The organism is Citrobacter sp. Cu231 (assembly GCF_030332265.1).
Classification (GTDB): domain Bacteria; phylum Pseudomonadota; class Gammaproteobacteria; order Enterobacterales; family Enterobacteriaceae; genus Citrobacter; species Citrobacter meridianamericanus.
The window spans coordinates 114,796-172,466 of sequence record NZ_JAOWIE010000046.1 but is presented as its reverse complement, the minus strand read 5'-3'; the positions used below and the strand labels follow the sequence as shown (position 1 = coordinate 172,466).

The 57,671-nt window shown below is 50.7% G+C and carries 53 protein-coding genes and 1 tRNA gene (2 of these 54 only partly in view); 32 read left to right on the top strand and 22 right to left on the bottom strand.

Annotation, left to right across the window (positions count from 1 at the left end):
- The 6 genes in view from OGY15_RS20605 to OGY15_RS20580 are tightly spaced (each overlapping or abutting the next) and all read left to right on the top strand, a layout consistent with a single transcriptional unit that may run on beyond the window.
- Positions 1 to 2,221 carry the 3' portion of a type I restriction-modification system subunit M gene (locus tag OGY15_RS20605; protein WP_023296955.1) on the top strand. It extends 242 nt beyond the left edge of the window, so the window shows 2,221 of its 2,463 coding nt (coding positions 243–2,463); the start codon falls outside the window, past its left edge; it ends in the stop codon at positions 2,219 to 2,221.
- Complete coding sequence (locus tag OGY15_RS20600; RefSeq protein WP_286540890.1) at positions 2,218 to 3,582, top strand: restriction endonuclease subunit S; 1,365 nt, start codon at positions 2,218 to 2,220, stop codon at positions 3,580 to 3,582. Before OGY15_RS20605 ends, OGY15_RS20600 begins: the two co-directional genes overlap by 4 nt.
- A complete protein-coding gene (locus OGY15_RS20595; protein WP_023296953.1) occupies positions 3,579 to 5,012 on the top strand; it encodes a DUF262 domain-containing protein in 1,434 nt (477 codons plus the stop codon). Before OGY15_RS20600 ends, OGY15_RS20595 begins: the two co-directional genes overlap by 4 nt.
- A complete protein-coding gene (locus OGY15_RS20590) occupies positions 5,005 to 7,029 on the top strand; it encodes a DUF262 domain-containing protein (RefSeq protein WP_286540889.1) in 2,025 nt (674 codons plus the stop codon). Before OGY15_RS20595 ends, OGY15_RS20590 begins: the two co-directional genes overlap by 8 nt.
- Positions 7,026 to 10,121, top strand: coding sequence for a type I restriction endonuclease subunit R (locus tag OGY15_RS20585; RefSeq protein ID WP_023296951.1), 3,096 nt, complete (start codon positions 7,026 to 7,028; stop codon positions 10,119 to 10,121). The genes OGY15_RS20590 and OGY15_RS20585 overlap by 4 nt, the downstream gene beginning before the upstream one ends.
- Positions 10,121 to 10,834: a M48 family metallopeptidase gene (locus tag OGY15_RS20580; protein ID WP_023296950.1), complete on the top strand. Its 714-nt coding sequence runs from the start codon at positions 10,121 to 10,123 to the stop codon at positions 10,832 to 10,834. Before OGY15_RS20585 ends, OGY15_RS20580 begins: the two co-directional genes overlap by 1 nt.
- Before the next feature lie 61 nt (positions 10,835 to 10,895).
- Here OGY15_RS20580 and OGY15_RS20575 read toward each other — a convergent pair whose 3' ends face one another.
- The 5 genes from OGY15_RS20575 to OGY15_RS20555 form a co-directional block, all read right to left on the bottom strand.
- Entirely contained in the window at positions 10,896 to 12,377 is a 1,482-nt protein-coding gene (locus OGY15_RS20575; protein WP_286540885.1) for a type I restriction-modification system subunit M, read from the bottom strand.
- 2 nt (positions 12,378 to 12,379) lie between these two features.
- On the bottom strand, positions 12,380 to 12,970 hold the full coding sequence (locus tag OGY15_RS20570; RefSeq protein WP_032737071.1) for a restriction endonuclease subunit S: 591 nt from the start codon (positions 12,968 to 12,970) through the stop codon (positions 12,380 to 12,382).
- A gap of 33 nt (positions 12,971 to 13,003) precedes the next feature.
- Entirely contained in the window at positions 13,004 to 13,177 is a 174-nt protein-coding gene (locus OGY15_RS20565; RefSeq protein WP_158698693.1) for a hypothetical protein, read from the bottom strand.
- 233 nt (positions 13,178 to 13,410) lie between these two features.
- Positions 13,411 to 14,661: a tyrosine-type recombinase/integrase gene (locus tag OGY15_RS20560; RefSeq protein WP_286540882.1), complete on the bottom strand. Its 1,251-nt coding sequence runs from the start codon at positions 14,659 to 14,661 to the stop codon at positions 13,411 to 13,413.
- 198 nt (positions 14,662 to 14,859) lie between these two features.
- Positions 14,860 to 14,944, bottom strand: a tRNA-Leu gene (locus tag OGY15_RS20555).
- A 220-nt stretch (positions 14,945 to 15,164) separates the two neighbouring features.
- Here OGY15_RS20555 and ahr point away from each other — a divergent pair.
- Complete coding sequence (gene ahr, locus OGY15_RS20550; protein ID WP_286540880.1) at positions 15,165 to 16,184, top strand: NADPH-dependent aldehyde reductase Ahr; 1,020 nt, start codon at positions 15,165 to 15,167, stop codon at positions 16,182 to 16,184.
- 30 nt (positions 16,185 to 16,214) lie between these two features.
- On the opposite strand, the gene idnK is transcribed toward ahr, so the two are convergent.
- Positions 16,215 to 16,736, bottom strand: coding sequence for a gluconokinase (gene idnK / locus OGY15_RS20545; RefSeq protein WP_151217477.1), 522 nt, complete (start codon positions 16,734 to 16,736; stop codon positions 16,215 to 16,217).
- 217 nt (positions 16,737 to 16,953) lie between these two features.
- Here idnK and idnD point away from each other — a divergent pair, with 217 nt between their 5' ends.
- The 5 genes from idnD (at position 16,954) to OGY15_RS20520 (ending at position 22,802) form a co-directional block, all read left to right on the top strand.
- Positions 16,954 to 17,997 (top strand): L-idonate 5-dehydrogenase, encoded by a 1,044-nt coding sequence (gene idnD, locus OGY15_RS20540; protein ID WP_286540878.1) that lies wholly within the window; start codon positions 16,954 to 16,956, stop codon positions 17,995 to 17,997.
- An 11-nt stretch (positions 17,998 to 18,008) separates the two neighbouring features.
- Positions 18,009 to 18,773, top strand: coding sequence for a gluconate 5-dehydrogenase (idnO, locus tag OGY15_RS20535; protein WP_151217473.1), 765 nt, complete (start codon positions 18,009 to 18,011; stop codon positions 18,771 to 18,773).
- A gap of 76 nt (positions 18,774 to 18,849) precedes the next feature.
- Positions 18,850 to 20,169: a gnt-II system L-idonate transporter gene (idnT, locus tag OGY15_RS20530; RefSeq protein ID WP_286540875.1), complete on the top strand. Its 1,320-nt coding sequence runs from the start codon at positions 18,850 to 18,852 to the stop codon at positions 20,167 to 20,169.
- A gap of 52 nt (positions 20,170 to 20,221) precedes the next feature.
- Complete coding sequence (idnR, locus tag OGY15_RS20525; RefSeq protein WP_286540874.1) at positions 20,222 to 21,220, top strand: DNA-binding transcriptional regulator IdnR; 999 nt, start codon at positions 20,222 to 20,224, stop codon at positions 21,218 to 21,220.
- A gap of 79 nt (positions 21,221 to 21,299) precedes the next feature.
- Positions 21,300 to 22,802 (top strand): helicase HerA-like C-terminal domain-containing protein, encoded by a 1,503-nt coding sequence (locus tag OGY15_RS20520; protein ID WP_286540872.1) that lies wholly within the window; start codon positions 21,300 to 21,302, stop codon positions 22,800 to 22,802.
- Between the two features lie 38 nt (positions 22,803 to 22,840).
- Here OGY15_RS20520 and lptG read toward each other — a convergent pair whose 3' ends face one another.
- The 3 genes from lptG to OGY15_RS20505 form a co-directional block, all read right to left on the bottom strand.
- Positions 22,841 to 23,923 (bottom strand): LPS export ABC transporter permease LptG, encoded by a 1,083-nt coding sequence (gene lptG / locus OGY15_RS20515; protein ID WP_151217468.1) that lies wholly within the window; start codon positions 23,921 to 23,923, stop codon positions 22,841 to 22,843.
- A complete protein-coding gene (gene lptF / locus OGY15_RS20510; protein WP_151217466.1) occupies positions 23,923 to 25,023 on the bottom strand; it encodes an LPS export ABC transporter permease LptF in 1,101 nt (366 codons plus the stop codon). Before lptF ends, lptG begins: the two co-directional genes overlap by 1 nt.
- Positions 25,024 to 25,085: 62 nt before the next feature.
- Entirely contained in the window at positions 25,086 to 25,136 is a 51-nt protein-coding gene (locus OGY15_RS20505; protein WP_212723231.1) for a hypothetical protein, read from the bottom strand.
- 153 nt (positions 25,137 to 25,289) lie between these two features.
- Between OGY15_RS20505 and pepA the strand changes: the two genes are divergently transcribed.
- The 4 genes from pepA (at position 25,290) to OGY15_RS20485 (ending at position 30,908) form a co-directional block, all read left to right on the top strand.
- Positions 25,290 to 26,801 carry a leucyl aminopeptidase gene (pepA, locus tag OGY15_RS20500; RefSeq protein WP_286540869.1) on the top strand — a complete coding sequence of 504 codons (1,512 nt, stop codon included), beginning with the start codon at positions 25,290 to 25,292 and terminating at the stop codon, positions 26,799 to 26,801.
- 144 nt (positions 26,802 to 26,945) lie between these two features.
- Positions 26,946 to 27,389, top strand: coding sequence for a DNA polymerase III subunit chi (gene holC / locus OGY15_RS20495; RefSeq protein WP_286540868.1), 444 nt, complete (start codon positions 26,946 to 26,948; stop codon positions 27,387 to 27,389).
- Positions 27,389 to 30,244 carry a valine--tRNA ligase gene (locus OGY15_RS20490; protein WP_187253640.1) on the top strand — a complete coding sequence of 952 codons (2,856 nt, stop codon included), beginning with the start codon at positions 27,389 to 27,391 and terminating at the stop codon, positions 30,242 to 30,244. The genes holC and OGY15_RS20490 overlap by 1 nt, the downstream gene beginning before the upstream one ends.
- Positions 30,245 to 30,404: 160 nt before the next feature.
- Positions 30,405 to 30,908 carry a GNAT family N-acetyltransferase gene (locus OGY15_RS20485; protein ID WP_187253639.1) on the top strand — a complete coding sequence of 168 codons (504 nt, stop codon included), beginning with the start codon at positions 30,405 to 30,407 and terminating at the stop codon, positions 30,906 to 30,908.
- 26 nt (positions 30,909 to 30,934) lie between these two features.
- On the opposite strand, the gene OGY15_RS20480 is transcribed toward OGY15_RS20485, so the two are convergent.
- From OGY15_RS20480 to rraB, 3 genes are all read right to left on the bottom strand, one after another.
- Complete coding sequence (locus OGY15_RS20480) at positions 30,935 to 31,765, bottom strand: topoisomerase II (protein WP_210904380.1); 831 nt, start codon at positions 31,763 to 31,765, stop codon at positions 30,935 to 30,937.
- A 165-nt stretch (positions 31,766 to 31,930) separates the two neighbouring features.
- A complete protein-coding gene (gene miaE / locus OGY15_RS20475) occupies positions 31,931 to 32,689 on the bottom strand; it encodes a tRNA isopentenyl-2-thiomethyl-A-37 hydroxylase MiaE (RefSeq protein WP_151217457.1) in 759 nt (252 codons plus the stop codon).
- 51 nt (positions 32,690 to 32,740) lie between these two features.
- Positions 32,741 to 33,166, bottom strand: a complete 426-nt coding sequence (gene rraB, locus OGY15_RS20470) for a ribonuclease E inhibitor RraB (protein WP_003025845.1) — start codon at positions 33,164 to 33,166, stop codon at positions 32,741 to 32,743.
- Between the two features lie 98 nt (positions 33,167 to 33,264).
- Here rraB and argL point away from each other — a divergent pair, with 98 nt between their 5' ends.
- Positions 33,265 to 33,360 (top strand): putative translational regulatory protein ArgL, encoded by a 96-nt coding sequence (gene argL / locus OGY15_RS24880; RefSeq protein WP_373276877.1) that lies wholly within the window; start codon positions 33,265 to 33,267, stop codon positions 33,358 to 33,360.
- Positions 33,330 to 34,334 carry an ornithine carbamoyltransferase gene (gene argF / locus OGY15_RS20465; protein ID WP_187259185.1) on the top strand — a complete coding sequence of 335 codons (1,005 nt, stop codon included), beginning with the start codon at positions 33,330 to 33,332 and terminating at the stop codon, positions 34,332 to 34,334. Before argL ends, argF (OGY15_RS20465) begins: the two co-directional genes overlap by 31 nt.
- A 90-nt stretch (positions 34,335 to 34,424) precedes the next feature.
- Here the strand turns inward: argF (OGY15_RS20465) and OGY15_RS20460 are convergent, their stop codons facing one another.
- On the bottom strand, positions 34,425 to 34,877 hold the full coding sequence (locus tag OGY15_RS20460; protein ID WP_151217454.1) for a YhcH/YjgK/YiaL family protein: 453 nt from the start codon (positions 34,875 to 34,877) through the stop codon (positions 34,425 to 34,427).
- A gap of 671 nt (positions 34,878 to 35,548) precedes the next feature.
- Here OGY15_RS20460 and arcA point away from each other — a divergent pair.
- The 5 genes from arcA to OGY15_RS20435 all read left to right on the top strand — a co-directional run bounded on the left by arcA (position 35,549) and on the right by OGY15_RS20435 (position 40,814).
- A complete protein-coding gene (gene arcA, locus OGY15_RS20455; protein WP_187253636.1) occupies positions 35,549 to 36,769 on the top strand; it encodes an arginine deiminase in 1,221 nt (406 codons plus the stop codon).
- Positions 36,770 to 36,778: 9 nt separating this feature from the next.
- Positions 36,779 to 37,705, top strand: a complete 927-nt coding sequence (gene arcC / locus OGY15_RS20450; protein WP_151217452.1) for a carbamate kinase — start codon at positions 36,779 to 36,781, stop codon at positions 37,703 to 37,705.
- A gap of 21 nt (positions 37,706 to 37,726) precedes the next feature.
- The gene (gene argF, locus OGY15_RS20445) at positions 37,727 to 38,731 is read left to right on the top strand and encodes an ornithine carbamoyltransferase (protein WP_151224494.1); all 1,005 of its coding nucleotides are present in this window, start codon (positions 37,727 to 37,729) and stop codon (positions 38,729 to 38,731) included.
- 55 nt (positions 38,732 to 38,786) lie between these two features.
- On the top strand, positions 38,787 to 40,190 hold the full coding sequence (locus OGY15_RS20440; protein WP_187253635.1) for a YfcC family protein: 1,404 nt from the start codon (positions 38,787 to 38,789) through the stop codon (positions 40,188 to 40,190).
- A 144-nt stretch (positions 40,191 to 40,334) separates the two neighbouring features.
- Positions 40,335 to 40,814, top strand: coding sequence for an arginine repressor (locus OGY15_RS20435; RefSeq protein WP_151217448.1), 480 nt, complete (start codon positions 40,335 to 40,337; stop codon positions 40,812 to 40,814).
- Here OGY15_RS20435 and OGY15_RS20430 read toward each other — a convergent pair.
- Positions 40,811 to 40,933: a hypothetical protein gene (locus tag OGY15_RS20430; protein WP_123268762.1), complete on the bottom strand. Its 123-nt coding sequence runs from the start codon at positions 40,931 to 40,933 to the stop codon at positions 40,811 to 40,813. The genes OGY15_RS20435 and OGY15_RS20430 overlap by 4 nt on opposite strands.
- Here OGY15_RS20430 and pyrL point away from each other — a divergent pair.
- From pyrL to ridA, 5 genes are all read left to right on the top strand, one after another.
- Positions 40,913 to 41,014, top strand: a complete 102-nt coding sequence (pyrL, locus tag OGY15_RS20425; RefSeq protein WP_003025819.1) for a pyr operon leader peptide — start codon at positions 40,913 to 40,915, stop codon at positions 41,012 to 41,014. The genes OGY15_RS20430 and pyrL overlap by 21 nt on opposite strands.
- A complete protein-coding gene (locus OGY15_RS24735; RefSeq protein ID WP_106875647.1) occupies positions 40,995 to 41,048 on the top strand; it encodes a pyrBI operon leader peptide in 54 nt (17 codons plus the stop codon). Before pyrL ends, OGY15_RS24735 begins: the two co-directional genes overlap by 20 nt.
- Before the next feature lie 2 nt (positions 41,049 to 41,050).
- Entirely contained in the window at positions 41,051 to 41,986 is a 936-nt protein-coding gene (gene pyrB / locus OGY15_RS20420; RefSeq protein ID WP_151224491.1) for an aspartate carbamoyltransferase, read from the top strand.
- Positions 41,987 to 41,999: 13 nt separating this feature from the next.
- Positions 42,000 to 42,461, top strand: coding sequence for an aspartate carbamoyltransferase regulatory subunit (gene pyrI, locus OGY15_RS20415; RefSeq protein ID WP_003025816.1), 462 nt, complete (start codon positions 42,000 to 42,002; stop codon positions 42,459 to 42,461).
- A 199-nt stretch (positions 42,462 to 42,660) separates the two neighbouring features.
- Entirely contained in the window at positions 42,661 to 43,047 is a 387-nt protein-coding gene (gene ridA, locus OGY15_RS20410) for a 2-iminobutanoate/2-iminopropanoate deaminase (protein WP_000047544.1), read from the top strand.
- A 34-nt stretch (positions 43,048 to 43,081) separates the two neighbouring features.
- Here ridA and OGY15_RS20405 read toward each other — a convergent pair whose 3' ends face one another.
- The 8 genes from OGY15_RS20405 to mgtL all read right to left on the bottom strand — a co-directional run bounded on the left by OGY15_RS20405 (position 43,082) and on the right by mgtL (position 50,872).
- A complete protein-coding gene (locus OGY15_RS20405) occupies positions 43,082 to 43,450 on the bottom strand; it encodes a hypothetical protein (protein WP_151217446.1) in 369 nt (122 codons plus the stop codon).
- Positions 43,447 to 43,866, bottom strand: a complete 420-nt coding sequence (locus tag OGY15_RS20400; protein WP_286540859.1) for a hypothetical protein — start codon at positions 43,864 to 43,866, stop codon at positions 43,447 to 43,449. Before OGY15_RS20400 ends, OGY15_RS20405 begins: the two co-directional genes overlap by 4 nt.
- Positions 43,859 to 44,533, bottom strand: a complete 675-nt coding sequence (locus OGY15_RS20395) for a hypothetical protein (RefSeq protein ID WP_286540857.1) — start codon at positions 44,531 to 44,533, stop codon at positions 43,859 to 43,861. The genes OGY15_RS20400 and OGY15_RS20395 overlap by 8 nt, the downstream gene beginning before the upstream one ends.
- Before the next feature lie 191 nt (positions 44,534 to 44,724).
- Positions 44,725 to 46,011, bottom strand: coding sequence for a TRAP transporter large permease (locus OGY15_RS20390; protein WP_003830349.1), 1,287 nt, complete (start codon positions 46,009 to 46,011; stop codon positions 44,725 to 44,727).
- 30 nt (positions 46,012 to 46,041) lie between these two features.
- Positions 46,042 to 46,551, bottom strand: a complete 510-nt coding sequence (locus OGY15_RS20385; RefSeq protein WP_151224490.1) for a TRAP transporter small permease — start codon at positions 46,549 to 46,551, stop codon at positions 46,042 to 46,044.
- A gap of 62 nt (positions 46,552 to 46,613) precedes the next feature.
- A complete protein-coding gene (locus tag OGY15_RS20380) occupies positions 46,614 to 47,591 on the bottom strand; it encodes a TRAP transporter substrate-binding protein (RefSeq protein WP_048212839.1) in 978 nt (325 codons plus the stop codon).
- Between the two features lie 375 nt (positions 47,592 to 47,966).
- Positions 47,967 to 50,675 (bottom strand): magnesium-translocating P-type ATPase, encoded by a 2,709-nt coding sequence (gene mgtA, locus OGY15_RS20375; protein ID WP_151217440.1) that lies wholly within the window; start codon positions 50,673 to 50,675, stop codon positions 47,967 to 47,969.
- A 143-nt stretch (positions 50,676 to 50,818) separates the two neighbouring features.
- Positions 50,819 to 50,872 carry a mgtA regulatory leader peptide MgtL gene (gene mgtL / locus OGY15_RS24730; protein WP_353622046.1) on the bottom strand — a complete coding sequence of 18 codons (54 nt, stop codon included), beginning with the start codon at positions 50,870 to 50,872 and terminating at the stop codon, positions 50,819 to 50,821.
- A gap of 191 nt (positions 50,873 to 51,063) precedes the next feature.
- Between mgtL and treR the strand changes: the two genes are divergently transcribed.
- The 4 genes from treR to nrdD form a co-directional block, all read left to right on the top strand.
- On the top strand, positions 51,064 to 52,011 hold the full coding sequence (gene treR / locus OGY15_RS20370) for a trehalose operon repressor TreR (protein WP_151217438.1): 948 nt from the start codon (positions 51,064 to 51,066) through the stop codon (positions 52,009 to 52,011).
- Positions 52,012 to 52,121: 110 nt separating this feature from the next.
- Positions 52,122 to 53,540 carry a PTS trehalose transporter subunit IIBC gene (gene treB, locus OGY15_RS20365; protein WP_005134195.1) on the top strand — a complete coding sequence of 473 codons (1,419 nt, stop codon included), beginning with the start codon at positions 52,122 to 52,124 and terminating at the stop codon, positions 53,538 to 53,540.
- A gap of 49 nt (positions 53,541 to 53,589) precedes the next feature.
- Positions 53,590 to 55,242 (top strand): alpha,alpha-phosphotrehalase, encoded by a 1,653-nt coding sequence (treC, locus tag OGY15_RS20360; RefSeq protein WP_278238678.1) that lies wholly within the window; start codon positions 53,590 to 53,592, stop codon positions 55,240 to 55,242.
- Between the two features lie 408 nt (positions 55,243 to 55,650).
- Positions 55,651 to 57,671 carry the 5' portion of an anaerobic ribonucleoside-triphosphate reductase gene (gene nrdD / locus OGY15_RS20355; RefSeq protein ID WP_151217433.1) on the top strand. It continues 118 nt past the right edge of the window, so 2,021 of the gene's 2,139 nt are visible here — the first part of the coding sequence; the start codon lies at positions 55,651 to 55,653; its stop codon lies off the right edge, out of view.

Here is a 57,671-nt window from a genome sequence, read left to right as displayed (position 1 = left end):
CAGATTACTCGCTGAAGCTAATGACCTGAAAGGTGTTATAGACATTGCCGACTTCAATGATGAAGACAAGCTGGGTAAAGGCAAGGAGATGATCGACCGCCTTTCCAAGCTGGTGGCAATATTCGAGGGGTTGGATCTCTCAGCCAACCGTGTTGACGGAGACGATCTGCTGGGTGATGCGTACGAATATTTGATGCGTCACTTTGCTACAGAGTCAGGTAAATCTAAGGGGCAGTTTTATACCCCTGGAGAGGTGTCACGCATTTTGGCGAAAGTGATTGGTATCAGCAAACAGACACCACAGGATGCTACCGTTTATGACCCTACCTGTGGTTCAGGCTCATTGTTGTTGAAAGCCAGTGACGAAGCAGGTCCCAAGGGGCTAACCATCTATGGGCAAGAGATGGATTATGCGACCAGCGCACTGGCACGCATGAACATGATCCTGCATGACAACGCCACCGCTAAAATCTGGAAAGGTAACACCCTGGCCGATCCACACTGGAAGGATGGCAACGAAAATCTGAAAACCTTCGACTTTGCTGTAGCCAACCCCCCTTTCTCCAACAAGAACTGGACCAGCGGGCTAGATGCTGCGAATGATACTTTTGACCGTTTTGTCTGGGGAACTCCACCTGAAAAGAACGGCGACTACGCTTTCCTGCTGCACATCATCAAGAGCCTCAAGAGCACCGGTAAAGGCGCAGTGATCCTGCCTCACGGCGTTCTGTTCCGTGGCAATGCTGAAGCACGTATTCGTGAAAATCTACTCAAGCAGGGCTACATCAAAGGCATCATTGGCCTGCCCGCTAACTTGTTTTACGGCACGGGTATCCCAGCATGCATCATTGTCATCGATAAAGAAGATGCCCAGCTCCGAGCGTTCAACGCTAATGGCGAGAGTCAGCAAGGCATCTTTATGATCGATGCCAGTAAGGGCTTTATTAAAGACGGCAATAAAAATCGCCTGCGCGCCCAGGACATCCATAAAATTGTCGATGCGTTTAATCGCGAGCAGGAAATCCCCCGTTTCAGCCGCATGGTACCGCTCTCAGAAATTGCGGCCAACGACTTCAACCTCAATATCCCTCGCTATATCGACAGCAGTGATCCTGAAGATCTGCACGACCTTTCTGGCCATTTGGCTGGAGGTATTCCCGATCGCGATATTGATGCTCTCAGTACTTACTGGAAAATTTTCCCGACTTTACGTCAGGATCTGTTCGAACCTGCCCAGCCTGGTTACAGCGATGCTCGAGTCGAAGCAGGTAAAGTTAAGAGCGCTATTCTGGCGCATCCAGAATTTGCCGCTTTCAGAGCCGGGGCACTGATCCCCTTTGAAAAGTGGTTTGCAGGTTGTCAGCTTGAAGAAATTGCTCGTGGGGACTCACCGAAACAGTTAATTGAAGAAATTGGCGAGCGACTTCTCTCTGCATATGCGTCTGAAGCCACTGCTGACACTCCGTTGATCGAGAACTACGCTATCTATCAGTTACTAATGGACTACTGGATGGATGTGATGCAGGACGACGTTTATGTCCTGAGCCAGGATGGCTGGCAAGCCGGCAAAGTACTACGTGAGTTGGTTGTGGAAAAAGGCGAAAAACTCAAAGAAACTCCTGATCTGGTAATAGGCAAGAAAAAGTATAAGGCTGAAATTTTGCCGCCAGCACTTTTAGTGGCTCGTTATTTTGCTAACGAGAAGCTGGAACTTGATCAACTTCAGGTCGTTTATGATGAAGCTACCCAAGCACTTGAAAGTTTCCTTGAAGAAAACAGCGGTGAAGATGGGTTACTTGCTGATGCAATGAACGACAAAGAGAAAGTGACTGCTGCCAGCGTTAAGGCACGACTTAAAATTGCCACAGATAAAGAAGAAAAGGCAGTACTGAAATCTGCTCAGGAATTGTTTGATTCTGAAACCAAAGCCAAAAAAGCGCATAAAGAAGCAGAGGAAAAACTGGATCTTGCTGTATTCGCTTATTATCCAAAGCTCACTGATAACGAAATAAAAATTCTGGTGGTACAGGATAAATGGAAAGCAAGTCTGACTAGTGCTCTGGAAGCGGAGATTGAGCGTGTCACACAGCGGCTGGCCAAACGAGTTAAAGAACTGGAGGAGCGCTATAGCGTATCTTTGCCCGTTCTTACTCAAAATGTTACTGAACTAGAGTCAAGAGTTGCAGCTCATCTGAAGATGATGGGGCTGGAGTGGGTATGATGGAGAATCAGAGTAATATGCATACCGACAAACAAATTCCTGCAGGATTTAAAATTACGGAAGTGGGTGTAATTCCCGAGGATTGGGCTGTTGAGCCGTTATCAATGATTACTGAACCTAAAAGGCCAATCTCCTATGGAATCGTGCAAACTGGTCCTTCTGTAGCTAATGGTATCCCCTGCATTAGAGTTGTCGATATATCAAACGGAAAAATCCAAACTGATAACCTAATAACAACATCAGAAAAAATCAGTGAATCTTATCGTAGAACAATACTTCAGAAGGATGATATTTTAATTCCCCTTCGAGGTAAGGTCGGCGAGATAGCTATTGTTGATAAATATACTCAAGGTGCAAATCTCACGAGAGGTGTGGCGTTAATTGCACCAAAGAGCACATATGATTCAAGATATGTAAAACAATATTTATCCTGTAAAGATTCAGCAGACCGATTCCTCGCATCTATGAACGGATCGGCTCTCCAAGAAATAACAATAGCAACACTAAGACATTTCTCTCTTGCCTTACCAAGTTCGCTAAAAGAACAGATCGCCATTGGTAATGTGCTATCCGATATTGATGACCTAATTACCGAGTTTGAGAAGTTAATCACTAAAAAACAGGCCATCAAAACCGCTACTATGCAGCAACTGATGACTGGTCGCACTCGCCTACCGCAGTTTGCTAAACATTCTAATGGCACACTCAAAGGTTATAAATCAAGCGAATTGGGTCTAATTCCCGAAGATTGGGATGTGTACACATTCGATGATCTCATTGAATCCTGCTCCAGCGGAGCTACTCCCTATCGTGGTAATAAAAATTTTTATAAAGGCAGGAATAAATGGATTACCAGTGGTGAATTAAACTATTGTGTTATTAATGATACATTAGAAAAAATAAGTGATGAAGCAGTTAAGCGCTCAAATCTAAAAATACATCCAGCAGGAACCTTCTTAATGGCTATTACCGGTTTGGAGGCTGCGGGTACGAGAGGAGCCTGTGGGATTGTAGGACAACCAGCAGCGACAAATCAATCTTGCATGGCTATATACCCAAATGAAAAATTGCTTTCAGCATATCTCTATCATTGGTATGTATACAATGGTGAGGCATTAGCATTTAAATATTGCCAAGGGACTAAGCAGCTAAGTTATACCGGCGGGCTACTGAGAACGATTCCATTATATATTCCTAATATGGTAGAAGAGCAAACCGCCATAGCCACCATTCTTTCAGATATGGATGCTGAGCTCACAGCGCTAGAACGAAAACTCGCCAAGTTCCGCGATATAAAACAGGGCATGATGCAGCAGCTGCTGACTGGCCGTATCCGTTTACCGTTGGAACAGCAGCCATGAAACATGCCCTTGATAAGACAGTTCTGTCGGTCAAGGGTCTACTGAGCCTGACTGACGTATCCATTCCGGCCTATCAGCGTCCTTATAAATGGACGGTAAAAAATATCAGCGAACTGTTTGCGGACATAAACAGTCATCTTGATAAATCGGCCTACCGCTTGGGCTCAGTAGTGTTTCATCAGCCTGAGAGCAATGAAGAACATAGACTGAATATCGTCGATGGTCAGCAACGAACTTTGACATTAATACTGGCAGTATGGGCCATTATCGAAACCCGACTTGCTGAGTTGGAACGTCAGGATTTGCAGGAAGCGCTAACCCAGCTAAAGCCCTCCGTTGAAGGTTTTATGGGACGGCAACGCTTTGCCAGTCAGGTATCGGAATACAATCTGTACCAGAATTATCAGGAGCTAAAACGTAGGGTTAGCCATCGAGAATTCAGCGAGCAACATATTGATTTTCTCCTCAACCGCTGTCAGTTGGTGGCCTTTGTGCTGACTGACCTGTCTGAAGCCTTTCAGTTCTTCGACTCACAAAATGCCCGAGGGCGAGATTTGGATCCCCACGACCTTCTTAAAGCATTCCATCTACGTGAATTCGCCAGCCATGAGGTTGAACTGAAAGCTGCATCCGTTGCCCATTGGGAAAGATTAGCTAGCGATGATTTAGCTAATCTTTTCGCAGCCTATCTCTATAGAGTACGTCAGTGGTCGCAGGGAAATTCAGCTCGTTTCTTTGGTAAGGATGAAGTCGGCCTATTCAAAGGAATCAACCTTGATCAGATTGGTCAGTTCCCTTATGTGGAATCTTTGCGCATAGCTCACCATTTTGTAGATGACTATAACAATCAGTACCAGCGCAAGATTGATGGCCAGAAAATGCGTTTTCCTTTCCATCTCGATCAGATGATTATCAATGGAAGACGCTTTTTCGAAATGGCAGAACACTACCAGCAACAGGTATCGGCAATTATCGCCAGTGAACATGCCAGCACTCATACTCAAAAGCCGTTAATGATTCAGGGCGTAATCCTTGGTGAAATGGCAACTCAGATACTAAGAACGTTAAATAGCTATCGCAATCGCTATCGAACAGGGGATCAATATATACGCACTATGTTTGATTGTGCCCTGATCTTTTATATCGACAAATTTGGTGGGCAGTCGTTATCTGCAGCGATTGAAAAAAGCTTTATCTGGGCCTACAGATGCCGAATCCGACAGCAGGTGGTACAGCTAGCAACTATGGATAAGTACGTGCTGGAAAATAATCTGTTCCGGGTAATCAAAGAAGCCAGAGTACCTGGTGATGTGCTATCTATACCATTACTCACAATTCGGGCTTCAGAAAATAATAATAACCGCCGTACCGGTAACCATGAGCAAGACGAGCTGGTGAGGCTGTTCAAGGAGATGAACTACTATGAGTGATGCAAAGGTAACATCCTTTACGGTCAGATCATTACTGGGTGATGCATCTCGTTATCTTATCCCCATGTACCAGCGTAACTATGCCTGGGGAGAAGGTGAGATCACTCAACTTGTGCAGGACATACTCGACTACCAGCAAAAAAGCCTGCATAGCCCTCTCCCTCAAACTTACTACATCGGTACTTTGGTGGTGTTCACTCGCCCTGATGGGCAGTCAGAGATAATCGACGGGCAGCAGCGTTTCACTACCCTATCCCTTCTTGCTAGCTGGTTAAAAAAACATGCGGGACCCACGCTGGATATGAGCTGGTACCAAGGGATTAACTTAGGGTTTGAGAGCAGACCCAAGTCTGGCGAAACCTTTGCTCGACTCTGGCAAGGTGTGGAACCGCATAAACTGCGGAGCAAGGAATTTAACGAGGGACTGATCAATGGCTATGAACTTATTGGCAAGGTACTACGCGACTTGAAACTAGTTGGCGAGTCATTAACTCATTTTTGTACCTATCTGTTCGACCATGTACAAATTGCCCGAATAGAAGTGCCTGCTGATACCGACCTCAATCATTTTTTTGAGGTGATGAACAACCGAGGCGAGCAACTTGAAAAACATGAAGTGGTGAAAGCGCGACTGATGGCTGTGCTCAACGAGATAGCGGACCAGCAAGCTCGGCAGAGCAGCCTGAACACCCTCTCACGAGTTTGGGATGCTTGCTCTAACATGGAACGTTATGTCCAGTACGGTTTTACACCAGCCGAACGTCATCAATTATTTGGGCAGCAAAATTGGGGACAATTTGTGCCTGCTGATTTTAATTCCCTAGCTGACATGCTTATCCCACCGGCTTCGGAGCTTGGCACAAGAGAAAACCAAACAAACCGCACACTGGCTGACATTATCAAGTCATCTTCAAACTTCAGTGGTGATAGAGGTGAAGAAGATGAAGGTAGCTCAGAGCGTTTTAATAGTGTTATCAACTTCTCCAACTTCCTGCTCCATGTGTTGCGTGTCTGCAGCAACATAGGCAAGAACAGAGTAGATGTTCCGCTTGACGACAAACAATTAATCGAACAGTTCGAACTTCGGCTGTTAAAGCAGAATGAACCGGTTAAAGCGGTACAGGATTTCGTCTTTGCACTTCTCAAATGCAAATATCTTTTTGATCAGTTCGTGATAAAACGAGAGTTCGCCAAAGGTAGCGATGGCTGGAGTTTGAAGCGCCTGCGTTGGTATTCGGAAAAGAGCACCAGCTATACCAATACGTTTAATGAAGATGATGGTAGCTATGTAGACATCAACCGACAGATTCTGATGCTACTTTCCGCATTCCATGTTTCAACCCCTACTCTGGTTTATAAACACTGGTTGAATGGAGCTTTGTATTATCTGTTTAATTCCCATTCCGCTGAAAACCTGATAGATGCAAGAAAGTACCTCGAGTATCTGAAACATCTCGCCTCCGCGTTTGTCTTTCAAAACTTCCTGACAGAGCAAGAACCGAAATCATATTTTGAGATTATCTACGGTAAAGAGGCACATCTCCAGCCTGCGGTACTGCCGGACAAGATTCAGAAGAAGATGCGCTTTGGGGTGATAGCAAACAACCTGGTATTCAACTACCTGGACTACTTACTCTGGTGTCGTGACAGACATAAAGCTGAAGTAGTCAAACGCTTTGAATTTACCTTCCGAAGTTCGGTAGAGCATTTCTACCCTCAACATCCCATAGATAGCTCTAGGACATTACCAGATACATCGTTGCACTCCTTCGGCAACCTCTGTCTGATTAGCCACAGCAAAAATTCGCGACTGAGTAATTTCCAGCCAAAACAAAAGCAGGAGCACTTCGAAGCGAGTCTCGAACGGGATGAAATCGATAGTCTGAAACTGCTCGCCATGATCGAGCTGATGAAAAAGAACAATAAGTGGGGGGAAGATGAAATCGCCACTCACGAAGCGGAAATGCTGGCAGTGTTAACCAGTGGTAGTGATAGCGTATTTAAGGAGGTGTTATGAACAGTGTTGGTCAACGTGAACGCATGACACAAAAACGTGTTATCCAGTTATTCACCGATCATCTCGGTTATCACTATCTTGGTAACTGGCACAAAAGAGAAGACAACCAGAACATCGAACCAAGCCTAGTTTCTGCCTGGTTAACAAAGCGCGGCGTTTCAGAAGTCCTAATCGCCCGAGCATTACGGCAACTGGATCGAGCCGCAAGCCTCGGCGAAGGTCGTATCCTCTATGATGCAAACAAAGAGGTGTATCGCCTGCTACGTTACGGCGTGAAGGATAAAGAAGGTGCCGGTGAGCAAAATCAGACTGTCTGGTTGGTCGACTGGAAAAATCCAGAAGCCAATGATTTTGCTATAGCTGAAGAAGTAACCTACAACGGCGAAAATAAAAAGCGCCCGGATTTGGTGCTGTATGTTAACGGCATTGCGCTTGGTGTAATTGAGCTGAAACGTTCTACAGTGTCAGTTTCAGAGGGCATCCGCCAAAACCTCGATAATCAGCAAAAAGCCTTCATCCGCAACTTCTTCACTACCATCCAACTGGTGATGGCCGGTAATGATTTAGAAGGGCTTCGCTATGGTGTAATCGAAACGCCGGAGAAATATTACCTTCAATGGAAAGAAGCCGCTGTATCACCTCACACCAACATGCTTGATCGTCACCTGGCTCAGATATGCAATAAACAGCGCCTGCTGGAATTAATCCACGACTTTATTGTTTTCGATGCTGGAGTGAAGAAAACCTGCCGTCATAACCAATATTTTGGCGTCACTGCAACGAAACCGTTTATTCAACGCAATGAAGGCGGGATTATCTGGCATACCCAGGGCAGCGGTAAAAGCCTGACAATGGTTTGGCTGGCAAAATGGATCAGAGAAAATATTACCGACAGCCGAGTTTTGATCATTACCGACCGTACAGAACTTGATGAACAGATCGAGAAAGTGTTTAACGGCGTGGAAGAAGACATCCTTCGCACCAGGAGCGGCGCGGATCTGGTGACTCGCCTGAATCAAACCAAGCCCTGGCTTATATGCTCACTCGTACATAAATTTGGTCGTCAGGAGGAGGATGACAAAGACGCTGACACTGACGATTTTATAGAACAAATGAAACGAAATATCCCTGCCGATTTTAGTCCGAAGGGAAAATTATTCGTGTTTGTGGATGAGTGCCACCGAACCCAATCCGGCAAATTGCATTTGGCAATGACAAGCATTTTGCCAGATGCACAATTTATCGGTTTCACCGGTACCCCGCTGATGAAGAAAGATAAGAAGAAGTCAGTGGAGGTCTTCGGGCCTTATATCCACACTTATAAATTCGATGAAGCAGTAAATGATGGGGTTGTTCTGGACTTGCGCTACGAAGCTCGTGACATCGATCAGCGGGTCAAATCTCAGAAAAAAGTCGACCAGTGGTTTGATGCTAAGACATCTAAACTTTCTCGTCTTGGCCAGCAGCAACTCAAGCAGAAATGGGCATCAATGCAGAAGCTATTGTCGAGCCGCTCGCGACTAGAACAGATTGTCGCGGACATCCTTCTCGATTTCGAACAAAAACCACGGCTCGCCGACGGCCGTGGTAACGCCATGCTGGTTTGTTCCAGTGTCTATCAGGCCTGCAAATGCTATGAGATGTTTAGTGAAGCTGGTTTTGCCGGTAAATGTGCGATTGTGACGAGCTACCAGCCAAATGCCAGTGAGATTAAAGGCGAGGAGAGCGGCGAAGGACTGACTGAGAAACTGGCCAAGTACAACATCTATCGCAAAATGCTTGCGGAGTATTTTGAACAGCCTGAGGCTGAAGCAGCCAAACGAGTGAGTGATTTCGAAAAAGAGGTCAAACAACGCTTCATCAAAGAACCAGGCCAGATGCGCCTTCTGATAGTCGTTGATAAGTTATTGACTGGTTTTGATGCTCCGTCAGCCACATACCTCTATATTGACAAGAAAATGGCCGATCACAACCTTTTCCAGGCGATATGTCGCGTTAACCGGTTGGATGGTGAAGATAAAGAATACGGCTATATTGTCGACTATAAAGACCTTTTCCGCTCATTGGAAAAAACAGTGCAGGACTACACCGCAGAAGCCTTTGACGGCTACGACAAAGAAGATGTAGCCGGTTTACTGAAAGATCGATTGCAAGAAGCCAAAATCGATCTTGATGGTGCTCTGGATGCCGTTCGCACCCTTTGCGAACCAGTAAAAATGCCACGCAATCAACTTGATTATCAGCATTATTTCTGTGGGGAAACAGGAGCATCGATAGAGCAGTTATCTGAGAAAGAAGCTTTACGTCTGACATTGTATCAATCAGTGGCGAAGCTTATCCGCGCTTTTACCAATCTGGCAGGTGAGCTAACAGATGCTGGTTATAGCGAGCAGCAGGCAAATCAAATCCGTATTGATGTTGAGTTTTATACAAAAGTCCGCGACGAAATAAAAATAGCCAGTGGCGATTTCGTGGACATGAAGCAGTTCGAGCCAGGTATGCGGCAGATGCTGGATCTTTGGGTTGATGCCGATCCTAGTGAAACCCTTATGGATTTTGAGGAACTAGGGCTGCTTGAGTTGATTATTGAACGCGGAGAAGAAGCACTGGATGGACTTCCAGCCGACATGCGTGGTAACCAGGAGGCGATGGCTGAAGCGATTGAAAATAACGTTCGCAGAACTATTGTTGATGAAAACCCCGTCAACCCGAAATACTACGAAAAAATGTCGGTATTGCTTGATGAACTGATCGCCCTTCGTCGTCAACAGGCTATCTCCTATCAGGAGTACCTAGAACAGGTACGCGAACTTGCAAAGCAGGTAAAACATCCGCAATCTGGAAGTAAAAATTCTTATCCAGTGAGCATTGATACTCTCGCTAAGAAAGCGTTGTATGACAACCTCGGGCAGGATGAAGTCTTGGTGATAAAGATAGATACTGCAGTGCGTCACACCAAAAAGGCCGACTGGTATGGGGATCGTTTTAAAGAACGCGAGATTAGTTTCGCTATCGCTGAAGAGATCGAAGGCTATTCAGTGACGGTCGCCGATGTAATGGCCCTGGTGAAGGCACAGAAGGAGTACCTCTGATGCCATTGGTTACATTTGGTGAGCTCACTCTAGATTTACAGCGTAAGCCAATCAAAAACTTGCATATCAGCGTACTTCCTCCGGATGGCCGAGTAAGAGTATCGGCTCCCGTCTCACTGTCAGACACAGCTATCAGGATGGCTGTTGTCAGAAGGCTAGTATGGATCCGACAGCAGCAAGCACAATTTCAGGCTCAGCCGCGCCAGAGTGAACGAGAAATGTGTAGTGGCGAAACACACTATCTTTGGGGAAGAGGATATCGGCTGGATGTAGTTTTAGTAGATAAGCCCGCTGAAGTGAAACTTCAGGGTGGTTGGATACGCATGAAAGTACCTCCACATTATGATACGGCCCAGCGGGAAGCGGTTCTCAACCAGTGGTATCGTGGTATTTTAAAACAAAGACTGCCTAAGTTAATGGCAAAATGGCAGCAGGAAATTAAAGTTGCAGCCAGTTATGTTGGCATCAAACGAATGAAGACTAAATGGGGTAGCTGTAACCCCCAAACCGCACGTATCTGGATCAATCTCGAACTGGTAAAAAAACCACCTGAATGCCTTGAATTCATTGTGGTTCACGAGCTAGTTCATCTACACGAACGCAAGCACAATGAGCGTTTTATCGGCCTGATGAGTATTCATTTGCCAAACTGGCGTGAACACAGAGCTAAGTTGAATAAAATGCCCTTGGCTTATAATCATTGGTCATATTAAAGCCAATATATTTAATTAATAATATTAAAAAAGCTAGTACCGATAGGTACTAGCCAAACACTTAAAAATGGATATACAATTTCATATCTTTTTCTAAAGAACGAAGCTCTTCTTGCAATTTTTCTTGTTCATAGATTAAAGAGTATAGATCAATATCTTGAGTTTCCTCTTCACGCTTTACATATCTGGTAATATTGAGATTATAGTCATTAGCCTTAATTTCACTAAAACTGACAACGCGTGAAATATTTTCCACATCATGTCTTTTATGATAAATATCAGATATTTGTTCAATATTTTCGACAGTTAAATAATTCCGTCCCTTTGATTTTAAGAAAAACATAGTTGAGTCAATAAACAATACATTTGAATCATTTCTATTTTTTTTGAAAATCAAAATCACCGTTGGTATATTAGTTGACGAAAATAAACGTTCAGGAAGACCAATAACAGCATCCAACAGATTCTCTTTAATTAAATTCTCTCTAATCAAAGCTTCACTAGCACCTCGAAATAAAACCCCATGTGGGGCAACAAGTGCCATTCGCCCTGTCTTATCTTTCATAGATGCAATCATATGCAAAATAAATGCATAATCCGCTTTGGATTGTGGCGGAATTCCTAAACCAAACCGACCAAATCTGTCTTTTAATGCCTCTTCATATCCCCAATTGGATACTGAAAATGGTGGGTTTGAAAGTACAACGTCAAACTTTTCTAGTTCGCCTTTAGAGTCATGAAATTTAGGATCCAGCAGAACGTCGCCCCATTTTATGCTACAGGAGTACACACCATGTAAAAACATATTAATACAAGCAACATTCCATGATGACTTCAATATCTCTTGGCCATATAATTTATAATCCTGAAACTGATTACGATATGCTATTTCTTGCATAGCTCTTAATAAAAGTGAGCCAGTGCCGCATGCTGGATCATAAATCGAATCACCTGGAACGGGTGTAACCAACTTAGATAACAATACCGAGACGCCATATGGCGTATAAAAACCACCACCTCTTAGACCTGCATCAGATGCAACTTTCTCAAATAAAAAACCACATATTGCCTTTATTCTATCATGGCCATTATTGTAACTATCAAATTGAAAGACTTTAGAATTGAGGGCATGCATTAACTCACTTAAAAAAGCCTCTCTCTCTTTACGAGGTCCAAGCTTGTCAGATGTAAAGTCTATATCACTAAAGACATCTCTTTCACATTTGTACAATTTCTGAAAAATAGCTTCATCATAATAGCTGAGTGCTGTATTAATCCTTTCACCTATCCCTCTATCATTAACACCTGAATATATATAATTGAAACTCATATCCTCAGGGGTATTAGACAACAGCACCTTTAATTTCAAGTCATCATCAACCACTCTATCTTCATGGATATCACATATTAAATCAGATACATACTTTAGAAATAACAAAGAAAGCATGTAATCAAGGAACTGTATAGAATCCAAACTTCCTCTGTAAACACTGAATATGTCCCAAACAACATTTTTAATTTCTTTATCATCAACTGTTGACATAGTTAATTACCTTCTTTAAGCAGTTTGAAGCAAATATTGAGGTAGAGTAAGTTACCATTATTGATAATCTTCCTATGAATATCCCTTTGCTTTTCCCAGTTATTTTTTATTCTAACGATATTATTTTGAACCTCTATAGGAGGCAATTTAATCTCCATATCAGAAAGGGTTTTCAAGCTAACTTTAGTGATGTTAGTCCCCTCACTCATCCTGTTAAAATAATCCTGACCTAAAGGTGAATTAATGTACCATTGTAAATAATCAGGTAAAACATTATTCTCTTTGCATTTAATTATTGCGTTTTGATTACTTGTAACACTAGGTAGTTTTTTTGAACCCGTAAACATTCCAGCTGCAAAAACTGGCCCCCTCAAGCGTAGAAGAATGTCCCCGGCCTGGAGATAGTGTTTTTTAGGGTCAACCGGAGGAGATACTCTGGCAAGTTCATCCATACGCAAAAGCCCTTCTGTATCAATATCTTTCGTCTGTATTAAATAACACTTACCATCATCGCCAAGGTCTTTTATAGCCGTTTTAAACGGCATCCCTAAACGGATGTCTGCAATTTCTTCCAATCTAACGATAACGCTCATAGGCTTTTAGGGGAGAAGCCTCTCCCCTCTCCATTAGTTAGTTTTTAAAGTGATTGATTGCTTGATGTTCGTATCACCCGAGTGAACTTCCAAGTCCATTTGAAATGATAAGGCAGGCACAACGTATAAAAGTATTGCTAAAGGTGCCATACGGAGTCTTTTTGCAGTTGCATTTAACAGAGTAGGCTGGTATTTTTTAGTATTCATATTTTTCATTCCTCTTCGATTAGCGATTTCTATCAGAGTAATGAGAGTGAACTGTAGCCCCACTACATGGACACTCCCCTATCGTCGTAGGTAGCGTACTACCTAGCGATAGGGTAAATATACGTATGTGCACTAAATTTTGCAAGAAGTACATAGCCTACTACGTGAGTAATTGTTCCAGTTACATACCGAAAAACGAGTAAAGTCACTGTTTTAATTGAACAATTTTTTTTTTACTTTTTTCGAAAATTAAACGGTTCTTCTCTGCTTTCTCGATTGGCATCCAAAAAATCAGCCCACCACTGCAACATCAACCTTCTCTCTCCCAGATGTTCAGCCTTATGGATATAAGCCGCCCGCACAGAGTTACGTTCCTGGTGGCTCATTTGCCGCTCCACTGCATCCCTCGACCACAATCCCGACTCAATTAACGAGCTACATGCCATCGTCCTGAAACCATGTCCGCATACTTCCGTTTTCGTGTCATAGCCCATCACTCGCAGAGCCTTGTTAACCGTATTCTCACTCATCGGCTTACGTGGATTGTGATCGCCCACAAAGATCAGCTCTCGGTTCCCATTCATGTTTTTGATCTTTTCCAAAATAGCTAAGGCCTGACGCGACAAGGGAACAAGATGAGGCGTCCGCATCTTTGAACCACGCTGAGAATGTTTGACGCCTTCCAACGGTTCACGCTCTCCCGGAATCGTCCACATGGCCGTTTCAAAATCCACTTCTGACCAGCGGGCAAAACGCAGCTCACTTGAACGGATGAAGACCAACAAAGTGAGTTCAACAGCCAATCGAGTTAAGGGTCTGCCAGAATAGTGATCTATGCGATGAAGTAATTCAGGAATGCGGTTCAGTTCGAGAGCAGCACGATGCTGTCTTTTCGCCGTAGCAACCGCACCGGCAATCTCTTGCGCAGGGTTGTAGTCGATTAAACCGCTCTGCACAGCAAAGCGCATGATCGCGGTAGTACGCTGTTGTAAACGGGCGGCAACTTCGAGCCGTCCGGATGACTCGACTGCTTTGATGGGTGCAAGTAGGTCTCGCGTTTTCAGTTCTGCAATGTTCCGCTTACCAATGGCAGCAAAGAGATTATCTTCAAGGCTTTTCAATACACGCGCGCTATGCGATGCAGACCATTTCTGATTGCTGGCATGCCAGTCTCTGGCGACCACTTCAAACGTTATCGCCTCTTGCTCCTGCTCTACCTTAACGGCTTTCTTGTTTTCACTGGGATCGACGCCATTAGCTAACAGCTTACGGGCTTCATCCCGGCGTGCCCTGGCATCCGCCAATGACACTTCAGGGTATTTCCCCAGCGCCAGCATCTTCTCTTTGCCGCCGAAGCGATAACGTAGCCGCCAATATTTGGAACCGTTCGGGTGAACCAGCAAAACCATACCTTCACCATCAGTCAGCTTATAGGCTTTTGCTTCAGGCTTAGCCGAACGAACCTTCACATCACTCAGAGCCATGATGAGTATCCTTTCAATAGTTCTGTGTGGGTACAAACATTATCGAACCGGGATATACCCGCAGTTGTACCCGCATCAGTAAGTTGATGTAGATTGAATCAGGTTGACTTAGGTTGAGTGAAAAAGCGAGGAAAGCCTTGCGGATACTGGATTTCAGGCACAAAAAAAGACGTCCATTGACGCCTATTGATGTTCCGATGGTGCCGAAGGCCGGACTCGAACCGGCACGTATTTCTACGGTTGATTTTGAATCAACTGCGTCTACCGATTTCGCCACTCCGGCACGGAAGGGATGCGGAAAACGTTGTGGATTATACCTGTCGTGCGCCACCATGCAAGCGCCAGCGTGTATCTGGCCTGCTAAGTGTTGAAAATTTCAGCATTACCTTTCCCACCTGCAACCCTCATCACAGTTTGCCCTCTTCTTAATCCCCCCTTCTGCGAAGCGTCCCGTTTCCCCATGCTCTACACTTCCAGTTCAACACCACACTGAGGGAAACACGATGTCGATGATAAAAAGCTACGCCGCAAAAGCGGCGGGCAGCGAACTCGAACTCTATGAATATGATGCGGGCGAGCTCAAGCCGGAAGATGTCGAAGTCCAGGTCGATTACTGCGGTATCTGCCATTCCGATTTGTCGATGATCGACAACGAATGGGGATTCTCTCAGTATCCGCTGGTTGCCGGGCATGAGGTGATTGGTCGCGTGGCAGCGCTCGGCAGTGCGGCGCAGGATAAGGGTCTGAAGGTTGGTCAGCTCGTTGGGATTGGCTGGACGGCGCGCAGTTGCGGACATTGTGACGCCTGTATCAGCGGCAATCAAATCAACTGTCTGGAAGGGTCCGTTCCCACTATTCTCAATCGCGGCGGCTTTGCCGAGAAGCTGCGAGCCGACTGGCAGTGGGTGATCCCCTTGCCGGAGAGCATCGACCTGGCGGCAGCTGGTCCCTTGCTGTGTGGCGGCATCACGGTGTTCAAACCGCTGCTGATGCACCATATCACTGCCACCAGCCGCGTTGGGGTGATCGGCATCGGTGGCCTGGGACATATCGCCATTAAGCTGTTACACGCGATGGGTTGTGAAGTGACCGCATTCAGCTCCAATCCGGCGAAAGAACAGGAAGTGCTGGCGATGGGGGCGGATAAAGTGGTCAACAGCCGCGATCCGGATGCGCTAAAAGCGCTGGCGGGCCAGTTCGATCTCATCATTAACACGGTTAACGTCGATCTCGACTGGCAGCCCTATTTTGAAGCGCTGGCCTACGGCGGTAACTTCCATACCGTCGGTGCAGTGCTGAAGCCGCTGCCGGTGCCGGCATTTACCTTAATTGCCGGGGATCGCAGCATCTCCGGTTCGGCGACCGGGACGCCATCTGAGCTGCGCAAGCTGATGAAGTTTGCCGGGCGCAGCAAGGTGTCGCCTACCACCGAGCTGTACCCGATGTCGCAAATTAACGAAGCTATCCAGCACGTGCGTGATGGCAAGGCCCGCTATCGCGTGGTGCTGAAAGCAGACTTCTGATGCAGGGCTCAGTCCCGCAAGGGGCTGGGCTTATTGCCCGTGACGAAACGCGAGCACCGCCTGGCGGCACTGTTCCGTCACATGCTCGATGTCATGGTTTACATCGATGCGGGCAATATCTTTCTCATCGTCCTGTGGGCACTCCAGCGCGTCGAACTGACTTTTGAGTAATCCCACCGGCATAAAATGCCCTGCCCGACGCTGCATACGCGCCAGAATAGTCTCGTAGTCGCCGTCCAGCCACAGAAAATGCACATTCGGGCTCCCCTGACGCAATATATCGCGATACTGTTTTTTTAATGACGAGCAGACAATAAACCCGGTCTCGTTCTTTTTATATAAACTGTATGAGGCGTCATTTAATCGCGCTAGCCACGGCAATCGGTCTTCATCGGTTAATGGAATACCTTCAGACATTTTATCAATATTTTTAGCCGGATGGAGATCGTCACCATCAATAAATTTAGCCGATAACACTGCGGCAATTTTGCTACCAATTAAAGATTTACCGCTACCAGAAACACCCATCAAAATATAACTTTCCCCGGCCATTGAAAAAACTCCTGATTCATATTCCATGGCGCGATACTACGCCTTCCACATTGCAGAATTCACCTTTTTTCGCCGCGACTGAACAGATTTACAGGGCGCATCACGTTATGCGTAACATTGTAGTGTAACAATTTCTCAGCGTGACCTGCATCACAAATAATAACAATTAAAACCGTTTAAATGCTGCCGAGGTTACTACCTGACCAGTGAGGCATTTATGCAAGTCAAAACCCAATCCTGCGTTGTCGCGGGGAAGAAAACTGTTGCCATTACCGACCAAAATATAGAATGGAATAATAAAGGGACGCTGGTAAAAATTACCCGAGGCGGTATTTGTGGTTCCGATTTACATTATTATCAGGAAGGAAAAGTCGGTAATTTTACCGTTAAAGCGCCGATGATTTTAGGCCATGAAGTTATTGGTAAAGTAGTGCACAGCGATTCAAAAGAATTACCTGAAGATCAGTCAGTGGCGATTAATCCGTCGAAGCCCTGCGGCCACTGTAAATACTGTCTTCAGCATGAAGAAAACCAGTGTACGGAAATGCGCTTTTTTGGCAGCGCCATGTATTTTCCCCACGTCGACGGCGGCTTTACTCAGTATAAAACCGTCGATACTGCGCAGTGCGTCCCCTACCCTCAAGAGGCGGATGAAAAAGTCATGGCCTTTGCCGAACCGTTGGCGGTCGCGATCCACGCCGCACATGAAGCGGGCGACCTGCAGGGCAAGCGCGTGTTTATCTCCGGCGTTGGGCCTATCGGCTGTCTGATTGTCAGCGCGGTGAAAACGCTCGGCGCGGCAGAGATTGTCTGTGCGGATATCAGCTCACGTTCGCTCTCGCTGGCGCAACAAATGGGAGCCGACACGCTGATTAACCCGCAGCAGGACTCGCTCGACGAGTGGAAAAAAGAGAAAGGCTACTTCGACGTCAGCTTCGAGGTCTCCGGCCATCCGTCCTCAATCACCACCTGTCTGGAAGTGACCCGCGCGAAAGGCGTGATGGTGCAGGTCGGCATGGGCGGCGCGGTGCCGGACTTCCCGATGATGATGTTGATCGGCAAAGAGATCGCGCTCAAAGGTTCGTTCCGCTTTACCACCGAGTTCAACACCGCGGTGTCGTGGCTGGCGAATAATGTTATCGATCCACTGCCGTTACTCAGCGCCGAATATCCGTTTACCGAGCTTGAACAGGCGCTGAACTTCGCCGGGGACAAAACCCAGGCAGCGAAAGTCCAGCTTGTTTTCGAAGACATAAAATAAGGAATAGCATGATGAACGATCTTTTTTCACTGGACGGCAAAAACATTCTGATCACCGGTTCGGCTCAGGGCATTGGTTATTTACTGGCGACCGGTCTGGGTAAATATGGCGCGCAGATTATCGTCAATGATATTACACCGGAGCGCGCGGAAGCCGCCGTCACTAAACTGCAGCAGGAAGGGATCCGCGCCGTTGCCGCGCCGTTCAATGTTACGCATAAACAGGACATTGATGTCGCCATCGAGCATATCGAAAAAGACATTGGCCAAATTGATGTGCTGGTGAATAACGCCGGTATCCAGCGTCGCCATCCGTTTACCGAATTCCCGGAACAGGACTGGAACGATGTGATTGCCGTTAACCAGACGGCGGTATTCCTGGTCTCGCAGGCGGTAACGCGTCGCATGGTGGAACGTCAGGCCGGGAAGGTCATCAACATCTGCTCCATGCAGAGCGAGCTGGGCCGCGACACCATCACGCCGTACGCCGCCTCTAAAGGCGCGGTAAAAATGCTCACCCGCGGAATGTGCGTTGAGCTGGCGCGCCATAATATCCAGGTCAACGGTATCGCCCCGGGCTACTTTAAAACCGAAATGACCAAAGCGCTGGTCGAGGATGAAGCCTTCACTTCCTGGCTGTGCAAACGTACGCCAGCCGCACGCTGGGGCGATCCGCAGGAGCTGATCGGCGCGGCGGTATTCCTCTCTTCTAAAGCATCCGATTTTGTTAACGGGCACCTGTTGTTTGTCGATGGCGGCATGCTCGTCGCCGTCTGATACAACGCAACATCACGCAGCGCCCAGGCGCTGCATTTTTGGCACACCACTCTAAATAATTTAAAGAGAAACGATTATGCCATTAATAATAATTGCGGCAGGCGTCGCGCTGCTCCTGGTCCTGATGATTGGCTTTAAAGTTAACGGCTTTATTGCTCTGGTCCTGGTGGCGGCGGTCGTTGGTTTTGCCGAAGGGATGGATGCCCAGGCCGTTCTGCACTCAATACAAAATGGGATCGGCGGCACGCTCGGCGGGCTGGCGATGATCCTCGGCTTCGGCGCAATGCTCGGTAAGCTGATTTCCGATACCGGTGCGGCTCAGCGCATCGCCACCACGCTGATTGGCACGTTTGGTAAGAAACGCGTGCAGTGGGCGTTGGTGATCACCGGTCTGGTCGTCGGTCTGGCGATGTTCTTCGAAGTCGGCTTTGTTCTGCTGCTGCCGCTGGTATTTACGGTGGTGGCCTCGTCCGGCCTGCCGCTGCTGTATGTCGGCGTACCGATGGTCGCCGCGCTGTCCGTGACCCACTGTTTTCTGCCGCCGCATCCGGGACCCACCGCGATTGCCACCATTTTCGAGGCCAATCTCGGTACCACTCTGCTGTACGGATTTATTATTACTATCCCGACGGTGATTGTCGCCGGGCCGCTGTTTTCTAAGCTGCTGACCCGCTTTGAGAAAGCACCGCCGGAAGGGTTGTTCAACCCGCATCTGTTCACCGAAGAAGAGATGCCGTCGTTCTGGAACAGTATCTTTGCGGCGGTAATCCCGGTCATACTGATGGCGGTCGCCGCGGTGTGCGAAATTACACTGCCAAAGACCAACAGCGTGCGGGTGTTCTTTGAGTTTATCGGTAACCCTGCGGTCGCGTTATTTATTGCTATCGTGCTCGCCATTTTTACCCTTGGTCGACGTAACGGACGTACGACCGAGCAAATTATGGATATCATTGGTGACTCTATCGGCGCGATCGCGATGATTGTGTTTATCATCGCCGGGGGCGGTGCATTTAAGCAGGTTCTGGTCGACAGCGGCGTGGGACAATATATCTCACACCTGATGACCGGCACGTCGCTTTCTCCGTTGCTGATGTGCTGGACGGTTGCCGCTTTGCTGCGCATCGCGCTCGGTTCAGCCACCGTGGCGGCTATCACTACCGCAGGTGTGGTACTGCCGATTATCAACGTCACTCATGCCGACCCGGCGCTGATGGTGCTGGCTACCGGCGCGGGCAGTGTGATTGCCTCCCACGTTAACGATCCGGGATTCTGGCTGTTGAAAGGCTACTTTAATCTCAGCGTGGGGGAAACGTTGCGCACATGGACGGTAATGGAGACGCTGATTTCCATTATGGGTCTGCTGGGTGTTCTGGCGCTGAACGCCATCCTGCATTAAGACGGTCATCACCGGGGAGCACAGGTCAGCGCTCCCCGGCACTGGAGAGAAAATGAGGAACCACAGAATTTCTTTGCAAGATATCGCCACGCTGGCGGGCGTGACCAAAATGACGGTGAGCCGCTACATTCGCTCGCCGAAAAAGGTCGCAAAGGAAACCGGTGAACGCATTGCGCAGATTATGGAGGAGATTAATTACATCCCCAACCGCGCGCCCGCGATGCTGCTGAACGCGCAAAGCTATACGCTCGGCGTGCTGATCCCCTCGTTTCAAAATCAGCTGTTCGCTGACATTCTGGCCGGTATTGAGTCAGTCACTTCAGACCATAACTATCAGACGCTGATCGCCAACTACAATTATGACCGGGAATCCGAGGAAGAGTCGGTGATCAACCTGCTGTCGTACAATATCGACGGCATTATCCTGTCCGAGAAATATCACACTCTGCGCACGGTTAAATTCCTGCGCTCTGCCAACATTCCGGTGGTCGAGCTAATGGACATTCAGGGCGATCGTCTGGACATGGAAGTAGGTTTCGATAACCGTCAGGCCGCGTTTGATATGGTCAGCACCATGCTGGATAAACGCCAGCGGCGCAAAATCCTCTACCTTGGTTCGAAAGACGACGTCCGCGATGAACAGCGCTATCGCGGCTACTGCGATGCCATGACGCGTCGGGGTCTGATGCCGCTGCGCGTCAATCCGCGCTCTATTTCGTCCATTCATCTCGGCACCCAGATGATGCGGTACGCGCTCACCGCGCATCCGGATGTAGACGGCGTCTTTTGCACCAACGACGATATTGCGATGGGCGCGCTATTGCTGTGCCGCGAGCGTGAGCTGGCCGTTCCGGAGCAGATCTCGATTGCTGGTTTTCACGGACTGGAAATGGGCAGGCAGATGATCCCCAGCCTTGCCAGCGTGATCACCCCACGTTTTGACATTGGCCGCATGGCGGCGCAGATGTTGCTGAGCAAAATCAAGAACAACGACCATAACCACAACACCGTGGATCTGGGGTATCAGATTTATCACGGCAATACGCTTTAAGTCATTTTCTCTCGCCATCGCATACTCTCTTTGATGGACATTGCCTATACTCCAGGCAGGATAAATGGAGGAAATCTCAATGAGCGCACCCCTGCTAATTGCCCGCACGCCGGACACAGAACTGTTTTTGCTGCCAGGCATGGCCAACCGTCACGGGCTGATTACCGGCGCGACCGGGACCGGCAAAACCGTCACCCTACAAAAACTGGCCGAATCGCTCTCCGGGATTGGCGTACCGGTATTTATGGCTGATGTGAAAGGCGACTTAACCGGCGTGGCCGAGGAAGGACAAACCTCTGAAAAGCTGCTCGCCCGCCTAAAAAACATCGGTATTACCGACTGGCAACCGCATGCTAATCCGGTCACGGTGTGGGATATCTTCGGTGAGAAAGGCCACCCGGTGCGAGCCACGGTATCTGACCTCGGGCCGCTGCTGCTGGCCCGTCTGCTGAACCTCAACGACGTGCAGTCTGGCGTGCTGGATATTATCTTCCGCATTGCCGACGACCAGGGCCTGCTGCTTCTCGATTTCAAAGACCTGCGGGCCATCACTCAGTACATCGGCGATAACGCCAAATCCTTCCAGAATCAGTACGGCAATATCAGCAGCGCTTCGGTCGGGGCTATCCAGCGCGGACTGCTGTCGCTGGAGCAGCAGGGTGCGGCGCACTTCTTTGGCGAACCGATGCTGGATATCAAAGACTGGATGCGTACCGACGCCAACGGCAAAGGGATGATCAACATCCTCAGCGCCGAGAAGCTCTATCAGATGCCCAAACTGTACGCCGCCAGCCTGCTGTGGATGCTCTCCGAACTGTACGAACAGCTGCCGGAAGCAGGCGATCTGGAGAAGCCAAAACTGGTGTTCTTCTTTGATGAAGCGCATCTGCTGTTCAACGACGCTCCGCAGGTGCTGCTGGATAAAATCGAACAAGTCATACGCCTGATCCGCTCGAAAGGGGTCGGCGTGTGGTTCGTCTCACAAAACCCGGCCGATATTCCGGACAACGTGCTCGGCCAGTTGGGTAACCGCGTGCAGCACGCCCTGCGCGCGTTCACGCCAAAAGATCAGAAAGCGGTGAAAAGCGCGGCGCAAACCATGCGCGCCAACCCGGCGTTTGATACCGAGAAAGCCATTCAGGAGCTGGGTACCGGCGAAGCACTGGTGTCGTTTCTGGACGCCAAAGGCAGCCCGTCGGTGGTGGAGCGGGCGATGGTAATTGCCCCGTGTTCCCGCATGGGACCGGTGACCGACGACGAGCGCAACGGGCTGATCAATCACTCCTCGCTGTACGGCAAATATGAGGAAGAGATCGACCGCGAATCCGCCTATGAGCGTTTACAGCAAGGCGTGCAAGCCAGCACCGAGCAGCAAAATACGCCTCCCGCCAACGGTAAAGCGGTCGAGGTTGACGACGGTATTCTCGCTGGATTGAAGGATATTTTGTTTGGCAGTACCGGACCGCGCGGCGGCAAGCGCGATGGCGTGGTACAGAGCGTGGCGAAAAGCGCGGCGCGACAGGTCACTAATCAGATAATCCGTGGCATGTTGGGCAGTTTGATGGGTGGGAGAAAACGCTAACAGGAAGCTCCCCTCCCGCACAGCGGGAGGGGTAGATATTACGATTTACGCAGCATCAGCCACAGGCTTATCAGGAAGAAGCTGGCGCTTGGCAGCAGCGCGCCAATAATCGGCGGAATGCCGTACACCAGCGTCAGCGGGCCAAAGATTTGGTCCAGCACATAAAATACAAAACCGAAGCTAATCCCCGTCACTACACGCACACCCATCGGGACGCTACGCAGTGGGCCGAAGATAAACGACAGCGCCATCAGCATCATGACCGCCACCGACAGCGGCTGGAACACTTTGCTCCACATATTGAGCTGGTAGCGTCCGGCATCCTGGCCGCTCGACTTCAGGTACTTCACGTAATTATGCAGACCACTAATCGACAACGCGTCAGGATCCAACGCCACGACACCGAGCTTGTCAGGCGTCAGGTTGGTTTTCCAGGTGCCGCTCACTGTCTGCGAACCGGTGATTTGTTTCGGGTCGGTCAGGTTGGACTCATCCACCTGCGACAAACGCCAGACCTTTTGCTCCGGGTCAAACGTCGCGCTGGCAGCATAGCGAACAGACTGCAAACGACGTTTGTCGTTAAAGGCGTAGATGCTGATTCCACCTAGCTCAGCGTCACCTTTCACCCGCTCGATGTAAACAAAGTTGTCCCCGTCTTTCGCCCACAACCCCTGCTGGGTAGAGAGCAGCGAGCCGCCGTACATCTGCTGGGCACGGTAGTTACGCGCCATCTGTTCACCCTGCGGCGCAACCCATTCGCCGATGGCCATCGTCAGCAGCACCAGCGGAATCGCGGTTTTCATCACCGATAACGCCACTTGCATACGGGTAAAGCCGGAAGCCTGCATCACCACCAGTTCACTGCGCTGGGCCAACATGCCCAGCCCCAACAAAGCCCCCAGCAGCGCCGCCATCGGGAAGAAGATCTGGATATCTTTCGGCGCGCTGAGCAGGGTATACAGCCCGGCACCCATCGCATCGTAGCTCCCCTGCCCGGCTTTTTTCAGCTGGTCGACAAACTTGATGATCCCGGAGAGCGACACCAGCATGAACAATGTCATCATGATGGTGGTGAAAATGGTTTTACCGATATAGCGGTCAAGTACACCAAAGGGCTGCATTATACCGCTCCTTTACGCATAAAACGGGCACGTAAGCGGCGCATCGGCACCGTATCCCAGAGGTTGAGCACAATCGCCAGTGCCAGATAAGCCAGGTTAACCACCCACATCCAGAACACAGGATCCAGCTTACCTTTGCCACCGTTCGACTTCAGCGACGTCTGCACCAGGAAGAACAGCAAATAGAGCAGCATGGCTGGCAGCATGGACAGTACACGCCCCTGACGCGGGTTTACCACACTCAGCGGAACGACCATCAGTGCCATCATAAATACGGTGAATACTAACGTGATACGCCAGGTCAGCTCCGCGCGGGCGCGATCGGTGTCGGTCGCCAACAGCGTACGCATGGTCATCTGTTCGGTATCGTTTGGATCCAGCGCCACGGCCTGATGACCGATAATCGCCTGATAATCCTGGAAGTCGGTAATGCGGAAATCGCGCAGCAGCGCGGTCCCTTCAAAGCGCGTCCCCTGGTTTAGGGTTACGACCTGGGAGCCATCGCGCATCTGCGTAAGATGTCCGGAATCAGCCACCACCACCGAAGGACGGGCGTTACCTTTCGGGCGGATTTGCGCGAGGAACACATCTTTGAAGTTACTGCCGTCAACGCTTTCGATAAACAGTACCGAACCGCCGTTAGTCGCCTGCTGGAATTGCCCCTGAGCGAGCGCCGCCATACCGGGGTTGGCTTTCGCCTCCGCCAGTACTTCATCCTGATGCCGGGAGGACCACGGTCCGGCCCACATCACGTTGACCGCCGCAATAATACTGGTAAACAACGCCAGTACCATCGCTGCTTTAATAAGCACAGTCTTGCTCAGCCCACAGGCATGCATGACCGTAATTTCACTTTCGGTATACAGTTTGCCCAGCGTCATCAGCAGCCCGAGGAACAGGCTTAAGGGCAAGATAAGTTGCGCCATTTCTGGCACGCCCAGCCCCAGCAGCGAGAGCACCAGATTCGCCGGGATGTCGCCGTCAACAGCCGCACCAAGGATCCTGACTAACTTTTGACAAAAGAAGATCAAAAGCAGGATGAATAGGATCGCAAGTTGGCTTTTGAGCGTTTCCCGAACCAGATATCTTATGATTATCACTTTAAATACGCCCGTAAAAACCCGTCTTTTGCCGGAATTTAGCTTGTTTCATGGCTTAAACGTCATTTATTCTCTTGAGTCGTCGAAATCGTCGCTAAGATCATTATACTCAACGGATCCACCTCTCAGAAATTGTTCTGACGTGCCAATGCCGTAATAACGTTAAGATTAACACGAAGTCACCGCAACAGCGGGTATGAGTTACGAAAGCTTGCAATTCTATCCGTAGCCACCGCTGTTGTCTTTAAGATTCAGGAGCGTAGTGCATGGAGTTCAGTGTAAAAAGCGGTAGCCCGGAGAAACAGCGGAGTGCGTGCATCGTCGTGGGTGTCTTTGAACCACGCCGCCTCTCTCCGATTGCAGAGCAGCTCGACAAGATCAGCGACGGGTACATCAGCGCACTGCTGCGTCGTGGCGAACTGGAAGGCAAACCGGGTCAAACCCTGTTGCTGCACCATGTTCCTAACGTTCTGTCTGAGCGAATTCTCCTTATTGGTTGTGGCAAAGAGCGTGAACTTGATGAGCGCCAGTACAAGCAGGTCATTCAGAAAACCATCAATACGCTGAATGATACTGGCTCAATGGAAGCCGTCTGCTTCCTGACTGAGCTGCACGTCAAAGGGCGCAATAACTACTGGAAAGTACGTCAGGCCGTTGAGACGGCCCAGGAAACGCTGTACAGCTTTGACCAGTTGAAGACCAACAAAAGCGAGCCGCGTCGTCCGCTGCGTAAAATGGTCTTCAACGTACCGACCCGCCGTGAGCTGACCAGCGGTGAGCGAGCTATCCAGCACGGTCTGGCGATCGCCGCGGGTATTAAAGCGGCGAAAGATCTCGGCAACATGCCGCCAAATATTTGTAACGCTGCCTATCTGGCTTCTCAGGCGCGTCAGCTGGCAGACAGTTACAGCAAAAATGTGGTGACCCGTGTGATCGGCGAGCAGCAGATGAAAGAGCTGGGTATGCACTCTTATCTGGCCGTCGGTCACGGCTCGCAGAACGAGTCGCTGATGTCGGTCATCGAGTACAAAGGCAACCCGTCCGAAGACGCGCGTCCGATTGTGCTGGTCGGGAAAGGGTTAACCTTCGACTCCGGCGGTATCTCCATCAAACCTGCTGAAGGCATGGATGAGATGAAGTACGACATGTGCGGCGCGGCGGCAGTGTATGGGGTGATGCGTATGGTGGCCGAGCTTAAACTGCCCATCAACGTCGTCGGCGTACTGGCGGGCTGCGAAAACATGCCGGGTGGCCGCGCGTATCGCCCAGGCGATGTGTTGACCACCATGTCCGGGCAGACCGTTGAAGTGCTCAATACCGATGCCGAAGGCCGTCTGGTGCTGTGCGACGTGCTAACCTACGTCGAGCGCTTTGAGCCGGAAGCGGTGATTGACGTCGCAACCCTGACCGGCGCGTGCGTGATTGCGCTGGGCCATCACATCACCGGCCTGATGTCGAACCACAACCCGCTGGCGCATGAGCTGATCGGCGCGTCCGAGCAGGCTGGCGATCGCGCATGGCGTCTGCCGCTGGGTGATGAGTTCCAGGAACAGCTGGAGTCCAACTTTGCGGATATGGCGAACATTGGCGGACGTCCTGGCGGAGCCATTACCGCAGGCTGCTTCCTGTCGCGCTTTACCCGTAAGTACAACTGGGCGCACCTGGACATCGCCGGCACCGCATGGCGTTCCGGGAAAGCCAAAGGCGCTACTGGTCGTCCGGTGGCGCTGCTGTCGCAGTTCCTGCTCAATCGCGCCGGGTTTAACGGCGAAGAGTAATGTGTAAATGCTGGATGGCGCTACGCTTATCCGGCCTACAAAGCAACACGCTGTAGGCCTGATAAGACGCGCAAGCGTCGCCATCAGGCGATAAGGCCGGGTCACCCGGCCTTGTATTTAAATTCACCACAAGAAGCCCCATATATGAAGAATGCGACGTTCTATCTTCTGGATAATGACACTACCGTTGATGGCTTAAGCGCCGTTGAACAACTGGTGTGTGAAATTGCCGCAGAACGTTGGCGGGCTGGCAAGCGCGTGCTGATCGCCTGCGAAAGCGAAAAGCAGGCTCTTCGACTGGATGAAGCTCTGTGGGCAAGACCGGCAGAAAGCTTTGTTCCGCATAATCTGGCGGGTGAAGGCCCCAGAGGCGGCGCCCCGGTAGAGATTGCCTGGCCAGAAAAACGCAACAGCAGCCCACGTGACCTGCTCATCAGTTTGCGCGTTGGCTTTGCAGATTTTGCCACCGCTTTCACAGAAGTGATAGACTTCGTCCCTTACGAAGATTCTTTGAAACAATCGGCACGTGATCGCTACAAAGCTTACCGCGTGGCTGGTTTTAACCTGAATACGGCAACCTGGAAATAATGGAAAAGACATACAACCCACAAGATATCGAACAGCCGCTTTACGAGCACTGGGAAAAGCAGGGCTATTTCAAACCTAACGGCGATGAAAGCAAAGAGTCCTTCTGCATCATGATCCCGCCGCCGAACGTCACCGGCAGTTTGCATATGGGTCATGCTTTCCAGCAAACCATCATGGATACCATGATTCGCTACCAGCGCATGCAGGGTAAAAACACTCTGTGGCAGGCCGGTACCGACCACGCGGGTATCGCCACCCAAATGGTGGTTGAGCGTAAGATTGCCGCTGAAGAAGGTAAAACCCGTCACGACTACGGTCGCGATGCCTTCATCGACAAAATCTGGCAGTGGAAAGCGGAATCCGGCGGCACCATTACCCGTCAGATGCGCCGTCTCGGCAACTCCGTTGACTGGGAGCGCGAGCGCTTCACCATGGACGAAGGTCTTTCCAATGCCGTGAAAGAAGTCTTTGTTCGCCTGTACAAAGAAGACCTGATTTACCGTGGCAAGCGCTTGGTAAACTGGGATCCGAAACTGCGCACTGCTATCTCTGATCTGGAAGTGGAAAACCGCGAGTCTAAAGGCTCGATGTGGCACATCCGCTATCCACTGGCCGACGGCGCGAAAACCGCAGACGGTAAAGATTACCTGGTCGTGGCGACTACCCGTCCGGAAACCATTCTGGGCGATACCGGCGTGGCCGTGAACCCGGAAGATCCGCGTTATAAAGATCTGATCGGCAAATTCCTGATCCTGCCGCTGGTTAACCGCCGCATTCCGATCGTCGGTGACGAACACGCCGACATGGAAAAAGGCACCGGCTGCGTGAAGATCACCCCGGCACACGATTTCAACGACTACGAAGTCGGGAAACGTCACGGCCTGCCGATGATCAACATTCTGACCTTTGACGGCGACATCCGCGAAACGGCGGAAGTGTACGATACCAAAGGCGAAGAGTCTGACGTTTACTCCAGTGAAATCCCGGCTGAATTCCAGAAGCTGGAACGCTTTGCTGCACGTAAAGCGATCGTTGCAACCATCGACGCGCTGGGCCTGCTGGAAGAGATCAAACCTCACGATCTGACCGTACCTTACGGCGACCGTGGCGGCGTGGTTATCGAACCGATGCTGACCGACCAGTGGTACGTCCGTGCCGATGTGCTGGCGAAACCGGCGGTAGAAGCGGTAGAGAACGGCGACATTCAGTTCGTACCGAAGCAGTACGAAAACATGTACTTCTCCTGGATGCGCGATATTCAGGACTGGTGTATCTCCCGTCAGCTGTGGTGGGGTCACCGTATCCCGGCATGGTACGACGAAGCGGGTAACGTCTACGTTGGCCGTACCGAAGATGAAGTGCGTCAGGAAAACAACCTCGGCGCCGACGTTGCGCTGCGTCAGGACGAAGACGTTCTCGACACCTGGTTCTCCTCCGCGCTGTGGACCTTCTCTACCCTGGGCTGGCCGGAAAATACCGACGCGCTGCGTCAGTTCCACCCAACCAGCGTGATGGTTTCCGGCTTCGACATCATCTTCTTCTGGATTGCCCGCATGATCATGATGACCATGCATTTCATCAAAGATGAAAACGGCAAGCCGCAGGTTCCGTTCCATACCGTCTACATGACCGGTCTGATCCGTGACGACGAAGGCCAGAAGATGTCCAAATCCAAGGGCAACGTAATTGACCCGCTGGATATGGTCGACGGTATCTCCCTGCCGGAGCTGCTGGAAAAACGTACCGGCAACATGATGCAGCCGCAGCTGGCTGAGAAGATTGCCAAACGTACCGAGAAGCAGTTCCCGAACGGCATCGAGCCGCACGGCACCGACGCCCTGCGCTTTACCCTGGCCGCACTCGCCTCCACCGGTCGCGATATCAACTGGGATATGAAGCGTCTGGAAGGTTACCGTAACTTCTGTAACAAGCTGTGGAACGCCAGCCGCTTCGTGCTGATGAACACTGAAGATCAGGATTGCGGCTTTAACGGCGGCGAAATGACCCTGTCGCTGGCGGACCGCTGGATCCTGGCTGAATTCAACCAGACCGTTAAAGCGTACCGCGAAGCGCTGGATAACTTCCGCTTCGATATCGCCGCGGGCATCCTGTACGAATTCACCTGGAACCAGTTCTGCGACTGGTATCTGGAGCTGACCAAGCCGGTAATGACCGGAGGAACTGATGCTGAACTGCGCGGCACCCGCAATACGCTGGTGACGGTGCTGGAAGGTCTGCTGCGCCTGGCGCACCCGATTATTCCGTTCATCACCGAGACCATCTGGCAGCGCGTGAAAGTAATTTGTGGCAACACCGCAGATACCATCATGCTGCAGCCGTTCCCGGAATATAACGCCGCACAGGTTGATGAAGCGGCGCTGGCCGATACCGAATGGCTGAAGCAGGCGATCGTTGCCGTACGTAACATCCGCGCGGAAATGAACATTGCCCCGGGTAAACCGCTGGAGCTGATGCTGCGTGGTTGCAGCGCGGATGCGATGCGTCGTGTGAACGATAACAAGAGCTTCCTGCTGAACCTGGCGCGTCTGGAAAGCATCACCGTGCTACCTGCCGATGACAAAGGTCCGGTCTCCGTGACCAAAATCATCGACGGTGCCGAGCTGCTGATCCCGATGGCGGGTCTCATCAACAAAGATGATGAACTGGCGCGTCTGGCAAAAGAAGTGGCGAAAATTGAAGGTGAGATTGCCCGTATCGAAGGCAAACTGTCCAACGAAGGTTTCGTTGCTCGCGCTCCGGAAGCGGTGATCGCCAAAGAACGTGAGAAGCTGGACGGCTATGCGGAAGCGAAAGCGAAGCTGATTGAGCAGCAGGCGGTTATCGCCGCGCTGTAAAATTGTTTGCAGGATAAGCGTAGCGTATCCGACACCGCAGACGATAAAAGCCTCTGACGCACCCGCGCAGAGGCTTTTTCTTGAATTATCCTCGCTTGCACTTCCCCTCACCGCAGTGTTATTAACTGCATATGTCTCACTTTTATGTCATGAGTTCGCTATGAGTGTTATCACACCTGTCTCAACGACGCTGCGCCGCATTACCGCCGACGACAACGCCGCTATTGCCCACGTTATCCGTCAGGTTTCCGCCGAATACGGCCTGACCGCCGATAAAGGCTATACCGTTGCCGATCCCAATCTGGACGAGCTGTTTCAGGTTTACAACCAGCCGGGCGCAGCCTACTGGGTGGTTGAGCAAAATGGTGAAGTCGTGGGCGGCGGCGGCGTTGCGCCATTAGGGTGTAGCGAACCGGACATTTGCGAACTGCAAAAGATGTACTTCCTCCCAAGCGCACGCGGTCAGGGGCTGGCGAAAAAGCTGGCGCTGATGGCGCTTGACCATGCCCGCGAGCAGGGTTTTAAGCAGTGTTATCTTGAAACGACGGCATTTCTGACCGAGGCTATCCGCCTGTATGAACATTTAGGGTTTAAGCATATCAGCGAAGCGCTCGGCTGTACCGGACATGTAGATTGTGAAGTGCGGATGTTAAAGCCCCTCTGACCTCACGCCGAGGGGCTCTGGTTACGTTACTGCATTTCGGCTGAGAGCATCAGCCGAATAACGCCGGCCGCGCGCGCGGTTGGCAGCTTCAGCACCTGTGACCATAAATCTTGCACCATTTCACAGACGACTTTCTCTTTGCCCACGCCTTTACTCGGATCGGCCATGATTTGGATATCCGGTCCAAAGCGCTGTACCAGCCCCGGGCTGATGGATTGCAGATCCTGAAGCGCCAGCTGTTTTTCTTCTGCCGTGACCGTATGTTTTTTTGGGCCATGTGAGGCATACATCATGCTCATATCACTCGCCATACGACGATCCATGATCTCACGCGGAATAATACGCACTGGGTTAATCCCACCTTTCACCGCCGGGAACAAAAAGCGAAAACATTCGTCATTGCCCACTTTTGCCACCGCGGAAATCTGCTCGAGATTAATCTTCATATACTCGATCACATTGGCATCAGGCGCCTGCTGCAAACGCGCCATCTGTACCTGCAGGATCTGCGGCTGAATAGCGTCGATAATCTGTTGCTCGCTTTTCCCCGCCTCTTTCAGCTGCGTTGCCTGGGTGAGGATGTTCTGCCACAGCGCAGGCTCCTGCTCCTTAAGCACCTGATAAACGGGCATGGACAGCATCGCGTTTTCAAATTTCTGCGCATCCGTCAGCCCATAATTCGGGCTTTCCCGCGGGATCAGGTAGTGCACATCAAACAGATTCCACGCGACAATTGCCACCACAAAAACCACCGCGCCGGAGAGCTTGCCCAGCCAGCCTTTTTTGCGAAACATGCCGATGACGATAGCAATCACCGCCCCGATATACCCCGCCAACAATACGTGTGTCCAGTTCATTAACCATCCTTATGCCAAATCGTCTCTGTTCTGGGGATATATTTCCCCTTCGCGCGTTTTGATTATTACGGCAGCAGTGAGCGATTGCCAGCCACCAGATTTTGTTAACAGCAACAGGAAGGGTTAAATCGCGCGGCAATGTCTGCCGCGCGTCAGAGAAGGAGGCTAAGCGGGCACCCCGCTGTGAAAACGGAATTCATCGTCGGGAGAGGTAATCAACGCGGCTTCTACTTCGCCAAAGAACCGCACCCGGCTACTGATATCGTCAGCAGAAACCTGCTGCGCCAGCGCCAGATAATCCTGATAGTGCCGCGCTTCAGAACGCAGCAGTGACAGATAAAATGACTGTAAATCGTCATCCAGATACGGCGCCAGCGCGGCGAACCGTTCACAAGAACGTGCTTCAATGTAAGCCCCGCAAATCAGCTTATCGATTAGCGTTAATGGCTCGTGGGTTCGCACCTCTTTGAGCATGCCTTTGGCATAACGGCTGGCGGTGATTTTGACGTAGGGAATATTGCGGCTCATCATCATCTCACGCACCTGCCAGAAGTGGTGAAGTTCTTCTTTGATCAGCAAAACCATGCTGTCGATAAGCTTGCGTCCCCACGGGTCGTCAGTTTGCGGCATCACACTTTTGCTAATCTGTTTATTCAGTGCGATAAAATCCGGTTCATCCCCATCCCTGAAAGCATACGCCTCATAGGGTTTCAGCCAGTCCAGCAGCGCCTGCGATCCCTGTTTATCTGCGACATACTTACGCACCAGCAGCATAGCCGTTTGCGCCGCTTTCAGCTCGCAGACGAGGTGATCGGTCAGTAACAGAGGGAGATTCGCCGGGTCTCGCGCTTTATCAAGCCAGGCCTGGGGCGTTTTACAGTGCAGGAAGTTGTGGATCGGGGAGAGTATTTGCAGGTAATCCATACGTTGTCCTTGGCCTACGGCAGCATACGCCACCGTAGGTCAGCAGATGACTTAGTGACGCACGCCGTCATCATCTTCGTCGACGAGGTCTTCATCGTCGCCGTCTTCACCTTCTTCGCCGTTTGGGTCTTCGAAATAGGTGCCCCAACCGTCGTATTCCACATCATATTTCTCAGCCAGGTTCATCAGTTGCTCAACCTGAGCGTCGATCAACTCGGCATTCAGAGCGCATTCGCTCAGAATGTCACAGCAAATAACCGTGTCACCTTCTTCCACTTCCAGCTCTTCCGGCTCGGTCACTTCATAGCCCAGCTTGAAAGCTTCTACTGCCGCTTTTTCCAGGGTTTCAAAGTCATCCGCAGAAAGGTGATGCTCGATGGTGTACAGCGCGTCTGGATCGCTGCCATCTTCGAGTAACTCTTCAATAATCAAGCGCGTTTCTTCACGCTGTTCTTCCAGTAGTTCCGGGTTTGCCATGGCTCGTTCCTCATAATGTCCTGCCGATACTCTTATTGTCACATACCGCTGTCATTGCCTCCACCTTTCCAGGAAAGATTTGTTAAACAAGGTTGCAAATGAATAAACATCCATATAAATTGAATTTTAATTCAATAAATGGCCTAAGCCATGTGAGGGAACTATGTCTACCTTTTATCAGAAACATTTTTTGAAACTGCTTGATTTCACCTCTGCTGAACTGACGTCACTGCTCCAGCTCGCCGCGCAGCTCAAGGCGGATAAAAAAAACGGCACAGAGGTCGCTAAACTCACCGGTAAAAACATCGCGCTCATCTTCGAAAAAGACTCAACCCGTACCCGTTGCTCTTTCGAAGTTGCCGCATACGATCAGGGCGCGCGCGTAACGTATCTCGGGCCAAGCGGCAGCCAGATTGGTCATAAAGAGTCGATCAAAGACACCGCCCGCGTGCTCGGTCGTATGTACGACGGTATTCAGTATCGGGGCCATGGCCAGGAAATTGTCGAGACGCTTGCGGAATACGCCGGAGTTCCGGTATGGAACGGATTAACTAACGAATTTCACCCTACCCAGTTGCTGGCAGATTTGCTCACGATGCAGGAACACCTGCCAGGTAAAGCGCTCAATGAAATGACGCTGGTTTATGCAGGCGATGCACGTAACAATATGGGTAACTCCATGCTGGAAGCCGCCGCGTTAACCGGGCTGGATCTGCGCCTGGTCGCGCCGCGAGCCTGCTGGCCGGAAGAAAGCCTGGTTGCGGAGTGCAAAGCGCTGGCACAGAAAAACGGCGGCAATATTACGCTGACCGAAGATATCGCCGCGGGCGTGAAAGGTGCGGACTTTATCTATACCGACGTCTGGGTATCAATGGGCGAAGCGAAAGAGAAATGGGCCGAACGTATTGCGCTGCTGCGTAAGTATCAGGTTAATAGCGCAATGATGGCGTTGACTGGTAATCCGCAGGTGAAATTCCTGCACTGCCTGCCGGCGTTCCATGACGATCAAACCACACTTGGCAAACACATGGCGCAAGAGTACGGACTGCACGGCGGTATAGAAGTGACCGACGAGGTCTTTGAATCACCCGCCAGCATCGTATTTGATCAGGCAGAAAACCGGATGCACACCATCAAAGCGGTGATGGTCGCAACGCTCGCAAAATAATGATGTTTGTAGGCCGGGTAAGGCTCCGCCACACCCGGCAATCTGCGCCGTTGTGCCTGATGGCGCTACGCTCATCAGGCCTGGCGTCCGTCACTTAACCAACAGCTTAACTACGGCTTTACGTACCAGCGCCGGAGCGCCGACCGCGCATAGCGGTTTATGCACTTCACCCGGATAAAACACCACGAAGTCACCCTCATTCAACACCACCGTTTTCTCCTGTACGCCTTCCGCCACGAAGGCGATGTCTTTATCCGTCAGCCAGTCAGTTTCCGGCGCGCCCGCAGGCTGCGTGCTGAAAGTCATACCTTCCTGACCTTTGAGCAGGATCTGAATATCCAGATACCGGGCGTGATACTCGGCGCGGCGCTGTGCGAACGGCTCCGTCATATCTTCAGCAATCAGATAAAACAAACGATCGCCGTCGATATCATGCTTGCCCTTTTCCGTCGCATCCGTCACATGCGCTTTAATATGCTCAATCGCCTGGCGCAGCTCTTCCGGCAGCCAGGCATCCAGGTTGTAAATATTGCCGACAATCATCTCAAACCCCTTAATTAAAACAATGTTTCATTTTGCTTGTTATACGAAAAAACGACCTGCCATACCACTGCTATTTACCGATAATTTGCGTCAACGCATGTTTATCGCTGATGGTGTTAAAATATCGTTAACTTGCCACAACTGCTTATGCATAAACACTGCATAACTTCCACCTCGTCTTTTTCGAGGAGTTTACTAACACATTGTTATAAAATGTTTTTTATAAAAACCGGTCTTTCATCACAGTTCACTCCCTTCTCTTTATCTTTGTGCAGTGACATATTTATTTGGTAATCAACACCAGCGTGCAAATAATAAAATCACAGGTTCGCATAAATATGTATACCATAATAAAAAATACACTAAAATCAGCACCTTATTGAATTGCTTTATTTTTAAATAAGTACAAAAAATTAACATGAATAAATAACAAGACATATTCATGCGTAGTAATTCAGTTACTCTTATTTTTATTTTTTAAATTCTCAGAGCCATCTCATAAATTAAACAACAAAAGCCAACCATCAACCTGACTGTGAAATAAATCACGTTTCTCTACCAAATAAGATCTAAATATAGACTCCGAAATCAGCTGAAAAATCATGACTGCAATAAATATTATTTGCAGGCACCTCCTCTTTATTTTTTAAAATCGTATTAAAGGAATAATGATGGAAAAGCATTATGTCGGGTCTGAAATCGGTCAATTACGTAGCGTAATGCTACATCGCCCTAATCTCAGTTTAAAAAGGCTGACGCCATCTAATTGCCAGGAACTGCTTTTTGATGATGTTCTTTCGGTAGAACGTGCAGGAGAAGAGCATGACATTTTCGCCAACACGTTACGTCAGCAAGGGATTGAGGTTCTGCTACTCACTGATTTATTGACACAAACCTTAGATATCCCAGATGCCAAAGGCTGGCTACTGGAGACACAAATCTCTGATTATCGCCTTGGCCCCGCTTTCGCTGCTGATATTCGCGCATGGCTTGCAGATATGCAGCACCGGGAGCTCGCCCGGCATTTAAGTGGTGGGCTGACCTACGGGGAAATTCCTGCCTCAATAAAAAATATGGTGGTCGATACACACGATATTAATGACTTTATTATGAAGCCATTACCAAACCACTTATTTACTCGCGATACCTCCTGCTGGATATATAACGGTGTATCCATTAACCCGATGGCAAAAACCGCACGCCAGCGGGAAACCAATAACCTGCGAGCAATTTACCGTTGGCATCCACAATTTGCCGATGGTGAATTTATTAAATATTTCGGCGATGAAAATATTAATTATGACCACGCCACTTTAGAAGGTGGCGATGTGCTGGTCATTGGTCGCGGCGCGGTACTCATCGGTATGTCGGAACGTACCACGCCGCAGGGTATTGAGTTCCTTGCCCAGTCGCTGTTCAGGCATCGCCAGGCTGAACGCGTCATTGCGGTCGAATTGCCGAAACATCGCTCTTGTATGCACCTCGATACCGTCATGACCCACATCGATATCGATACCTTTTCCGTCTATCCGGAAGTAGTGCGCCCGGATGTCCAGTGCTGGACCCTGACGCCAGACGGGCGGGGCGGCCTGAAACGTACCCAGGAAAGTACGCTGGTACACGCCCTCGAAAAAGCGCTGGGTCTCGACCAAATAACGCTTATCACCACCGGGGGTGACGCCTTCGAAGCTGAACGCGAACAGTGGAACGACGCCAACAACGTCCTGACGCTGCGCCCCGGCGTGGTGGTGGGCTACGAGCGCAACATCTGGACCAACGAGAAATACGACAAAGCCGGTATCACCGTTTTACCCATTCCTGGCGACGAACTGGGACGCGGGCGCGGCGGTGCGCGCTGCATGAGTTGCCCGCTGGAACGCGACGGTATTTAAGGAGACGTTATGGAAAACAAACCTACCCTGGTTGTGGCGTTGGGCGGCAATGCGCTGCTCAAACGCGGAGAGCCGCTGGAAGCTGACATCCAGCGCAAGAACATTGAGCTGGCAGCAAGAACTATCGCTCAACTCACGCAGCAATGGCGTGTGATTCTGGTGCACGGCAATGGCCCACAGGTTGGACTTTTGGCGTTGCAAAACAGCGCTTATGACCGTGTCACACCTTATCCGCTCGACATTCTCGGCGCGGAAAGTCAGGGAATGATTGGCTATATGCTGCAACAAGCGCTGAAAAACCAACTGCCACAACGTGAAATTAGCGTCCTGCTGACTCAGGTTGAAGTCGATGCCCACGATCTGGCTTTCAGCAATCCGACCAAATATATCGGACCGATTTACGACGATGCACAGGCTAAAACGCTACACGCGGAAAAGGGCTGGATTTTCAAAGCCGATGGCAAAGCATTCCGTCGCGTTGTGCCCTCTCCACAGCCCAAACGCATCGTTGAAAGCGACGCCATTCGCACACTGATCGCCCGAGATCATCTGGTGATTTGCAACGGCGGCGGCGGCGTACCGGTGGTGGAAAAAGCCGATGGCTTCCACGGCATTGAAGCGGTGATCGACAAGGATCTCTCCGCTGCCCTGCTCGCCCGCCAACTCCATGCCGATGCGTTGTTGATCCTCACTGATGCCGACGCCGTATATCTCGACTGGGGCAAACCTACCCAGCGCCCGCTGGCCCAGGTGACGCCGGAACTGCTCGGTGAAATGCAATTCGACGCCGGTTCAATGGGCCCTAAAGTCACCGCCTGCGCGGAATTTGTCTCTCACTGCCACGGAATTGCAGGCATCGGCTCACTGGCCGACGGCCCGGCCATTCTCGCCGGTGACAAAGGCACATTGATTCGCCTGGAAGCCGCCAACGCATAACCCAACATTAAGGATATTTTCATGACTGTTAACCTGAAAAATCGCAATTTTCTCAAACTGCTGGACTACACCCCAACGGAAATCCAGTACCTGATCGATCTGGCTATCGAGTTAAAAACGGCAAAAAAAGCCGGGCGCGAAAGGCAAACGCTGGTCGGTAAAAATATTGCGCTGATCTTCGAAAAAACCTCAACGCGCACCCGCTGCGCCTTTGAAGTCGGTGCTTTCGATCAGGGCGCACAGGTGACCTACCTCGGTCCAAGCGGCTCGCAGATCGGTCATAAAGAGTCGATGAAAGATACCGCTCGCGTGCTGGGTCGCATGTATGACGGCATCGAATACCGCGGCTACGGCCAGGAGATCGTTGAAGAATTGGGTGAATTTGCTGGCGTGCCGGTCTGGAACGGGCTGACGAATGAATTCCACCCTACGCAGATCCTTGCCGATCTGATGACCATGCTGGAACACGCGCCAGGGAAAACCTTACCCGAACTGAGCTTCGCTTATCTTGGTGACGCTCGCAACAACATGGGCAATTCACTGATGGTCGGCGCGGCGAAAATGGGGATGGATATTCGTCTGGTCGCGCCAAAGTCCTTTTGGCCGGACGAGGCGCTGGTTGCCGAATGCCGCGAAATCGCCAGCGTAACAGGCGCACGCATTACGCTCACGGACGATGTTGCGGAAGGGGTATACGACGTAGATTTTCTCTACACCGATGTCTGGGTTTCGATGGGCGAACCTAAAGAAGCGTGGGCAGAACGCGTCAGCCTGATGACGCCTTATCAAATTAACCAGCAGGTCATCAATGCGACCGGCAATCCTAACGTGAAATTCATGCACTGCCTGCCCGCTTTCCATAATGAGCACACCAAGGTGGGCCGTGAAATCGAAGCGGCTTACGGCCTGAAAGGGCTTGAAGTCACGGAAGAGGTATTTGAGTCAGCACATTCCATCGTCTTCGACGAAGCGGAAAACCGGATGCATACCATTAAAGCGGTCATGGTAGCGACACTCGGCGACTAACCCCTGCGGGCATGTGTCGCCTGGCGGCATATGCCCAAGCTATCCGGAGAACATCATGGGCAAATTCAAATTTCCCAGCGCGTATACCATCCTGTTTATTCTTATTGCGCTCGTCGCCGTTATGACCTGGATTGTCCCGGCAGGGAAATACCAGATGGCGATGAATGCTACCCTCGGCAAAGAAGTGCCGGTTGCCGGTACCTATGCCCCTACAGAGGCGCATCCGCAAGGCATAACCGCTGTCCTGCTGGCACCGATTGACGGGCTTTATAACCACGAAACCTACACCGCAGGCGCAATTGATGTTGCGCTGTTTGTCCTGATCATCGGTGGGTTTCTCGGCGTGGTAAACAAAACGGGCGCCATTGATGCCGGCATCGAACGCGTGACGGTCAGGCTGAACGGAAAAGAAGAGTGGATGATCCCCATTCTGATGGGGCTTTTCGCCGCCGGAGGCACGATTTACGGCATGGCGGAGGAATCACTCCCATTCTACACATTGCTGGTTCCGGTCATGATGGCCGCGCGCTTTGATCCACTGGTTGCTGCTGCGACCGTGCTACTCGGCGCAGGCATCGGCACGCTCGGTTCGACCATCAACCCTTTTGCGACGGTCATCGCCGCAAACGCCGCCGGGATCCCTTTCACGCAGGGAATGCTGATGCGCATTCTGCTGCTGGTCATCGGCTATGTTATCTGCGTGGTGTGGGTCATGCGTTATGCGCGCAAAGTCCGTAATCACCCGGAGTTGTCGATTGTGGCGGATAAAATGGAGGAAAACCGCGCCCATTTTCTCGGTAATCGCGGCAATGCTAACCTTGAATTCACGGCTACGCGTAAGTGGATCCTGCTGATATTCGCCGCCGCCTTTGCGGTAATGATTTATGGCGTCGCGGTACTCGGATGGTGGATGGCAGAAATATCCGCAGTCTTTCTGGCCTCAGCGATTATCGTCGGTGTGATTGCCCGTATGAGTGAAGAGGGCTTCACCAGCACATTCATTGACGGCGCGCGGGATCTGCTCGGCGTGGCGCTGATTATCGGCATTGCGCGCGGTATCGTCGTGGTGATGGATAACGGTATGATTACCCACACCATTCTGCACAGCGCCGAAAATTTAGTCTCCGGTCTGTCCACCACCATTTTTATCAATGTGACCTACTGGCTGGAAGTGTTGCTCTCCTTCCTGGTCCCTTCCTCGTCTGGCCTGGCGGTGCTCACGATGCCCATTATGGCCCCACTGGCCGACTTCGCCCATGTGCAAAGGGATTTGGTCGTCACCGCGTACCAATCCGCTTCCGGCATTGTGAATCTGATCACCCCTACTTCAGCCGTCGTGATGGGAGGGTTGGCCATCGCTCGCGTTCCTTATGTGCGCTACCTGAAATGGGTCGCCCCGCTGCTGCTGGTTCTGACGGTGCTGAACATGGTCGTCCTGAGTATCGGCGCGATGCTGTAGCCGTTTTGGCCGTCGGATCCCGACGGCTTTTTTGTGCGTGCTCTCGTTTTTCTGCACAACCGCCCGTTTGAGCCGTTATTGATACTGCAAATGTGGTGAATTTCGCCATCACATTGATACAAATGATAAATTTAGGGTGTTTTTATGAAAGAACTCGATGATTACTCGACCAAAGAGCAGAAACAGCTGGCGATTTGTCAGCGCCTGATTAGCGAAAAAAGCTACCTGTCCCAGGAAGCGCTTCGCCGCGATCTACAACAGCATGGTTTTACCGGGATTAGCCAGTCAACGGTATCTCGTCTGCTAAAACTGCTGGGTGCGATAAAAATAAGAAATACAAAAGGGCAAAAAATTTATTCTGTAAATCCGCAATCGCGACCCGCTCCTGATGCTGCCCGCTCGATTGCTGAAATGGTGGTCAGCGTGGAACACAATAGCGAATTTATCCTCATCCACACGGCGGCAGGCTATGGCCGTGCCGTTGCCAGAATCCTCGATTATCACGCGTTGCCAGAAATTCTCGGCGTCATTGCCGGTAGCAGTATTGTCTGGGTCGCACCGCGGGTTGTACAGCGAACAGCCCTGGTTCACAAACAGATTAATTATCTATTTAAAATGAATTAAAATTCATAAGAACCGTTTGCGATGAATAAATTGTGCATTTTTCGCTTGATCCCATAACGGAGCTGAGTATAATCGCGGACAATTTGCCGGGAGGATGTATGGTTCAGTGTGTACGACATTTTGTCTTACCGCGTCTGAAAAAGGACGCTGGCCTGCCGTTTTTCTTTCCGTTGATCACCCATTCCGAGCCCCTCAATTGAGGGGCTTTTTTTTTGCCCAGGCGTCAGGAGATAAACATGGCTAACCCGCTCTATCAAAAACACATCATTTCCATAAACGACCTCAGCCGCGATGACCTCAATCTGGTCCTCGCAACGGCGGCGAAATTAAAAGCGAACCCACAGCCGGAGCTGTTAAAGCATAAGGTCATCGCCAGCTGTTTCTTTGAGGCGTCGACCCGCACCCGTTTATCCTTTGAAACATCGATGCACCGCCTGGGTGCCAGCGTGGTGGGTTTCTCTGACAGTGCCAACACCTCGCTGGGTAAAAAAGGCGAAACGCTGGCCGACACCATTTCCGTCATCAGCACCTACGTCGACGCCATCGTGATGCGTCATCCACAGGAAGGTGCCGCGCGTCTGGCAACAGAATTCTCTGGTAACGTTCCGGTTCTTAACGCGGGCGACGGCTCCAACCAACACCCGACCCAAACGCTGCTGGATCTGTTTACCATTCAGGAAACGCAGGGTCGCCTGGACAATCTGCACATCGCCATGGTGGGTGACCTGAAATATGGCCGTACCGTCCACTCCCTGACGCAGGCGCTGGCGAAGTTCGAAGGTAACCGTTTCTACTTCATCGCCCCGGACGCGCTGGCGATGCCGCAGTACATTCTGGATATGCTGAATGAAAAAGGTATTGCCTGGAGCCTGCACGGCACGATTGAAGAAGTGATGGCGGAGGTCGACATTCTCTACATGACCCGCGTGCAGAAAGAGCGTCTGGACCCATCCGAATACGCCAACGTAAAAGCACAGTTTGTTCTGCGTGCCAGCGATCTGGCGGGAGCCAGAGAGAACATGAAGGTGCTGCATCCGCTGCCGCGCATCGATGAAATCACCACCGACGTCGACAAGACGCCGCACGCCTGGTATTTCCAGCAGGCTGGCAACGGCATCTTCGCCCGCCAGGCGTTACTGGCACTGGTACTGAATAGCGAACTGGCACTGTAAGGGAGAAAAAGAGATGACACACGATAACAAACTGCAGGTTGAAGCCATCAAACGTGGCACCGTGATTGACCACATTCCCGCACAGGTTGGTTTTAAGCTACTGACGCTGTTCAAACTGACTGAAACCGATCAGCGCATCACCATCGGACTGAACCTGCCGTCTGGTGAGATGGGCCGTAAAGACCTGATTAAAATCGAAAATACGTTCCTGACCGACGAGCAGGTCAACCAGCTCTCCCTATACGCTCCGCAGGCAACGGTAAACCGCATTGATGATTACGACGTGGTGGGTAAATCACGCCCTAGCCTGCCGGAGCGCATCGACAACGTACTGGTGTGCCCGAACAGCAACTGCATCAGCCATGCTGAGCCAGTTTCTTCCAGTTTTGCAGTGAAAAAACGCGCTGATGATATCGCACTCAAATGCAAATACTGTGAAAAAGAGTTTTCGCATTATGTGGTGCTGGCCAACTAATTGGGGTTGGTTATGAGATCCCGGCTCCCGTTACACATAAGCATTCGCAATGCATCGAGGCGGCAAGTCCGATTATCACTGGGAGCATAGTAAACTATGTGACCAGGGTAAGAGGACGTAGCCAACGAAGAGGCAGTGTGAAGGATGACGTGTATAATGGGCGGGAACATTCTACTACCGCTGTAATTCAGGAGAAATCATGAGCAAGACTATCGCGACGGAAAATGCACCAGCAGCAATCGGCCCATACGTTCAGGGCGTTGACCTGGGTAGCATGGTAATCACTTCCGGTCAGATCCCGGTCGATCCGAAAACCGGTGCCGTAGCGGAAGACGTGTCCGCTCAGGCACGTCAGTCGCTGGAAAACGTAAAAGCTATCGTTGAAGCAGCTGGTCTGAAAGTGGGCGACATCGTAAAAACGACCGTCTTCGTTAAAGACCTGAACGATTTCGCTACCGTCAACGCCACCTACGAAGCGTTCTTCACCGAGCACAACGCGACCTTCCCGGCGCGTTCTTGCGTGGAAGTTGCCCGTCTGCCGAAAGACGTGAAAATCGAGATTGAAGCGATCGCCGTTCGTCGCTAAATCTTATTAGAGAGCCCTGCTCTGGCAGGGTTCCTTAAGTATTGCAGCCTATAACTGAAAAAATCAATTCTCTTCCATTATTCTTTAAGGTGATGGTTTCATTTTCGATTATCCCCACTCCCCAATTATATAATTCCATTTCCCCTTTTTGCTGTGATTCTATATTCTCTGAGAAACAGGTTTGTCCTAAAACCCAGTACAACCTTGAACTATAAACATTAATTTTGAGATCATCATCATTATCATTTTTCATCTTTTCCAATGTATAAACTATCTTATTGTGAATTTTAAAACTAACAATATTGTTATATCTTTCAACTGAATTAATAGAAAAAATACAGATAAACATTATAATTAGTAAACAAAATGTTTTTATAGTAGCTCGTCTTATAAAAGTGTTCATTGGTGATGTCTCCATAAAAAAGAATAACCAGATGAACCAATGAGCGCTTTATTTTTTTCCTGACACTTAATTAGCCCCCATTTCTCTGCGACCAAGGATATATCATTTTCATGTGCAATTTTACGGTAAACGTACCGGTAAGACTGAAATGGATCGTGTAGAGGAGTGTTCATTTCCCTTACAATAATATCCCCAGACGATTTCTCCAAATAAACATATAAACCATGCCAGGATAAATTCTTTGCATAGTGGGTATTTGAATCATCGTTACGGCACCATTGTACAACCAGAAGATAGTGACTTTCACGCACAGGTAACCAGCAAACCGAAATAATATACAGCATATAACAAAAGGCACAAACTAAAGCGAAAGTAAGTATTTTTTCCATGTAAAATAGAGTGCTATGCTCAGTCATGCCATTTTACCTCTGACTCAATGGCACCAAAAATATTGTACTCTCTGGCCAGACACTCCTGATGAAACCTCCCCATAAAAGTATCATTCACCGGAACGATACTACCTAAACGAACGCCAGAATTTGCGACACTAATATTCCAGTTATACCTGTCAAAAAACTTAAACTGAAATGTCAAATCATAACTACATAATCTACTACCATTGCTCATCGTATTTTTATACTTATCTTCGGTAATTTGCACCTGACCTTTGCCCCAGTATTGATAACCTCCTATAGCATAAAACAAGTCTGGATCGCTAGAAATAAAATCATCAGTATTAACATGCTCAGAAGTAAACTCATGCTGGCCTGGCGATAATGTTTTACAAAAACTCTTTGCTGCATCCAATAATTGCACATAATTATCATTTAACTGGGCTGATTTTCCCATCATATCAGTTAAGTTAATATGTATGTCTTCACCCGTATTTTGCAAATAATGCAGTAAATTTTCTCGAGCAAAAGGATAGCGATACTTTAAATATAAGCTCCCATCAATCAACTGTTCCAGGTAATATTTATAATAATAAAATTGATCTGAAAAATTCCCCGCACTGCACCATTCACCACTTCCAACATCAATACTATATTCAGGATCATCTCTCCCCAATATATAACCGTTCATAATACCGCCTAAGAATAATTAACATGACAAGATGTTAACATTTATAATCTGGCGTATTCTGTTGGAAGACACTGGCAATGCCATAATTCAGAAAATATTTAGCTGTATTGGGCGAAAGACAAAAAAACGGGCATGGAAGCCCGGAGTGAATTTAGGTTGGCCCGGTAAGCGTGAGCGCCACCGGGCATTTATCACATTACACCAAACAGTTTCGGCAGGAATAGCGAAATCGCCGGAATGTATGTCACGAGCATCAGCACCAGGAATAGCACGAGGTAGAATGGCAGCATCGCCTTTACGACCTGCTCTATTTTCTGCTTACTCACCGCACTGGCCACAAACAGCACCGAACCCACCGGCGGCGTAATCAGGCCAATCCCTAAGTTCACCAGCATGATCATGCCAAAATGGACCGGATCAATGCCGAGCGCGTTGGTCACTGGCAGCAGAACCGGCGTCAAAATCAGGATCAGCGGCGCCATGTCCATCAGCGTACCGATCAGCAGCAGCATGATGTTAATGCACATCAGAATGACGTATTTGTTGTCCGAAATACTGGTGAAGGCTTCGGTGATACGCATCGGCAACTGCATATAGGTCATGACGGCCCCAAACGCGGCGGCAAAGCCTATCAGGATCATCACGATGGTGACCGTTTTCACCGTGCGGAACATCAGCTTCGGCAGCTCAGACCATTTATAGTCACGATAGATAAACATGGTGACAAAGAAGGCCCAAAGACAGGCTATCGCCGCAGACTCCGTCGCGGTAAAGATACCTGACAAAATGCCGCCCATGATGATCACAACCGTCATCAAGCCCCACAGCGTATCGACGAAAATCTTCAGCGCCTGGCGAAACGGTACGCGTTCCCCTTTTGGATAACCGCGCTTGTGCGCAAAAGCCACGCACATCACCATCAGGCTGAGGCTTAACAGCAGGCCCGGCAGGATCCCGGCGATGAACAGTGCGGCAATCGACACCGTGCCGCCTGTAGCCAGCGAATAGATAACCGAGTTATGGCTGGGCGGCGTAAGAATCGCCTGCACCGAACCACTGGCCGTTACCGCCGCGGCAAAGTCGCGCGGATAACCTTTTTTATCCATTTCCGGGATCATTACCGAACCAATGGATGCGGTATCAGCTACAGACGATCCAGAAATAGCGCCAAAAAAGGTTGATGCCACAATGTTTACCAGCGACAGTCCGCCGCGAATAAAGCCAACAAAAATATAGGCAAAGTTCACCAGTCGCCGCGCAATTCCCCCTTCGGCCATAATAGCCCCAGCCAGAATAAAGAATGGGATCGCCAGCAGCGAAAACTTATTCACCCCGCTGGTCAGTTGGATCATTACCGCTTCCAGCGGAATATCTATGTACCAGGCCCCAATGATGGCGCTAATGCCAACCGCATACGCTACCGGTACCCCAATTGCCAGCATAATGCCGAGCGTAAAGACGAGAATAAATGCATCCATCTGCTTTCCTTTCTGAAATGGGGGCGGTAACTAGCTGGTCGATCCCAGCATGACAACAGGACGTTGGTACTGCGGACCACGGAAAATCTTTTCTGCGATAAACAGCAGCGTTATGGCAGAGCCAATCGGTAATGGAAGGTAGTTTTGCCCGGCGCTTAAAAGCGGGAATTCGGCCACGGGCTGGCCCCACAGTTCAAGACAGAGATTGGTTCCGTAGCAGAGGATAAAAAGGCTTATCGCCACTAACATAACGTCAGCGATTACCGAGCAATAACGGCGGGAAGCCTCACCCAGACGGTCAATCACCATACTTACCGCAATATGCGAGCCTGCACGATAGCTCACCGCCGCGCCAATAAAGGTGAATGTCACCATACACAGAATAGCGACGGGTTCAGGCCATGACAGGGCGTTATTCAGAACATAACGCGCGAATATACCAATGGGGATAATGGCGACCATGACCAATAATGCGATACCGGCAATCCACATTGACACCCGATAAAGAAAATCCATTACCGATGAATAGCATTCACCCATAATCATCACCTCGAATTAATCAAAAGATTCAGGCAGAGGGTTGATATCCTCCACCTGATGAATTACTTCACATCCTGAATTCGTTTGATCAAATCCTGGTGGTCTTTACCGTAATTATCCCGCACTGACTGCGTGGCTTTATAGAAATAGTCCGTATCAATATCGTGGAACTGAACGCCATTGGCTTTCATGGTCTCCAGCGATTTCGCATTATAATCCTGCCAAAGTTTTCGTTGCTCTACCTGTGCTTCTTTGGCGAGTTTAATAATGAGGTCCTGGTCTTCTTTTTTCAACTTATCCCATTTGGCTTTCGAGAACAGAAAAAGCTCAGGAATAATAAAGTGTTTGCTCCAGGTATAGTTTTTCACGACCGGCAAATAGTTATGCGCAACAAACGTTGGCGGGTTATTTTCCGTGCCATCAATAACGCCGGTCTGCATACCGCTAAATACTTCGCTGACGCCCATGACAACGGAATTAGCGCCCATCGCTTTCAGGGTATCCAGCGCTATCGGACTCCCTTGAACACGGATTTTCATACCGTGTAAATCTTCCGGTTTCACCACCGGATTTTTGGTGATCAGGTTGCGCGTTCCGGCATCCATCCAGCCGAGGAACACCAGCCGCGATTTGGTGTTGGCCGTCAGGCGGTCGCCAATCTCCTGACCAATCATGCCGTCGAGAACCTTATGCAGATGGTCTTCATCACGGAAAATATATGGCAGGGTAAACACGTTAATTTCAGGGAGAATAGCGGCGACTGGCGTCATTGAGACACGAATAATATCGATAGCACCTAATTGCGCCTGCTCAATCATCTGCTTTTCGTCGCCTAACACGCCACCGGGAAAGGTTTTAATCTCCAAACGACCGTCGGTGGCAGCGCTAAGTTTTTCCCCCATATGTTTCACGGCAACAACGTTCGGGTAATCAGCCGGATGCACATCTGCGGCGCGAAAGGTTTGTGCCAGCGTTGCATGACTCGCCAGTAATACAGACGCGCCAATACACAGACTTAACAGGTTTTTTGTCAGTTTCATTTGTCCTTCTCCAGAAGTTCATAATATCCATTAACAGGAATAGCTTGCAGAGCAAATGACTGCCGGAATTAAAAACGGGCAGCGAGAAACTTTCTTACCGACGTTACCTGCGCAGACTAACTGGTGTAACAATTTATTTCGATGACTACGTTCACAAAAAATCGCAGACACTTAAAATTTTTAGCACACTGTTTCATTTTTGCAATGCAGATCGTTTTATTGATAAATAAACAACGCAAGGATGGCGATTTGATACTAACAACCCGCGTTAGCATTTCAATAAAAATAAAACACCAATATTTCGGGAGAATATCTTTCGAATGAAAAAGTGAAATGCAGGATGGTATTAACACCATCCTGCAGAGATGTTGAGGATTACTGCCAGCCGTAGCGGCGGCTATAAAAACCTTTCACTAATTGGGTCAATGTCATGTAACCCGCCAGAATCGCAATCAGCCACGGGAAGTAGCTCAGCGGCAGCGCCTGCAATTGCAGGTAGCTGGCCAGCGGCGAGAATGGCAATGCAATACCCACCACCATCACCACCAGCGTCATCAGCATCAGCGGCCATGCGGCGCGGCTTTGGATAAACGGCACGCGACGGGTACGGATCATATGCACAATCAGCGTTTGCGACAGCAGCCCCACCACGAACCAGCCCGACTGGAACAACGTCTGATGTTCTGGCGTATTCGCATGGAAGACGAACCACATCAGGCAAAATGTCAGAATGTCGAAAATGGAGCTGATCGGCCCAAAGAAGAGCATAAAGCGGCCCAGATCGGCGGGATTCCAGCGCTGTGGCTTTTTGATCTGCTCTTCGTCAACGTTATCAAACGGAATCGCCACCTGGGATACATCGTACAGCAGGTTCTGAATCAGTAAGTGCAGCGGCAACATTGGCAGGAACGGTAAAAAGGCACTCGCCACCAGCACACTAAATACGTTACCGAAGTTAGAACTGGCGGTCATTTTGATGTACTTCAACATGTTAGAAAAGGTACGGCGTCCTTCGATCACCCCTTCTTCCAGCACCATCAGGCTCTTTTCCAGCAGGATAATATCTGCCGCTTCACGCGCAATATCGACCGCGCCATCAACAGAGATACCGATGTCCGCCGCGCGCAGCGCCGGAGCGTCGTTAATGCCATCCCCCATAAAGCCGACCACATGACCTTCACGCTTGAGCAGCGTAACAATGCGCTCTTTGTGCATTGGCGTCAGGCGGGCAAACAGCGTGGTGCGCTGGGCCAGTTTTGCCAGTTCGTCATCGCTTAACCCTTCAATGCTGCTGCCAATCACCACATCGCCCGCATCCAGTCCCACTTCATGACACACTTTCGCCGCCACCAGCTCGCTATCGCCGGTGAGGATTTTCACCGTAATACCGCTGGCTTTCAGCGCTTTAAGCGCCGGTGCGGTGGTCTCTTTCGGCGGATCGAGGAACGCGATATAGCCTTCGAGGATCAGATCGGATTCATCAATACGCTGGTAATCGCCCTCACGCGCGGGCAGATACTTCGTTGCCACCGCCACTACGCGCAGCCCCTGACGGTTCAGCGTGTCCGTGACGCGTTTCACCCGACGCAGCATGTTGTCGTCTAACGGAACAATCTCACCATTGTGGCGTACCTGGGTGCAGACGCTAAGGATCTCCTGCAGCGCGCCTTTACACACCAGTTGATGTACATCGGTTTCTTCAGCGACCACCACCGACATGCGGCGGCGTTCGAAATCAAACGGGATCTCGTCGATTTTTTGCCAGCGGGTAGAGAGACGGCGGGCGGATTCTTCGTCCACGCCTTCCAGCACCGCCGTATCCAGCAGATTCTTCAGCCCGGTCTGGTAATGGCTGTTCAGCCACGCAGAATGCAGGACGTGTTCACTGGGCTTGCCGGAGATATCGGTATGATTCTCCAGCACAATTTTATCTTGCGTCAGCGTGCCGGTTTTATCGGTACACAGAATATCCATCGCACCAAAATTCTGGATGGCGTCGAGGTGTTTGACGATGACCTTTTGTTTTGACAGCTTCACCGCCCCGCGTGCCAGCGTTGAGGTGACGATCATCGGCAACATCTCTGGGGTCAGTCCCACCGCCACAGACAGCGCAAACAGCGCCGCTTCCCACCAATCGCCTTTGGTATAACCGTTGATGATCAGCACAATCGGCGCCATCACCAGCATAAAGCGGATCAGCAGCATACTGACGCGGCTGATCCCTTTCTGGAAGGCATTCTGCTCGCTTTCTTGCTCGCTGACGCGGCCCGCCAGTTGCCCGAACCAGGTATTAGCTCCGGTCGCAATCACGACGGCCTGCGCCGTACCGCTCACCACGTTAGTGCCCATAAAGCACAGGGTATCGCATTCCAGCGGGTTGCTTTGCTGCGGGTCGCGGCTGGTGGCGACTTTCTCCACCGGCAGCGATTCGCCGGTCAGCGAAGCCTGTGCCACAAACAGATCACGAGCCTGCACCACACGCAGATCGGCTGGGATCATATCCCCTGCTGCCAGTTTGATAATATCACCAGGAACCAGCTGGTCGATCGGCAGTTCAACCCAGCCGTTCTCCCCTTTCTCGTTGATGACGCGTAGCACCGTCGCGGTGTTACTGACCATTGCTTTCAACGCATCCGCCGCTTTGGTGGAACGCGCTTCCTGCACAAAATTCAGCAGCGTGGAGATGATAACCATCAGCGCGATGACGCCCGCAGCAAACAGATCCTCGGTGGCATAGGAAATCGCACCGAGGATAGTCAGCAGAATATTAAACGGGTTGCGGTAGCAGACCCACAGATGTACCCACCATGGCGACGGCTTCTGCGCCGGTAGCTGGTTCTCGCCATGTAACTCGCGAGCGTTTTCCACTTCTGCAGCGTTCAACCCTTCCGGGTGCGTGCCGAACGTTTTCCACAACGCTTCTTCGTCCATCAGCGCCATTTTCAGGCAATGTTCGCTCAGCGAAGGCGGGATCGGCGTGCTGGCAACGGTCTGCGCATTGGGTAGCGGATCGCGATGCACCAAACGATACGGTAAATGTCGGTTTAGCCGGGCAAACAGCTGGCGAGTAATATTTTTGAACATAGGCAGTCCCTCTGCCCCCGTATAAACAGGGCAGTAAATCCTTCAGGCGTGGCAAATCCTTGCCTGATGGCAATCTAATAATCGTAACAGGGACGTCAGAACGTCACTGTCTTACTGTTCCGGTAAGACAGTGAAAGACAAGCTTACCGGAAAGGGTTGTTTCTCCATTTAGGGAGAGGGGTGGGATCGGGATCCATATAGCCTCCGGTAAGTGAATGATTTGCGCCGCGGATTATACGCAGAAAACCATAAGGTTTGTGGCAATTATGGCGGTATGATAAACCATGGAAACTAAACCAAACGTATACCAGACTTTGCCCATTGCACTGCGCGTGAGTAAAGTTATTCTTTCTTTGGCATAACTTCGCACGCAACACGGGAAAACAGGATGCAAAACCGGCTGACAATTAAAGACATCGCCCGCTTAAGCGGCGTGGGAAAATCAACCGTTTCCCGCGTTCTCAACAACGAAAGCGGCGTGAGCGAACGCACCCGCGAACGCGTTGAAGCCGTGATGAATCAGCACGGATTCTCTCCTTCCCGCTCCGCACGCGCCATGCGCGGACAAAGTGACAAAGTGGTGGCGATTATCGTCACGCGTCTGGACTCGCTTTCGGAAAATCTCGCCGTCCAAACCATGCTGCCCGCCTTTTATGAGCAGGGTTATGACCCGATCATGATGGAAAGTCAGTTCTCGCCTGAGCTGGTAGAGGAACATCTGGGTATGCTCAGACGCCGTAATATTGACGGCGTGGTGCTGTTTGGTTTTACCGGTATTACTGAATCCATGCTCGCCACCTGGCAAGATTCGCTGGTGCTGCTGGCAAGAGATGCCAAAGGCATTGCCTCCGTCTGCTATGACGATGAGGGCGCTATTCTTACCCTGATGCAACGTCTGTACGATCGCGAGCATCGCCAGATCAGCTTTCTTGGCGTTCCCCATAGCGACGTGACCACCGGGAAGCGCCGCCATGAAGCCTATCTGGCATTCTGTAAGAAACATAAATTACACCCCGTCGCCGCGCTGCCGGGTCTGGCCATGAAGCAGGGTTATGAGCAGGCCGCCAGTGTTATCACCCCGGAAACCACCGCATTAGTCTGCGCGACAGACACCCTCGCCCTTGGGGTCAGCAAATACCTGCAGGAGCAGCGAATTGAGAACCTGCAATTGGCAAGCGTGGGCAGCACGCCGCTGATGAAATTCCTCCATCCGGAAATTATCACCGTCGATCCAGGATACGCCGAAGCCGGACGACAAGCGGCCTCACAGCTGATCGAGCAGATCAACGGCCGTAGCGAACCACGACAAATCGTTATTCCCTCCAGCCTCTCCTGATTGCTTTCTGAGCGTCAATTTGTGATCTTCGCTGTGTTCCGGGAACGTTCCCATTTTTAAATTTTCATCAACGATATACTCTGGCGGCAGGTCAACAATAGGGCTTAATAATGAGCAAAATTAAACAAGCAGACATCGACCGGCTGATTGAGCTGGTAGGCGGGCGCGACAATATCGCCACGGTGAGTCACTGCATTACTCGCCTGCGTTTTGTGCTGAATCAGCCTGCTAACGCCAGGCCGAAAGAGATCGAACAGTTACCGATGGTCAAAGGCTGCTTCACCAACGCCGGACAGTTTCAGGTGGTGATTGGCACCGAGGTGGGCGATTACTACAAAGCGCTGTTGGCGACTACCGGACAAGCCAGCGCCGACAAAGAGCAGGCGAAAAAAGCGGCGCGGCAGAATATGAAATGGCACGAACAGCTGATTTCTCATTTTGCGGAGATCTTCTTCCCGCTGCTGCCCGCGCTGATTAGCGGCGGCTTGATCTTAGGTTTTCGTAACGTGATCGGCGATCTGCCCATGAGCAACGGCCAGACGCTGGCACAGATGCATCCTTCGCTGAAAACTCTTTACGACTTCCTGTGGCTGATTGGCGAAGCAATCTTCTTCTATCTGCCAGTCGGGATCTGCTGGTCGGCAGTGAAGAAAATGGGCGGTACGCCAATCCTCGGTATTGTGCTGGGCGTAACCCTGGTTTCACCGCAGCTGATGAACGCCTATTTGCTCGGTCAGCAGGTGCCGGAAGTGTGGAACTTCGGCCTGTTCAGTATTGAGAAAGTGGGTTACCAGGCACAGGTTATTCCAGCGTTGCTGGCCGGTCTGGCGCTCGGGTTTATTGAAACGCGCATGAAACGCATCGTGCCAGATTATCTGTATCTGGTGATCGTCCCGGTGTGCTCGCTGATCCTTGCAGTGTTTCTCGCGCATGCCTTCATCGGTCCGTTTGGTCGCATGATCGGCGACGGTGTCGCGTTTGCGGTCCGTCATCTGCTGACCGGCAGCTTTGCCCCGATCGGCGCGGCGTTGTTCGGCTTCCTGTACGCCCCGTTGGTGATCACCGGCGTGCATCAGACCACGCTAGCCATCGACATGCAGATGATTCAGAGCATGGGTGGCACACCGGTATGGCCGCTGATCGCACTGTCGAATATCGCTCAGGCCTCTGCGGTGGTGGGCATCATTATCTCCAGTCGCAAACACAATGAACGTGAAATCTCAGTCCCTGCTGCCATCTCCGCTTATCTCGGGGTCACTGAACCGGCAATGTACGGCATCAACCTGAAATACCGTTTCCCGATGCTGTGCGCGATGATCGGCTCCGGTCTCGCCGGACTGCTGTGCGGCCTGAACGGTGTGTTGGCAAACGGGATTGGTGTCGGCGGTTTGCCGGGCATCCTCTCCATCCAGCCGACTTACTGGCAGGTATTTGGTATGGCGATGGCCATTGCGATTGTTATCCCGATGGTACTGACCTCATTTGTTTACCAGAGAAAATATCGTCTGGGCACATTACAAATTATCTAACTTTTCTTCGGGGCGCAGTTGCGCCCCAACGTATTTCCAGGAAACAACCATGACTATTCCCCACTGGTGGCAAAACGGCGTTATCTATCAGGTTTACCCCAAGAGTTTTCAGGATACCACCGGCAGCGGCACCGGCGATTTACGCGGCGTGACGCAGCGTCTCGACTATCTACAAAAACTGGGCGTTGATGCCATCTGGCTGACGCCGTTCTATGTTTCACCGCAGGTTGATAACGGCTACGACGTCGCGGATTACCTGTCTGTCGATCCGGCCTACGGTACGCTGGAAGACTTTGACGAACTGGTGGCACAGGCGAAAGCGCGCGGCATCCGTATTATTCTCGATATGGTGTTTAACCACACCTCAACCCAGCACGCCTGGTTTCGCGAAGCGCTGGATAAAGACAGCCCGTATCGTCAGTTTTATCTCTGGCGCGACGGCACGCCAGACAGCCCGCCGAATAACTGGCGCTCCAAATTTGGCGGTAGCGCCTGGGGCTGGCACGCCGCAAGCGAGCAGTATTATCTGCACCTCTTCGCTCCGGAGCAGGCAGACCTGAACTGGGAGAACCCGGCGGTCCGCGCCGAGCTAAAAAAAGTCTGTGAGTTCTGGGCCGATCGCGGCGTGGACGGCTTGCGACTCGACGTGGTGAATCTTATCTCTAAAGATCAGGACTTCCCGAATGATCCCGACGGCGATGGGCGGCGTTTTTATACCGATGGCCCGCGCGCGCATGCGTTTTTACGCGAGATGAACCGCGACGTCTTCACGCCACGCGGCCTGATGACGGTGGGCGAGATGTCTTCCACCACACTGGAAAACTGCCAGCAGTACGCCGCGCTCGATGGCAGTGAACTGTCGATGACCTTTAACTTTCACCACCTGAAAGTGGATTACCCCAATGGTGAGAAGTGGACGTTAGCCAAACCCGACTATGTGGCGCTGAAAACTCTGTTCCGCCACTGGCAACAGGGCATGCATAATCAAGCGTGGAACGCATTGTTCTGGTGTAACCACGACCAGCCACGCATCGTGTCGCGTTTTGGCGATGAAGGTAAATACCGTGTCCCAGCAGCTAAAATGCTGGCGATGGTGCTGCATGGCATGCAGGGCACGCCCTATATCTATCAGGGTGAAGAGATCGGCATGACCAACCCGCACTTCCGCCAGATTACCGATTATCGCGATGTAGAAAGCCATAACATGTTTGCCGAACTGAACGGTCAGGGGCGAGATGCCGACGAATTGCTGGCGATCCTCGCCAGTAAATCCCGCGATAACAGCCGCACGCCGATGCAGTGGGATGCCAGCCAACACGCGGGCTTTACCGAGGGCGAGCCATGGATCAATCTTTGTGACAACGCGGTGGAGATCAACGTGGCGGCAGCGCTGAGCAATGCCGACTCAGTGTTCTACACCTATCAGAAGCTGATCGCATTGCGCAAAGCGGAGCCAGTTATTACCTGGGGCGACTATCAGGATCTGTTACCGGACAGCCCGCATCTGTGGTGTTACCAACGCGAGTGGCAAGGGCAGCGGCTGCTGGTCATTGCCAATCTGAGCGATACCTTTCAGAGCTGGCAGCCAGCCCAGACCGATGGAAACTGGCAGGTGCTGATGCACAACTATGCCGAGGTCGCCAGCCAACCTGGGGACATGACACTGCGTCCTTTTGAGGCCGTCTGGTGGTTGCAAAAATAGCTTGCAATTGGCGTCAGGCCCGGTTCATGTAGTGTTGCCGGGCTTCACTGCTGACACTACGTTTACCCTACTGTTTTTGTTGAATAATTAATCAGAATTTTCTGCCTACAATTTACAATCGCTGTACTGCCCGTCATCTGTACGCTCCGATTTTTACTTTGCGCTACATCAAATAAATCGTAAACATCCTTGATGCAAATCACTACATATAGAACTTAAAATGCACGCCGACCCAACATGTTGTATTAATCGACTACAATTGCTACAACTACAATGCACCGTTTAACGGAGAAATTGTGGATAAAGTGGGTCAGGATTGCGGGAAGTCATTGGCAATAGAGATGAATAAAGCCATGTCCGCTTCCCCAACCTCTGTGGATAACCTGTTCTTATAAATATGGAGTGATCATGACACCGCATGTGATGAAACGAGATGGCTGTAAAGTGCCGTTTAAATCAGAGCGCATCAAAGAAGCCATTCTGCGTGCAGCTAAAGCAGCGGGAGTCGATGACGCAGATTACTGTGCCACCGTCGCAGAAGTCGTTAGTAGCCAGATGAATGAGCGCAGCAAGGTCGATATCAACGAGATCCAGACAGCGGTAGAAAACCAGCTGATGTCTGGCCCGTACAAACAACTCGCCCGCGCGTACATCGAATATCGCCACGACCGTGATATCCAGCGTGAAAAACGTGGCCGTCTGAACCAGGAAATTCGTGGTCTGGTTGAGCAAACCAACTCCGCACTGCTGAATGAAAACGCCAACAAAGACAGTAAAGTGATCCCAACCCAGCGCGACCTGCTGGCCGGTATCGTTGCCAAACACTATGCACGTCAGCACCTGCTGCCGCGCGATGTGGTTCAGGCGCACGAGCGTGGTGATATTCACTATCACGACCTCGATTACTCGCCGTTCTTCCCGATGTTCAACTGCATGCTGATCGACCTCAAAGGCATGCTGACGCAGGGCTTTAAGATGGGTAACGCGGAGATTGAGCCGCCAAAATCTATCTCTACCGCGACCGCCGTGACCGCGCAAATTATCGCGCAGGTTGCCAGCCACATTTATGGCGGCACCACCATTAACCGTATTGATGAAGTCCTCGCGCCGTTCGTTACCGAGAGCTTTAATAAGCATCGTAAAACCGCTGAAGAGTGGCAGATCCCGGATGCCGACGGCTATGCACATTCTCGTACCGAGAAAGAGTGCTACGACGCATTCCAGTCCCTTGAGTATGAAGTGAACACCTTGCATACCGCCAACGGCCAGACGCCGTTCGTCACTTTTGGTTTTGGTCTGGGAACCAGCTGGGAATCACGTTTGATCCAGCAATCTATTCTGCGTAATCGCATTGCGGGCCTCGGTAAAAATCGCAAAACCGCGGTGTTCCCGAAACTGGTGTTCGCGATTCGTGACGGTCTGAACCATAAGTTTGGCGATCCGAACTACGACATCAAACAGCTTGCGCTGGAGTGCGCAAGCAAGCGCATGTATCCGGATATCCTGAACTACGATCAGGTAGTGAAAGTGACCGGTTCGTTCAAAACACCGATGGGCTGTCGCAGCTTCCTCGGCGTGTGGGAAAATGAGAACGGCGAACAGATTCACGACGGGCGTAACAACCTCGGCGTTATCAGCCTCAACCTGCCGCGTATCGCGCTGGAAGCACACGGTGATGAAGCCACCTTCTGGAAACTGCTTGACGATCGCCTGGTGCTGGCGCGTAAAGCGCTGATGACCCGCATTGCGCGTCTGGAAGGCGTGAAAGCTCGCGTGGCGCCAATTCTGTATATGGAAGGGGCCTGCGGCGTGCGTCTGAAAGCGGACGATGACGTGTCAGAAATCTTTAAAAATGGCCGCGCGTCTATCTCGCTGGGTTACATCGGTATTCACGAAACCATTAACGCACTGTTTGGTGACAAACATCTGTACGACAGCGAGGAGCTGCGCGCCAAGGGTATCGCCATTGTGGAACGTCTGCGTAAGGCCGTTGATCAGTGGAAAAACGAGACCGGCTACGGCTTCAGCCTGTACAGCACGCCGAGCGAAAACCTGTGCGATCGTTTCTGCCGTCTGGATACCGCCGAGTTTGGCGTGGTGCCGGGCGTCACCGACAAAGGTTACTACACCAACAGCTTCCACCTCGACGTGGAGAAGAAGGTTAACCCGTACGACAAGATCGATTTCGAAGCGCCGTATCCGCCGCTGGCGAGTGGAGGCTTCATTTGCTACGGCGAATACCCGAATATTCAGCACAACCTGAAAGCGCTGGAAGATGTCTGGGATTACAGCTATCAGCACGTGCCCTATTACGGCACCAACACGCCAATCGATGAATGCTACGAGTGCGGCTTTACCGGTGAGTTCGAATGCACCAGCAAAGGCTTCACCTGCCCGAAATGTGGTAACCACGACGCCGCGCGCGTGTC

Bases quoted from the DNA above. Each gene is read 5' to 3' on its own strand.
- idnK (WP_151217477.1), bottom strand. From the start codon at position 16,736: ATGGCCGGGGAAAGTTATATTTTGATGGGTGTTTCTGGTAGCGGTAAA.
- argF (WP_187259185.1), top strand. From the start codon at position 33,330: ATGTCTACCTTTTATCAGAAACATTTTTTGAAACTGCTTGATTTCACC.
- OGY15_RS20395 (WP_286540857.1), bottom strand. From the start codon at position 44,533: ATGAACGGTTATATATTGGGGAGAGATGATCCTGAATATAGTATTGAT.
- OGY15_RS20405 (WP_151217446.1), bottom strand. From the start codon at position 43,450: ATGAACACTTTTATAAGACGAGCTACTATAAAAACATTTTGTTTACTA.
- OGY15_RS20565 (WP_158698693.1), bottom strand. From the start codon at position 13,177: ATGAATACTAAAAAATACCAGCCTACTCTGTTAAATGCAACTGCAAAA.
- OGY15_RS20560 (WP_286540882.1), bottom strand. From the start codon at position 14,661: ATGGCTCTGAGTGATGTGAAGGTTCGTTCGGCTAAGCCTGAAGCAAAA.
- holC (WP_286540868.1), top strand. From the start codon at position 26,946: ATGAAGAATGCGACGTTCTATCTTCTGGATAATGACACTACCGTTGAT.
- OGY15_RS20570 (WP_032737071.1), bottom strand. From the start codon at position 12,970: ATGAGCGTTATCGTTAGATTGGAAGAAATTGCAGACATCCGTTTAGGG.
- pyrB (WP_151224491.1), top strand. From the start codon at position 41,051: ATGGCTAACCCGCTCTATCAAAAACACATCATTTCCATAAACGACCTC.
- rraB (WP_003025845.1), bottom strand. From the start codon at position 33,166: ATGGCAAACCCGGAACTACTGGAAGAACAGCGTGAAGAAACGCGCTTG.
- OGY15_RS20435 (WP_151217448.1), top strand. From the start codon at position 40,335: ATGAAAGAACTCGATGATTACTCGACCAAAGAGCAGAAACAGCTGGCG.
- arcA (WP_187253636.1), top strand. From the start codon at position 35,549: ATGGAAAAGCATTATGTCGGGTCTGAAATCGGTCAATTACGTAGCGTA.
- OGY15_RS20485 (WP_187253639.1), top strand. From the start codon at position 30,405: ATGAGTGTTATCACACCTGTCTCAACGACGCTGCGCCGCATTACCGCC.
- OGY15_RS20480 (WP_210904380.1), bottom strand. From the start codon at position 31,765: ATGAACTGGACACACGTATTGTTGGCGGGGTATATCGGGGCGGTGATT.
- OGY15_RS20380 (WP_048212839.1), bottom strand. From the start codon at position 47,591: ATGAAACTGACAAAAAACCTGTTAAGTCTGTGTATTGGCGCGTCTGTA.
- OGY15_RS20400 (WP_286540859.1), bottom strand. From the start codon at position 43,866: ATGACTGAGCATAGCACTCTATTTTACATGGAAAAAATACTTACTTTC.
- argF (WP_151224494.1), top strand. From the start codon at position 37,727: ATGACTGTTAACCTGAAAAATCGCAATTTTCTCAAACTGCTGGACTAC.
- idnO (WP_151217473.1), top strand. From the start codon at position 18,009: ATGAACGATCTTTTTTCACTGGACGGCAAAAACATTCTGATCACCGGT.
- miaE (WP_151217457.1), bottom strand. From the start codon at position 32,689: ATGGATTACCTGCAAATACTCTCCCCGATCCACAACTTCCTGCACTGT.
- OGY15_RS20585 (WP_023296951.1), top strand. From the start codon at position 7,026: ATGAACAGTGTTGGTCAACGTGAACGCATGACACAAAAACGTGTTATC.
- idnD (WP_286540878.1), top strand. From the start codon at position 16,954: ATGCAAGTCAAAACCCAATCCTGCGTTGTCGCGGGGAAGAAAACTGTT.
- pyrL (WP_003025819.1), top strand. From the start codon at position 40,913: ATGGTTCAGTGTGTACGACATTTTGTCTTACCGCGTCTGAAAAAGGAC.
- pepA (WP_286540869.1), top strand. From the start codon at position 25,290: ATGGAGTTCAGTGTAAAAAGCGGTAGCCCGGAGAAACAGCGGAGTGCG.
- OGY15_RS20390 (WP_003830349.1), bottom strand. From the start codon at position 46,011: ATGGATGCATTTATTCTCGTCTTTACGCTCGGCATTATGCTGGCAATT.
- OGY15_RS20385 (WP_151224490.1), bottom strand. From the start codon at position 46,551: ATGGGTGAATGCTATTCATCGGTAATGGATTTTCTTTATCGGGTGTCA.
- OGY15_RS20440 (WP_187253635.1), top strand. From the start codon at position 38,787: ATGGGCAAATTCAAATTTCCCAGCGCGTATACCATCCTGTTTATTCTT.
- OGY15_RS20600 (WP_286540890.1), top strand. From the start codon at position 2,218: ATGATGGAGAATCAGAGTAATATGCATACCGACAAACAAATTCCTGCA.
- OGY15_RS20575 (WP_286540885.1), bottom strand. From the start codon at position 12,377: ATGTCAACAGTTGATGATAAAGAAATTAAAAATGTTGTTTGGGACATA.
- ahr (WP_286540880.1), top strand. From the start codon at position 15,165: ATGTCGATGATAAAAAGCTACGCCGCAAAAGCGGCGGGCAGCGAACTC.
- mgtA (WP_151217440.1), bottom strand. From the start codon at position 50,675: ATGTTCAAAAATATTACTCGCCAGCTGTTTGCCCGGCTAAACCGACAT.
- idnT (WP_286540875.1), top strand. From the start codon at position 18,850: ATGCCATTAATAATAATTGCGGCAGGCGTCGCGCTGCTCCTGGTCCTG.
- treR (WP_151217438.1), top strand. From the start codon at position 51,064: ATGCAAAACCGGCTGACAATTAAAGACATCGCCCGCTTAAGCGGCGTG.
- OGY15_RS20595 (WP_023296953.1), top strand. From the start codon at position 3,579: ATGAAACATGCCCTTGATAAGACAGTTCTGTCGGTCAAGGGTCTACTG.
- OGY15_RS20580 (WP_023296950.1), top strand. From the start codon at position 10,121: ATGCCATTGGTTACATTTGGTGAGCTCACTCTAGATTTACAGCGTAAG.
- OGY15_RS20430 (WP_123268762.1), bottom strand. From the start codon at position 40,933: ATGTCGTACACACTGAACCATACATCCTCCCGGCAAATTGTCCGCGAT.
- pyrI (WP_003025816.1), top strand. From the start codon at position 42,000: ATGACACACGATAACAAACTGCAGGTTGAAGCCATCAAACGTGGCACC.
- arcC (WP_151217452.1), top strand. From the start codon at position 36,779: ATGGAAAACAAACCTACCCTGGTTGTGGCGTTGGGCGGCAATGCGCTG.
- lptG (WP_151217468.1), bottom strand. From the start codon at position 23,923: ATGCAGCCCTTTGGTGTACTTGACCGCTATATCGGTAAAACCATTTTC.
- treC (WP_278238678.1), top strand. From the start codon at position 53,590: ATGACTATTCCCCACTGGTGGCAAAACGGCGTTATCTATCAGGTTTAC.
- OGY15_RS20460 (WP_151217454.1), bottom strand. From the start codon at position 34,877: ATGATTGTCGGCAATATTTACAACCTGGATGCCTGGCTGCCGGAAGAG.
- OGY15_RS20490 (WP_187253640.1), top strand. From the start codon at position 27,389: ATGGAAAAGACATACAACCCACAAGATATCGAACAGCCGCTTTACGAG.
- ridA (WP_000047544.1), top strand. From the start codon at position 42,661: ATGAGCAAGACTATCGCGACGGAAAATGCACCAGCAGCAATCGGCCCA.
- OGY15_RS20520 (WP_286540872.1), top strand. From the start codon at position 21,300: ATGAGCGCACCCCTGCTAATTGCCCGCACGCCGGACACAGAACTGTTT.
- OGY15_RS20590 (WP_286540889.1), top strand. From the start codon at position 5,005: ATGAGTGATGCAAAGGTAACATCCTTTACGGTCAGATCATTACTGGGT.
- treB (WP_005134195.1), top strand. From the start codon at position 52,122: ATGAGCAAAATTAAACAAGCAGACATCGACCGGCTGATTGAGCTGGTA.
- idnR (WP_286540874.1), top strand. From the start codon at position 20,222: ATGAGGAACCACAGAATTTCTTTGCAAGATATCGCCACGCTGGCGGGC.
- argL (WP_373276877.1), top strand. From the start codon at position 33,265: ATGAATAAACATCCATATAAATTGAATTTTAATTCAATAAATGGCCTA.